The sequence below is a fragment of the Nocardia sp. NPDC060249 genome, from assembly GCF_042728755.1.
Lineage (GTDB): Bacteria > Actinomycetota > Actinomycetes > Mycobacteriales > Mycobacteriaceae > Nocardia.
Map to the genome: position 1 here is coordinate 383,899 of NZ_JBHXAQ010000004.1, position 56,717 is coordinate 440,615.

55 protein-coding genes and 1 tRNA gene (2 of these 56 only partly in view) are annotated in these 56,717 nt (G+C 68.3%); 26 read left to right on the forward strand and 30 right to left on the reverse strand.

Going from position 1 to position 56,717, the window contains the following annotated elements:
* Positions 1 to 2,539, reverse strand: the 5' portion of a protein-coding gene (lysX, locus tag ACFWFP_RS18690; RefSeq protein ID WP_379296574.1) for a bifunctional lysylphosphatidylglycerol synthetase/lysine--tRNA ligase LysX. Its footprint begins 770 nt before the window's first position; 2,539 of the gene's 3,309 nt are visible here — the first part of the coding sequence; the start codon lies at positions 2,537 to 2,539; its stop codon lies off the left edge, out of view.
* 121 nt (positions 2,540 to 2,660) lie between these two features.
* On the opposite strand from lysX, the gene ACFWFP_RS18695 reads away from it, so the two are divergent.
* On the forward strand, positions 2,661 to 2,882 hold the full coding sequence (locus ACFWFP_RS18695) for an RNA-binding S4 domain-containing protein (RefSeq protein ID WP_379296576.1): 222 nt from the start codon (positions 2,661 to 2,663) through the stop codon (positions 2,880 to 2,882).
* A 22-nt stretch (positions 2,883 to 2,904) separates the two neighbouring features.
* On the opposite strand, the gene rraA is transcribed toward ACFWFP_RS18695, so the two are convergent.
* From rraA to ACFWFP_RS18730, 7 genes are all read right to left on the reverse strand, one after another.
* A complete protein-coding gene (gene rraA, locus ACFWFP_RS18700; RefSeq protein ID WP_056822505.1) occupies positions 2,905 to 3,393 on the reverse strand; it encodes a ribonuclease E activity regulator RraA in 489 nt (162 codons plus the stop codon).
* Between the two features lie 46 nt (positions 3,394 to 3,439).
* Entirely contained in the window at positions 3,440 to 3,895 is a 456-nt protein-coding gene (locus ACFWFP_RS18705; protein WP_379296578.1) for an SRPBCC family protein, read from the reverse strand.
* Positions 3,896 to 3,960: 65 nt separating this feature from the next.
* Positions 3,961 to 4,905, reverse strand: a complete 945-nt coding sequence (locus ACFWFP_RS18710) for a CopD family protein (protein WP_379296580.1) — start codon at positions 4,903 to 4,905, stop codon at positions 3,961 to 3,963.
* A gap of 6 nt (positions 4,906 to 4,911) precedes the next feature.
* Positions 4,912 to 5,436 (reverse strand): copper resistance protein CopC, encoded by a 525-nt coding sequence (locus ACFWFP_RS18715; RefSeq protein WP_379296582.1) that lies wholly within the window; start codon positions 5,434 to 5,436, stop codon positions 4,912 to 4,914.
* Positions 5,436 to 6,089, reverse strand: coding sequence for a YcnI family protein (locus ACFWFP_RS18720; RefSeq protein ID WP_379296584.1), 654 nt, complete (start codon positions 6,087 to 6,089; stop codon positions 5,436 to 5,438). The genes ACFWFP_RS18715 and ACFWFP_RS18720 overlap by 1 nt, the downstream gene beginning before the upstream one ends.
* Before the next feature lie 41 nt (positions 6,090 to 6,130).
* Complete coding sequence (locus ACFWFP_RS18725; protein ID WP_379296586.1) at positions 6,131 to 6,700, reverse strand: hypothetical protein; 570 nt, start codon at positions 6,698 to 6,700, stop codon at positions 6,131 to 6,133.
* 7 nt (positions 6,701 to 6,707) lie between these two features.
* A complete protein-coding gene (locus ACFWFP_RS18730; RefSeq protein WP_379296588.1) occupies positions 6,708 to 7,382 on the reverse strand; it encodes a DUF6474 family protein in 675 nt (224 codons plus the stop codon).
* Between the two features lie 133 nt (positions 7,383 to 7,515).
* Between ACFWFP_RS18730 and ACFWFP_RS18735 the strand changes: the two genes are divergently transcribed.
* From ACFWFP_RS18735 to ACFWFP_RS18750, 4 genes are all read left to right on the forward strand, one after another.
* Positions 7,516 to 9,264 carry a TM0106 family RecB-like putative nuclease gene (locus ACFWFP_RS18735; protein WP_379296590.1) on the forward strand — a complete coding sequence of 583 codons (1,749 nt, stop codon included), beginning with the start codon at positions 7,516 to 7,518 and terminating at the stop codon, positions 9,262 to 9,264.
* A gap of 13 nt (positions 9,265 to 9,277) precedes the next feature.
* On the forward strand, positions 9,278 to 11,239 hold the full coding sequence (htpG, locus tag ACFWFP_RS18740) for a molecular chaperone HtpG (RefSeq protein WP_379296592.1): 1,962 nt from the start codon (positions 9,278 to 9,280) through the stop codon (positions 11,237 to 11,239).
* A gap of 109 nt (positions 11,240 to 11,348) precedes the next feature.
* Complete coding sequence (locus ACFWFP_RS18745) at positions 11,349 to 11,798, forward strand: GNAT family N-acetyltransferase (RefSeq protein ID WP_379296594.1); 450 nt, start codon at positions 11,349 to 11,351, stop codon at positions 11,796 to 11,798.
* Between the two features lie 8 nt (positions 11,799 to 11,806).
* Positions 11,807 to 12,613, forward strand: coding sequence for a class I SAM-dependent methyltransferase (locus tag ACFWFP_RS18750; protein ID WP_379296596.1), 807 nt, complete (start codon positions 11,807 to 11,809; stop codon positions 12,611 to 12,613).
* Positions 12,614 to 12,669: 56 nt separating this feature from the next.
* Here the strand turns inward: ACFWFP_RS18750 and ACFWFP_RS18755 are convergent, their stop codons facing one another.
* The gene (locus tag ACFWFP_RS18755; protein ID WP_379222154.1) at positions 12,670 to 13,437 is read right to left on the reverse strand and encodes an SDR family NAD(P)-dependent oxidoreductase; all 768 of its coding nucleotides are present in this window, start codon (positions 13,435 to 13,437) and stop codon (positions 12,670 to 12,672) included.
* A 149-nt stretch (positions 13,438 to 13,586) separates the two neighbouring features.
* On the opposite strand from ACFWFP_RS18755, the gene ACFWFP_RS18760 reads away from it, so the two are divergent.
* Positions 13,587 to 14,465, forward strand: a complete 879-nt coding sequence (locus ACFWFP_RS18760; protein ID WP_379296598.1) for an SDR family NAD(P)-dependent oxidoreductase — start codon at positions 13,587 to 13,589, stop codon at positions 14,463 to 14,465.
* The gene (locus ACFWFP_RS18765; protein ID WP_379296600.1) at positions 14,462 to 15,100 is read left to right on the forward strand and encodes a TetR/AcrR family transcriptional regulator; all 639 of its coding nucleotides are present in this window, start codon (positions 14,462 to 14,464) and stop codon (positions 15,098 to 15,100) included. Before ACFWFP_RS18760 ends, ACFWFP_RS18765 begins: the two co-directional genes overlap by 4 nt.
* On the opposite strand, the gene ACFWFP_RS18770 is transcribed toward ACFWFP_RS18765, so the two are convergent.
* The 4 genes from ACFWFP_RS18770 to ACFWFP_RS18785 form a co-directional block, all read right to left on the reverse strand.
* Complete coding sequence (locus ACFWFP_RS18770; RefSeq protein WP_379296602.1) at positions 15,097 to 15,816, reverse strand: TMEM165/GDT1 family protein; 720 nt, start codon at positions 15,814 to 15,816, stop codon at positions 15,097 to 15,099. The genes ACFWFP_RS18765 and ACFWFP_RS18770 overlap by 4 nt on opposite strands.
* A gap of 359 nt (positions 15,817 to 16,175) precedes the next feature.
* Positions 16,176 to 16,703 (reverse strand): peptidase, encoded by a 528-nt coding sequence (locus tag ACFWFP_RS18775; protein ID WP_379296604.1) that lies wholly within the window; start codon positions 16,701 to 16,703, stop codon positions 16,176 to 16,178.
* A 271-nt stretch (positions 16,704 to 16,974) separates the two neighbouring features.
* Complete coding sequence (locus tag ACFWFP_RS18780) at positions 16,975 to 17,598, reverse strand: superoxide dismutase (protein WP_194825332.1); 624 nt, start codon at positions 17,596 to 17,598, stop codon at positions 16,975 to 16,977.
* A gap of 238 nt (positions 17,599 to 17,836) precedes the next feature.
* Positions 17,837 to 18,451 carry a hypothetical protein gene (locus ACFWFP_RS18785; protein WP_379296606.1) on the reverse strand — a complete coding sequence of 205 codons (615 nt, stop codon included), beginning with the start codon at positions 18,449 to 18,451 and terminating at the stop codon, positions 17,837 to 17,839.
* A 336-nt stretch (positions 18,452 to 18,787) separates the two neighbouring features.
* Here ACFWFP_RS18785 and ACFWFP_RS18790 point away from each other — a divergent pair, with 336 nt between their 5' ends.
* From ACFWFP_RS18790 to ACFWFP_RS18805, 4 genes are all read left to right on the forward strand, one after another.
* The gene (locus ACFWFP_RS18790) at positions 18,788 to 19,147 is read left to right on the forward strand and encodes a rhodanese-like domain-containing protein (RefSeq protein ID WP_379296608.1); all 360 of its coding nucleotides are present in this window, start codon (positions 18,788 to 18,790) and stop codon (positions 19,145 to 19,147) included.
* A gap of 29 nt (positions 19,148 to 19,176) precedes the next feature.
* The gene (locus ACFWFP_RS18795; RefSeq protein ID WP_379296610.1) at positions 19,177 to 20,217 is read left to right on the forward strand and encodes a DUF4328 domain-containing protein; all 1,041 of its coding nucleotides are present in this window, start codon (positions 19,177 to 19,179) and stop codon (positions 20,215 to 20,217) included.
* Positions 20,214 to 20,981, forward strand: a complete 768-nt coding sequence (locus ACFWFP_RS18800; protein WP_379296612.1) for a glycerophosphodiester phosphodiesterase — start codon at positions 20,214 to 20,216, stop codon at positions 20,979 to 20,981. Before ACFWFP_RS18795 ends, ACFWFP_RS18800 begins: the two co-directional genes overlap by 4 nt.
* Positions 20,982 to 21,048: 67 nt before the next feature.
* Positions 21,049 to 21,969, forward strand: a complete 921-nt coding sequence (locus tag ACFWFP_RS18805; RefSeq protein ID WP_379296614.1) for a DUF5926 family protein — start codon at positions 21,049 to 21,051, stop codon at positions 21,967 to 21,969.
* A 239-nt stretch (positions 21,970 to 22,208) separates the two neighbouring features.
* Here ACFWFP_RS18805 and ACFWFP_RS18810 read toward each other — a convergent pair whose 3' ends face one another.
* The 5 genes from ACFWFP_RS18810 to ACFWFP_RS18830 form a co-directional block, all read right to left on the reverse strand.
* Entirely contained in the window at positions 22,209 to 22,757 is a 549-nt protein-coding gene (locus ACFWFP_RS18810) for a ferritin (RefSeq protein WP_379296616.1), read from the reverse strand.
* Positions 22,758 to 22,895: 138 nt separating this feature from the next.
* On the reverse strand, positions 22,896 to 23,426 hold the full coding sequence (locus ACFWFP_RS18815) for a ferritin (RefSeq protein ID WP_379296618.1): 531 nt from the start codon (positions 23,424 to 23,426) through the stop codon (positions 22,896 to 22,898).
* 9 nt (positions 23,427 to 23,435) lie between these two features.
* Entirely contained in the window at positions 23,436 to 24,842 is a 1,407-nt protein-coding gene (locus ACFWFP_RS18820; protein WP_379296824.1) for an LCP family protein, read from the reverse strand.
* A 158-nt stretch (positions 24,843 to 25,000) separates the two neighbouring features.
* Positions 25,001 to 25,777, reverse strand: coding sequence for a CPBP family intramembrane glutamic endopeptidase (locus ACFWFP_RS18825; protein WP_379296620.1), 777 nt, complete (start codon positions 25,775 to 25,777; stop codon positions 25,001 to 25,003).
* Between the two features lie 196 nt (positions 25,778 to 25,973).
* On the reverse strand, positions 25,974 to 26,735 hold the full coding sequence (locus ACFWFP_RS18830) for a DUF2470 domain-containing protein (protein WP_266294944.1): 762 nt from the start codon (positions 26,733 to 26,735) through the stop codon (positions 25,974 to 25,976).
* Positions 26,736 to 26,836: 101 nt separating this feature from the next.
* On the opposite strand from ACFWFP_RS18830, the gene ACFWFP_RS18835 reads away from it, so the two are divergent.
* The 3 genes from ACFWFP_RS18835 to ACFWFP_RS18845 all read left to right on the forward strand — a co-directional run bounded on the left by ACFWFP_RS18835 (position 26,837) and on the right by ACFWFP_RS18845 (position 29,166).
* The gene (locus ACFWFP_RS18835) at positions 26,837 to 27,259 is read left to right on the forward strand and encodes a hypothetical protein (protein ID WP_379296623.1); all 423 of its coding nucleotides are present in this window, start codon (positions 26,837 to 26,839) and stop codon (positions 27,257 to 27,259) included.
* A gap of 327 nt (positions 27,260 to 27,586) precedes the next feature.
* Complete coding sequence (gene pheA, locus ACFWFP_RS18840; RefSeq protein WP_379296625.1) at positions 27,587 to 28,501, forward strand: prephenate dehydratase; 915 nt, start codon at positions 27,587 to 27,589, stop codon at positions 28,499 to 28,501.
* Complete coding sequence (locus tag ACFWFP_RS18845) at positions 28,498 to 29,166, forward strand: histidine phosphatase family protein (RefSeq protein WP_379296627.1); 669 nt, start codon at positions 28,498 to 28,500, stop codon at positions 29,164 to 29,166. Before pheA ends, ACFWFP_RS18845 begins: the two co-directional genes overlap by 4 nt.
* 73 nt (positions 29,167 to 29,239) lie before the next feature.
* Here ACFWFP_RS18845 and ACFWFP_RS18850 read toward each other — a convergent pair whose 3' ends face one another.
* The 6 genes from ACFWFP_RS18850 to ACFWFP_RS18875 form a co-directional block, all read right to left on the reverse strand.
* Positions 29,240 to 30,076, reverse strand: a complete 837-nt coding sequence (locus ACFWFP_RS18850) for an ESX secretion-associated protein EspG (RefSeq protein WP_379296629.1) — start codon at positions 30,074 to 30,076, stop codon at positions 29,240 to 29,242.
* Positions 30,073 to 31,194: a PPE family protein gene (locus ACFWFP_RS18855; RefSeq protein ID WP_379296631.1), complete on the reverse strand. Its 1,122-nt coding sequence runs from the start codon at positions 31,192 to 31,194 to the stop codon at positions 30,073 to 30,075. Before ACFWFP_RS18855 ends, ACFWFP_RS18850 begins: the two co-directional genes overlap by 4 nt.
* A gap of 48 nt (positions 31,195 to 31,242) precedes the next feature.
* Positions 31,243 to 31,554 carry a PE family protein gene (locus ACFWFP_RS18860; protein WP_379296633.1) on the reverse strand — a complete coding sequence of 104 codons (312 nt, stop codon included), beginning with the start codon at positions 31,552 to 31,554 and terminating at the stop codon, positions 31,243 to 31,245.
* A 109-nt stretch (positions 31,555 to 31,663) separates the two neighbouring features.
* Positions 31,664 to 32,002 (reverse strand): metallopeptidase family protein, encoded by a 339-nt coding sequence (locus tag ACFWFP_RS18865; protein ID WP_379296826.1) that lies wholly within the window; start codon positions 32,000 to 32,002, stop codon positions 31,664 to 31,666.
* A gap of 14 nt (positions 32,003 to 32,016) precedes the next feature.
* Entirely contained in the window at positions 32,017 to 33,084 is a 1,068-nt protein-coding gene (locus ACFWFP_RS18870) for a septum formation family protein (RefSeq protein WP_379296634.1), read from the reverse strand.
* Between the two features lie 36 nt (positions 33,085 to 33,120).
* On the reverse strand, positions 33,121 to 34,803 hold the full coding sequence (locus ACFWFP_RS18875) for an aldehyde dehydrogenase family protein (RefSeq protein ID WP_379296636.1): 1,683 nt from the start codon (positions 34,801 to 34,803) through the stop codon (positions 33,121 to 33,123).
* 55 nt (positions 34,804 to 34,858) lie between these two features.
* Here ACFWFP_RS18875 and serS point away from each other — a divergent pair, with 55 nt between their 5' ends.
* The 9 genes from serS to ACFWFP_RS18920 all read left to right on the forward strand — a co-directional run bounded on the left by serS (position 34,859) and on the right by ACFWFP_RS18920 (position 48,640).
* On the forward strand, positions 34,859 to 36,115 hold the full coding sequence (gene serS, locus ACFWFP_RS18880) for a serine--tRNA ligase (protein ID WP_379296638.1): 1,257 nt from the start codon (positions 34,859 to 34,861) through the stop codon (positions 36,113 to 36,115).
* A 77-nt stretch (positions 36,116 to 36,192) separates the two neighbouring features.
* Complete coding sequence (locus ACFWFP_RS18885) at positions 36,193 to 38,028, forward strand: putative bifunctional diguanylate cyclase/phosphodiesterase (protein WP_379296640.1); 1,836 nt, start codon at positions 36,193 to 36,195, stop codon at positions 38,026 to 38,028.
* Positions 38,029 to 38,116: 88 nt separating this feature from the next.
* Positions 38,117 to 39,487 carry an MFS transporter gene (locus ACFWFP_RS18890; RefSeq protein WP_379296642.1) on the forward strand — a complete coding sequence of 457 codons (1,371 nt, stop codon included), beginning with the start codon at positions 38,117 to 38,119 and terminating at the stop codon, positions 39,485 to 39,487.
* A 111-nt stretch (positions 39,488 to 39,598) separates the two neighbouring features.
* The gene (locus ACFWFP_RS18895) at positions 39,599 to 40,504 is read left to right on the forward strand and encodes a DMT family transporter (RefSeq protein ID WP_379296644.1); all 906 of its coding nucleotides are present in this window, start codon (positions 39,599 to 39,601) and stop codon (positions 40,502 to 40,504) included.
* A 128-nt stretch (positions 40,505 to 40,632) separates the two neighbouring features.
* Positions 40,633 to 42,495 (forward strand): protein kinase, encoded by a 1,863-nt coding sequence (locus tag ACFWFP_RS18900; RefSeq protein ID WP_379296646.1) that lies wholly within the window; start codon positions 40,633 to 40,635, stop codon positions 42,493 to 42,495.
* 78 nt (positions 42,496 to 42,573) lie between these two features.
* A complete protein-coding gene (locus ACFWFP_RS18905) occupies positions 42,574 to 43,740 on the forward strand; it encodes a hypothetical protein (protein WP_379296648.1) in 1,167 nt (388 codons plus the stop codon).
* On the forward strand, positions 43,734 to 45,623 hold the full coding sequence (locus ACFWFP_RS18910; RefSeq protein WP_379296650.1) for a serine/threonine-protein kinase: 1,890 nt from the start codon (positions 43,734 to 43,736) through the stop codon (positions 45,621 to 45,623). Before ACFWFP_RS18905 ends, ACFWFP_RS18910 begins: the two co-directional genes overlap by 7 nt.
* Positions 45,620 to 47,536 (forward strand): protein kinase, encoded by a 1,917-nt coding sequence (locus tag ACFWFP_RS18915; RefSeq protein WP_379296652.1) that lies wholly within the window; start codon positions 45,620 to 45,622, stop codon positions 47,534 to 47,536. Before ACFWFP_RS18910 ends, ACFWFP_RS18915 begins: the two co-directional genes overlap by 4 nt.
* A 57-nt stretch (positions 47,537 to 47,593) precedes the next feature.
* Complete coding sequence (locus ACFWFP_RS18920; RefSeq protein WP_379296654.1) at positions 47,594 to 48,640, forward strand: Gfo/Idh/MocA family oxidoreductase; 1,047 nt, start codon at positions 47,594 to 47,596, stop codon at positions 48,638 to 48,640.
* A 19-nt stretch (positions 48,641 to 48,659) separates the two neighbouring features.
* On the opposite strand, the gene ACFWFP_RS18925 is transcribed toward ACFWFP_RS18920, so the two are convergent.
* Entirely contained in the window at positions 48,660 to 50,195 is a 1,536-nt protein-coding gene (locus tag ACFWFP_RS18925) for a Rieske 2Fe-2S domain-containing protein (RefSeq protein WP_379296656.1), read from the reverse strand.
* A 103-nt stretch (positions 50,196 to 50,298) separates the two neighbouring features.
* Positions 50,299 to 51,192 (reverse strand): hypothetical protein, encoded by an 894-nt coding sequence (locus ACFWFP_RS18930; protein WP_379296658.1) that lies wholly within the window; start codon positions 51,190 to 51,192, stop codon positions 50,299 to 50,301.
* Between the two features lie 205 nt (positions 51,193 to 51,397).
* Between ACFWFP_RS18930 and ACFWFP_RS18935 the strand changes: the two genes are divergently transcribed.
* Positions 51,398 to 52,159 carry a lysophospholipid acyltransferase family protein gene (locus ACFWFP_RS18935; RefSeq protein WP_379296828.1) on the forward strand — a complete coding sequence of 254 codons (762 nt, stop codon included), beginning with the start codon at positions 51,398 to 51,400 and terminating at the stop codon, positions 52,157 to 52,159.
* A gap of 59 nt (positions 52,160 to 52,218) precedes the next feature.
* Here the strand turns inward: ACFWFP_RS18935 and ACFWFP_RS18940 are convergent, their stop codons facing one another.
* On the reverse strand, positions 52,219 to 53,010 hold the full coding sequence (locus ACFWFP_RS18940; RefSeq protein WP_379296660.1) for a helix-turn-helix domain-containing protein: 792 nt from the start codon (positions 53,008 to 53,010) through the stop codon (positions 52,219 to 52,221).
* Between the two features lie 85 nt (positions 53,011 to 53,095).
* Between ACFWFP_RS18940 and ACFWFP_RS18945 the strand changes: the two genes are divergently transcribed.
* Positions 53,096 to 53,977, forward strand: coding sequence for an NAD(P)H-binding protein (locus tag ACFWFP_RS18945; RefSeq protein WP_379296662.1), 882 nt, complete (start codon positions 53,096 to 53,098; stop codon positions 53,975 to 53,977).
* A gap of 41 nt (positions 53,978 to 54,018) precedes the next feature.
* Here the strand turns inward: ACFWFP_RS18945 and ACFWFP_RS18950 are convergent, their stop codons facing one another.
* Positions 54,019 to 54,441, reverse strand: coding sequence for a hypothetical protein (locus ACFWFP_RS18950; RefSeq protein WP_379296664.1), 423 nt, complete (start codon positions 54,439 to 54,441; stop codon positions 54,019 to 54,021).
* A gap of 227 nt (positions 54,442 to 54,668) precedes the next feature.
* Between ACFWFP_RS18950 and ACFWFP_RS18955 the strand changes: the two genes are divergently transcribed.
* Positions 54,669 to 54,740: transfer RNA gene (locus ACFWFP_RS18955), tRNA-Gly, on the forward strand.
* A gap of 34 nt (positions 54,741 to 54,774) precedes the next feature.
* On the opposite strand, the gene ACFWFP_RS18960 is transcribed toward ACFWFP_RS18955, so the two are convergent.
* Positions 54,775 to 56,205: a lipase maturation factor family protein gene (locus tag ACFWFP_RS18960; RefSeq protein ID WP_379296666.1), complete on the reverse strand. Its 1,431-nt coding sequence runs from the start codon at positions 56,203 to 56,205 to the stop codon at positions 54,775 to 54,777.
* Between the two features lie 64 nt (positions 56,206 to 56,269).
* Positions 56,270 to 56,717, reverse strand: partial view of a histone deacetylase gene (locus ACFWFP_RS18965; RefSeq protein ID WP_379296668.1) — the 3' portion only. 197 nt of this gene lie beyond the right edge of the window; only the last 448 of its 645 coding nucleotides appear in the window; the start codon falls outside the window, past its right edge — the gene reads right to left on this strand; its stop codon occupies positions 56,270 to 56,272.

A 56,717-nucleotide genomic window follows, 5' to 3' on the forward strand; every position in this document is an offset into this window, starting at 1 on the left:
TGCCGCCGACACACAGCCGTTTGAGGTAGAGCTCGGGGGCGATGCGCAGGTACAGGTCGAGGTCGTAGGCGTTGATGTGGGTGCGGAACGGCGTGGCGTTGGCGCCGCCGTGCACCTGTTGCAGGATCGGCGTCTCCACCTCGAGAAAGCCCCAGACATAGAGCGAATCGCGCAGGGAATGCAGGACCGCGCTGCGCTTGGCCATCACCTCACGGGTCTCGGGGTTGATCGCCATGTCCACATAGCGCTGCCGGACCTTGGCTTCCTGATCGGCGAGCCCGCGCCACTTGTCGGGCAGCGGATGCAGGCATTTGCCGTTCATCCGCCAGTCCTGCGCGAGCAGTGACAGCTCACCGTTGCGGCTGGTGCCGATCTGCCCGCTCACCTCGATGAGATCGCCCAGGTCGAAGAATTCGGTGAACTCGTTGCTGCGATCGGCGCCGACCCGTTCGCGATCGATCACCAGCTGGATCTCGCCGGTCCAATCGCGGACCAGCGCGAAGATCACGCCGCCGTAGTCGCGAATCCGCAAGAGCCTGCCCGCGATACGCACGGTGGTGCCCTTGGGGCAGCGTCTGGCCTCGGCGATGTCGTGGGTCGGCGGGTAGGCGACCGGATAGGCATCGATGCCGGAAGCCGTGAGCCGGTCGAGTTTGTCCAGGCGCACCCGCACCTGTTCGGGCCTGCGTGGACCCTGTTCGGTGTCGGCGCCCTCCGGTGCGTCCGGTGCGCTGCCGTCGGCGTGCAGGCCGGTGACCGTCGCGGGGACCGCCGCCTTCGTGCCGGTGTGCACGCCCGCGTCGGGTGCCTTGCCGATGCGCGGCAGGAACCCTTCGGCCAGCCCGCTCGCCGTGGCCACCCGCGGCAGCTGCCTGCGTTCCTCGAACAGGAAGAACCGCGGCACCCAGCGCGGGTGGTACTTCACATTCGACCGGTACAGCGCCTCGAGCTGCCACCAGCGCGAGAAGAACAGCAGCACTGCGCGCCAGGCCCGCAGGATCGGACCGGCGCCGATCCGGCCGCCCTCCTCGAACACCGAACGGAACACCGCGAAGTTCAGCGATACCTTGGTGATGCCGTACTGGTCGGAGTTCAGGGCGAGCTGGGAGATCATCAGCTCCATCACGCCGTTCGGGCTCTGCGGGTCGCGCCGCATCAGTTCGAGCGAGACGCCGGTGCGCCCCCACGGGACCAGCGAGAGCATGCCGTGCACGCGGTCGTCGTGGTCCACAGCTTCGACCAGCAGGCAGTCGCCGTCGAGTGGGTCGCCGAGGCGGCCCAGCGCCATCGAGAAGCCGCGCTCGGTCTCGGTGTCGCGCCAGGCGTCCGCCCGCGCGAGGATCTCGGCGAATTCGGCGGCGGGGATGTCGCGGTGCCTGCGGATCCGCACCTCGAGGCCGTTCTTGCGCAACCGGTTCGCGGCCTGACGCACCTGCTTCATCTCCGGGCCCGCCAGCGAGAACGTGCGGGTGTCGAGGATCGCCTCGTCGCCCAGTCGCAGCGCCGACAGGCCGGCCCTGCGGTAGGCGGTGGCGCCGAGTTCGCTCGCGCCCATCACCGCCGGTTGCCAGCCGAACCGGTCGGCCTGCTCCAGCCATGCCTGAATCGCCGGTGGCCAGGCTTGTTTCGGGCCGATCGGGTCGCCACTGGCCAGGCACACACCCAGCTCGACGCGATAGGTGATCGCCGCCTTGCCGTTCGGCGCGAACACCACCGCCTTGTCGCGGCGGGTCGCGAAGTAGCCCAGCGAGTCCTCGACGTCGCTGCTCGCGAGCAGCCCGCGGATCGCCGACTCGTCCAGCGCGGTCATCGCGTTGTCGGCGCGCTGCGAGCGCAGCAGGACGATCACCGCCGCCAGCAGCGCGATCGCGCCGAACAGGCCGAGCAGGAAGTTCACCCAGGCTCGCGGATGCCCGTCGAAATGCTCGTTGTTCACCAGCACGGCGGCGGTGACCCGATACACCGCCCACAGCGGACGCTGCGCGCCCGCGGGCAGCGAACCGGGGAACAGTTCGACCAGACCCCAGCCGAGCAGGCAGCCGAGCGCGAGCCCGGACACCAGCACGCCCAGCGCCTTCCACAGCGCGCCGGGCCGAACCCGGGTGTAGAACTCCTTACGCGCGGCCACCAGTATCGCGATGACCACCGCATGCACGATGAAGGCGACCAGCGCGTCCACATCGTCGTCGGCGAAGAAGTCCAGGATGTTGGCCACCGCGTACAGCAGCAGGTACACGACCAGCAGCCACCAGGCGATCCGCTTGCGGGCCGCGGTCGCCCCGGCGAGCAAACCGACGATCAACGCCCACACGAGGCTGGTGTCGGGGGCATCGAAGTAGTAGGTGTCCACGTAGTGCCGCGGCACCTGCGTGAGGGTCCGCAGGCTGGGCGAGACACTCCACAGAAACAGCAGCACCGCGAACACACCGAGGATCAATCCGGCGATGTGCGGTACCTCGGACAACGTGCCGTGTGCGCGATGGGGCACCGGCGTGCGGTCCTCGACGACGGGGTGCTGCTCGGCCTTCGTGGAAGTCACCGATCCAGTGTGCGTCCAATCGAGCCGGATCCGGGTGGCGGTGGCTGCGGCGTGTTCGTCACCGCCCGCGATGCCGGGGCCGGTGGTGACCGGTTTCGCGCGACGGGGTAAGTATTAGCGCATGTCGGAACCAGTTGATGTGCCGATCGATGACGTTGTCATCCGGCTCGGGCAATTCCTGAAACTGGCCAACCTGATCGATTCGGGTTCCGAGGCCAAGACGGTGATCGCGCAGGGTTTGGTGCGCGTCAACGACGAAGTGGAGTTGCGTCGCGGCAGGCAACTACAGATCGGCGACGTGGTGATCCTCGCCGGAAACAAGGCACGGGTGTCCGAGGGCTGACCCTCGAACACCCGCGTCGTCGTCAGTCTTCGGCGCGAACGACCACACCGTCGGAGTCGCTGTAGAGCATCTCGCCCGGCACGAAGGTGATGCCGCCGAACTCGACGGGCACGTCCTGCTCACCGCTGCCGGTCTGGGTGCTCTTGCGCGGGTTGGTGCCCAGCGCCTTCACCCCGATGTCGAGGGTGCGCAGGATCGCGGAGTCGCGCACGGCGCCGTTGACGATCACCCCGGCCCAGCCGTTGTCCACGCCACGGCCGGCGATGATGTCGCCCACCAGTGCGGTGTGCACGCTCGCGCCGCCGTCGACGACGAGCACCTTGCCCTCGCCCGGCTCGCTCAGCGTCTGCTTGACCAGCAGGTTGTCCTGGAAGCAGCGGATCGTGGTGATCCGGCCCGCGAATTCGGCGCGGCCGCCGAACTGGATGAACTGCGTATCGCAGCTACGGATCTCGGGGCCGATCTCGTCGGCCAGATCGGCGGTGGCCACAACATTCGCTGATTCGGTCATGGATCAGATTGTGTCAGGCCCGCCGGGCGGCGCCATTCGTAGGCTCTCAGACCTGCTCGCGGTGTGATTTCTCGATCTCGCGGATGAGCGCGTCGGTGGTGTGCTGAATCGCGATCTTCACGAACGGCTCGATCGTCTTGGCGAGGACCTTGCCCGCGAGGCCGCCGCCGACGGAGAAGTCGATGTCGGCGTCCACCGTGCAGGCGATCTCGCCCTTGGGGATGAACCTGAAGGTCGTGACGATCTCGATGCCCTTGATCGACTTGGTGGCGATCAACCGGCCTTCCTCCCAGCCGACGACCTCGATGCGCGAGGTCAGCGACGCGGGGCCGAGCTTCATCTTCCCGTCGAACGTCGCGCCGAGGCCGTCGGTCTGCGCGGTGAGAGGTGTGAAGGATTCGATGCCGTACCAGAACTTCGGCAGATTGCGGTAGTCGTTCATGAACGCGAACGCCGCTTCGGCGGGCGCGGCGCAATCTTCGGCGATCCTCACTTCGGTCATAGCGGTCACTCTAATCGGTGGCATCGACGTCGAACGGCACTCGGCGCCGAACGTGATCGAGGTGACTACGCGGTCACCGCCAGCGTCGCTGCCAGGCCGAATGCCACCGCCATCACCAGCACCTCGGCCGCCGCGTTGCGCAGGGACACCTCGGCGGTGACGCGGTGGTCGGCGGCCCGGCGGACCCACGTTCGACGCCACCACCAGCCCAGCGCGACGAGGACACCCAGCAGGAGGATCTTCGCGAGCAGGATCCGTCCGTAGCCGCTGCTCAGCAGCGGGGCGACGCCGCCGAGCCGGACCAGGCCGTTGATCAGGCCGGTGAGCGCGACGACGGCGACCAGCGGCGCGGCGAACCTGGAGTAGGGCGGCAGGGTCGCGGCCCACTCGCCCCGGGTGCGCAGGACCAGGACCATCGCGAGCAGCAGGCCGAGCCACAGGGCGGCGGCCAGCGCGTGGACCGCGGCCAGTACCGAACCGAACATCTGCTGGGACATGTGCCCGGTGATCGGGCGCAGCGACAGCGCGACCGCGGCGAACACGAGGACCAGATCCGCCGAGGCGGTGTCAGGTCCGCGGAAGGCCAGGGCCGAGTAGCAGGCGATCGCGCCGGTGCAGAACAGGATGGCGATCCCGATCTGGCCGCCGCTGAGCCTGCCGAGGAAGGTGATGAAATCGCCCGCGTCGAGCTGGGTCACGCGGACGCCGACGATCTCGGCGGCCTCGCACACCAGCACGGTGAACTCGGCGGCGAACCAGACACCGGCCAGCGCGGCCAATGGTCGCCAGGTAACCGCCAGCCGGTCGTTGAGCCGGGGCAGCGCGGCGAGGCCGATCACGACCGCGCCGACGCCATCGGCGAGCACGCGCGCGAACGCCACCCACGCGAACCCGCCGGAGCTGCGCAGTATCCAGGCCAGCACCACCCCCAGCAGAGCGGCGACCACGACCGGCACCAGGACACGCCACTGCCGCAGCACGGCACCGGGCACCCGGCGACCGGTCGTCATCGCCGACTACTTCTTGCGGCCGGAGCGGCCGCCGAGCAACGCCACCGCGAGGCCCGCGCCGAACAGCACCACGCCACCGGCGATGAACACCCACACGGGCACCCCGCCGTCGCCGCCGTCGTCGGCGTTGTCCTCACCCGGGCGCGCGCCGGGCGTGCCGGTGCCCGCCTTGCTCAGCGTGAAAGTCCTTGTGCCGCTCACGGGATGACCGTCGGCCGAGGTGACCCGGAACGCGATCGTGTACTCGCCGACCGGTCCCAGCTCACCCAGTTCCACACTGACACTGCGTCCTTCGACCAGTGCCTTGCCCTTCGACCACAGCCTGCCATCCGGTCCGACCACGGTCAGCGACGGAAAGTTCTGCTGTAGTTCCTCATTGAAGGTGACGCTTGCCCGCGCCGGTCCGGCCTCGACGGTCGAACCGTTCTCGGGCACGCTGCTCACCGCGCCGGAATGCGCACTCGCCGTGCCTGCCGCCGCGAAAGCGCAGGCGAACAGCACCGCGAGCAGGCCGACGAGCATCTTGCGCATCACGAGGACCGCCGGGAGCGGAAGACCAGGCCGAGGCCGAGTGCGGCGGCGAACAGGCTCAGCGCCAGGCCGATGCCGCCCATCCAGCGGGCCACGGAGTCGGTCTCCGAGTCGGCGGTTTCGCCCGAAGCGACGTGGTGATCACCGCCCTCGGCGGCGCCGTTCGCGGTCAGCGTGAGCGACGGCGCGGGCTTCTCCGGCTCGGCGCCACCGGTGCTCGGCTGGTCCCAGGCCACGACCTTGCCGTCGCTGTAGGTCTGCAGGGCCGGGAAGCTCACGGTGTCCTGCTTGGGCAGCGGGCCGAGCGAGAGCACGAATCGCTGGAACTGGCCGGGGCCGACGCCGGGGTTGCCCGGATCAGCGGTCCACGCGACGGCGACCGTTTCGCCCTTGTCATTGCGCTCGATCTTCGATGTCCAACCCGGCATCGGTTCGGACCGAATACTTTTCAGGTTCGGCACGGTGACGCGCAGCGCGGTGGTGGACGCGGTCTCGGATTCGGTTGGCACCTTGAAGGTGGCGACGGTGTAGCCGCCCTGGGCGGCGCCCGGAGCGTCGACGGTCACATGGGCGGCCGCCGAGCCGCAGGCGGCGAGCACCAGACCGGTCGCGAGAGCGACGGTGCCGGTGCCACGGGTGATGAAGTTGTGCATGGAATGCCTTGTCGTCCGAAGAATTCTGAGGTGGTCGCGAATCAGGCGAACGACGGCGGTGCGCGCGGACATCGCGCACCCCTCGGACGAGCACCGCGCGCGACGGCGACCGTGGCGAACCAGCGAGCAGCGCGGCGGACGAGGACGGCGGGACCGCGGAGCACGGCCCGAACCACGCTCGACGCGACGAGATACAGCCGCTCGGCAACGAGAATCAGTGCGGCACAGGCGAATGCCGCGACACAGTGCGCGACGATCATCGGTGTGCTCGGCAGATGCGGCAATCCGCGGTGGTGGTCCACGGAAGCCGCCAGCGCGACATGCCCCGCCCATTGACCGGCGAGCAGCACCGTGGCCATTCGCATCGTCGCGGAGGAGCCGGCCCCCTTCGCCCGAGCACTCACCCGGGAGGTGACCGGCTTTTCGGCGCCGACCCATGAGCCGCCACCGGCGAATACTCCGGCCACCAGCGAAACAACCAGCAGCAGCGCGATTTCCGTCGACCGCGGCACCCCGCCACCGCCGATCCCGTGCGCGGCGATCGCCAGCCCGCCCACGAGTACGCCGCAGCCACCACCGCGTAAGCGGGAGGTGAGCTGCGGCGTTGTCACGGCAGGATCAGCGCACGCCGAGGCGGGCGAGCACGTCGTTCTCGAGCACGGACAGCTCGGCCGAGATCGACGAGTGCACGGCCTTGCGACGCGCGGCGGGCATCTGCTCGGCCGTGCGCACGGCCACGTTCAGGTCGGCCATCCGCGAGCGGGCGGCTTCGACGAACTTCGTGGTGTCGGCATCGCCCGCCTTGTCGGCGGCGATCTTGTCGAGGGCTTCCTCGGTGTTGGTGATGCGGGCCTGCAGCCGCGCACCGTGCCCGCTGAACTCGCTCAGCTGGTCCATGCCGATACCGAGCTGCTGGGCCTTGCGCGCGTCGAGCTGCCCGCGCACCATCGTCGCGCCGCGATAGGCCAGCGGGGCGAGTACGGGGATCAGTACCCGGGCCACGCCGATGTACTTGCGGATCTGGCTCGCGCTGAACAGTTCGCGATCGGCCTTGGCGGCCGCCTTCTGCGCGGCTTTCTCCTCGGCCTGCAGGGTCGCGATCTGCGCCTTGGCCACCTTGTCGGCCGTGCGTGCCTGCGCCTTGGCCGTGCGCCGGTTGACGCGCTCGCCCGCCTTGGCCGCCTTGCGCTCGTTCTTGGCGCTCAGCTTTGCCTCCACCGCGGCTTTGTGCTTGAGTGCTTTCGCCTCAGCGCGTCGGCTCGGCCGCCGCTTCCGCTTGCTGAACAACCCCATGGGATCAGGCCCTCCGTCATGCTCGCCAAGTCATGAGGCAGGACCGCTCCAAGCGGCCTGCCGTTCTTCGTAGCGTAGTGGGAGCAGGGTAGCGATTGGGCATTGTGTCGGGGGTAAGGCCCATACTGCTTGCGTGCGTGCAGCCGAGGACGACTTCGACGGTGGGCCGGAGCGTAGCCCGGTCCCCGCTTCCGCTGCGGATTTCCGCACCGCCTTCCTGGACGCGCGTTCACTGATCGGATGTAGGCATCGCCTGCGGCTCGACGCCGAGAATCCGGCCGTGCTCGCCGAGGTCCGTGAGGATCCGGGCGTGCAGCAGCGCCGCGATGCCGCCACCGCCCATCGCACCAAAGTCCGCGACGAGCTGGTCGCGGCCGCCCCCGCCGACTGGGTGGTGATCGACCCGGAACTGCGTGGCGCCGCCAAGGCCGCGGCGACGATGGCCGCCATCGAGGCGGGCGCCCCGCGCATCTGGGGCGGGCTGCTGCCCCAGGAGGCCGATACCGGTCGACGCGGCGGTGCCGAAATCCTGCTGCGCGACGACGATCGTGGCGGCTATATCCCGATCATCGTGGTCAACCACAAGGTCACCGACCCGCGCAGGCCCGACCCGGCCGATTTCCACCCGCTGACCTCGGACCTTTTCCGCTGGCAGCCCCGCCGCGACAAGCATGTGAAACTGCGCCCGCAGCCGCGCGACCAGCAGCGACTGGCCCACCTGTACCGCATGTTGCAGCGCTACGGAATGGCCAGCCCCGCCCTGATCGGCGGCGCGATCGGCCTGGTCAGCGACCGCATCCTGGTGCACGATCTGACGAACGTGCTGGCCGACTACGACCGGCGCTACGCCGACCGCATCGCGGTGGTGCGCGGCGAACTGCCGACCCAGCCGTCGAAGGTGCCCGAGTGCAGGCAGTGCCCGTGGTGGTTGCGCGGGCCCGAGGCGCAGCGACCGGCGGGCCCGGAGGCGGTAGCGGAGCGTGACCACGCAGGGCCCTCGGGAGCGCAGCAGTCAGGCACAGCCGAACCCAGTTGTGAGGCGACGCTGGCGCGGATGCGGGATGTGAGCCTGGTCGCGCCGGGCTCGCGCGCCGATGTGCTGCGCCTGCACGGCATCGAGACGGTCGACGAACTGGCCGCCTGGGAGGGCGAGGACCCCGACGACTGGCAGCACGGCCCGTTCGCCGAAACCGTCGTCACCGCCCGCGCCTGGATCGACGGTGCCCCGCTGGTGCGCCGGTTCGAGCAGGTCAGCGTGCGTCGTGCCGATGTGGAGATCGACGTCGACCTGGAGAGTTACCAGGAAGACGGCGCCTACCTGTGGGGCACTCTGCTCGACGACGTCTACCGCCCGTTCGTCACCTGGGATCCGCTGCCCACCGAGGACGAGGGCCGCTCGTTCGGCGAGTTCTGGACCTGGCTGATGGAGCGGCGTACCGAAGCTCACGCCCAGGGCAAAACCTTTGCGGCCTACTGCTATTCGCGAACCGCCGAGGACAAGTGGCTCTACGAATCGGCCCGCCGGTTCGCCGGCCGCCCCGGTGTGCCGACCCAGGAGCAAGTGCGCGCGTTCGTCGACTCCAAGGAATGGGTCGACATGTTCCAGGCCGTCACCGAGCAGTTCATCTGCCCGAACGGCAAGGGACTCAAGAAGATCGCGCCGGTCGCCGGATTCGGCTGGCGTGATCCGGAGGCGGGCGGTGAGGCATCGATGGGCTGGTATCGCCGCGCCGTCGGCTACGACGACGCCGTCGACATGTCCCAGCGCACCCGCCTGTTCGTCTACAACGAAGACGATGTCCGCGCCACCCAGGTGCTGCGCGATTGGATGTCGAAGCGGGCCGTAGACGAGGTTCCCTCACTGGCCGATTTCGGACGGTAATACCATCGGGGGCGTGACTGAGCAGCACGGCGAAACCCTCGAGTTCCAGGCCGAGACCCACCAGCTCCTCGAGCTGATGATCCACTCGGTCTACTCCAACAAAGACACCTTCCTGCGGGAGCTGATCTCGAACGCCTCCGACGCGTTGGACAAGCTCAAACTTGCCGCTTACCAGGACAAAGACCTGGGCGCCGACACCTCCGACCTGCACATCGAGCTGGAGGTCGACCAGGACAAGCGGGTCCTGACCGTCCGCGACAACGGCATCGGCATGTCCCGCGCCGAAGTGATCGACCTGATCGGCACCCTCGCCAAATCCGGCACCGCCGACCTGCGCCGCAAGCTGACCGAGGCCAAGTCCGACGCCGCCGCCGAGGAGCTGATCGGCCAGTTCGGCATCGGCTTCTACTCCACCTTCATGGTCGCCGACAAGGTCGTCCTCACCACCCGCAAGGCGGGCGAGACCGAAGGCACCCGCTGGGAAGCCGCCGCGGGCAGCTCCACCTACTCCATCGACACCGTCGCCGACGCCCCGCAGGGCACCTCGGTGACCCTCGAGCTCAAGCCCGCCGACGAAGACGATCACCTCTTCGATTACACGCAGGAATGGAAGCTGCGCGAGATCGTCCGCAAGTACTCCGACTTCATCGCCTGGCCGATCCGCATGCAGGTCGAGCGCACGGTGACCGAGGGCGAGGGCGAGGACAAGGTCGAGAAGACCATCGTCGAGGACCAGATCCTCAACTCGCAGAAGGCGTTGTGGACGCGGCCGCGCAGCGAGGTGAGCGACGAGGAGTACAAGGAGTTCTACCACCACGTCAGCCACGCCTGGGACGAGCCGCTCGAGATCATCCCGATGAAGGCCGAGGGCACCTTCGAATACCAGGCGCTGCTGTTCATTCCGTCGATCGCGCCGTTCGACCTGTTCACCCGTGAGCACAAGCGCGGGGTGCAGCTCTACGTGCGTCGCGTGTTCATCATGGACAACTGCGAAGAACTCATGCCGGAGTACCTGCGCTTCGTCAAGGGCGTCGTCGACGCCCAGGACCTTTCGCTCAATGTCTCGCGCGAGATCCTGCAGCAGGACCGCCAGATCCAGATGATCCGCAAGCGCCTGGTGAAGAAGGTGCTCTCCACAGTCAAGGACTTGCAGGGCGCCGAGGATCAGACCAGGTACCAGACGTTCTGGGCGCAGTTCGGCCGAGTCCTCAAGGAGGGCTTGCTCTCCGATACCGACAACCGCGAAACCCTGCTCACCGTCTCGTCTTTCGCCTCCACCGCCTCGGAGTCCGAGCTCACCACGCTCGCGCACTATGTGGAGCGGATGAAGGACGGCCAGGACTCGATCTTCTACATGACCGGCGAAAGCCGTGCGCAGGTGGAGAATTCGCCGCACCTGGAAGCCTTCACGGCCAAGGGTCGCGAGGTGCTGATCCTGACCGACCCGGTCGACGAGATGTGGGTCGGTTCGGTGCCGGAGTTCCAGGGCAAGACCTTCCAGTCCATCGCCAAGGGCGAGGTCGACCTGGAGACCGAGGACGAGAAGAAGGAAACCGAAGCCCTGCGCGAGCAGCAGGACAAGGACTTCGGCGACCTGCTCACCTGGCTGGGCGGCACGCTGACCGAGGTCGCCAAGGAGGTTCGCCTCACCAACCGCCTCACCACCTCACCCGCCTGCCTGGTCGGTGACGTCTACGACTTCACCCCCATGCTCGAGCGCATGTACCGGGCCTCGGGTCAGGCGCTGCCGGAGTCCAAGCGCATCCTCGAGCTCAACCCGACCCACCCCCTGGTGACGGGTCTGCGCGACGCCTACGACGCCCGCAAGTCCGACGCGGACGAAGGCAAGGTTCCCGAACTCGCCGAAACCGCCGAGCTCCTCTACGGCACAGCGGTTCTCGCCGAAGGCGGCGAACTCAAAGATCCCGCCCGCTTCGCCCAGTTGCTGACCGAGCGCCTGACCCGCACGGTCTGAGAACAACGGACCTTCCCGCCTCCCCGCGACCGGCGAAAGTCGCGGGGAGGCGCAACAGTTCACCAGCAATTCCGGTGCTGACCGGTCACATCAGGTCCACCATGGAGTGATGGTTGGGCACGAAATTCGTCGCGCGAGACCCGGCGACTACGACAGCATCATCGGTGTGGTCGACAATTGGTGGGGTAGAGCCGCCGTCCACAACCTCCCCCGGATGTTCCTCGACCACTTCCATCGCACCAGCCTGATCGCCTCCGACGGCAACGGAATCTCCGGTTTCCTGGTGGGTTTCGGCTCGCCCTCCGACCCCCGCACCGCCTACATCCACTTCGTCGCCGTTCGCCCCGACGCCCGCAAAGCCGGCCTGGGCAGAACCCTCTACGAAGCGTTCTTCACCATCGCACGCTCCGACAACCGCACCACCGTCACCGCGATCACCTCGCCCGCCAACTTCACCTCGATCGACTTCCACCGCAGCCTCGGCTTCGCGGTCGCCGGCCCCGTCCCCGACTACAACGGCCCCGGCCGGGCCCTGATCACCTTCACCCGCCCGGTATGAATGTTGTTATGTCAGAACAGTTGTCCTCCGTTGTTCGCCCGTGGGACCTCGTCGCCGAGGGATACGCCGAGACCGGTGCGACCGTGCTCGCGCCCTTCGCCGCGCACGCACTCGAATATGTCACTCTCAGCTCGGAATCGGAGATCGTCGACATCGCGGCGGGTACCGGATTGCTGAGCATCGCCGCCGCCGAGCTCGGCGCCCGCGTACACGCCATCGATCTCTCGCCGTCGATGATCGAACAGCTGGTCGCGGCGGCCGCCGACCAGCCCACGGTCACCGCGCAGGTCGGTGACGGACAGGCCCTGCCCTACGAGGACAACCGATTCGACGCGGGCTTCTCCCTGTTCGGCCTGATGTTCTTCCCCGACCGGCCCGCGGGTTTCGCCGAACTGCGCCGTGTCCTGCGCCCCGGCGGCACCGCGGTGGTCGCGGCCTGGGCGCCCGCGGCCGAATCCTCCCTCATGCGAGCGCTGTTCGGCGCGCTGACCGCGGCGGACCCCACGGCCACACTCCCGCAACCGGATTCGCGCAGCCTCGAGAATCCCAGAGTGTTCGGCGCGGAGATGCGCGCGGCGGGCCTGCTCGACGTGCAAATCGAGCAGCACACCGCCGAGCTGAGCTACCCGGACGCCACCGCCCTGTGGGAATCCCTGACCCGCAGCAGCGCGCCGCTGGCCGTCGTGCGAGACGAAGTGGGCGAGCAGGAATGGCAGCGCCGCAGCGAAGCGGCCATCGCCCACCTCACGGTCACCTACCGCCCGAACACCCCGCTGCGCACCACCGCCCTCTTCGGCATCGGCACCGCGCCCTGAGACGCCGACGGCGCCCTGCCCGGGTGGGCAGAGCGCCGTGTGGATATGCCGCGTGACTAGCGCGGGGCCATGCGCAGCGCGCCATCCATGCGGATGGTCTCGCCGTTGAGGTAGTCGTGGGACGCGATGTACTCCACCAGCTGGGCGTACTCGTCGGGGCGGCCGAGGCGCGACGGGAACGGGACCCCGGCTTCGAGGCCCGCGCGGTACTCGGGGGTCACGCCGGCGAGCATCGGGGTATCGATGATGCCGGGGGCGATGGTGTTGACGCGGATGCCGAACTGGGCGAGGTCGCGCGCGGCGGGGACGGTCATGCCGTGGACGCCGCCCTTGGACGCGGAGTAGGCGATCTGACCGACCTGGCCCTCGAAGGCCGCGACCGAGGCGGTGTTGATGACCACGCCGCGCTGGCCGTACTCGTCGACCGGTTCGGTCTTGGCGATGGCGTCGGCGGCCAGGCGCATCACGTTGAACGTGCCGAGCAGGTTCACGGTGATGACGGTGCGGAACAGCTCCAGGTCGTGCGGGCCGTTCTTGGACAGGATGCGACCCGCCCAGCCGACACCGGCACAGTTCACCACGATGCGCAGCGGCGCCGGGCCCTCGGTGATCTGGGCGATCGCGGCGGCGACCTCGTCACCGCTGGTCACGTCAGCCGCGATCAAGGTGACGCCGGCGGGGACGTTGTCGCCCGCGCGCTCGATGGACGCGGGAACATCAAGCCCGAACACAGTGGCGCCCGCGTCGGCCAGGCGCTTGGCGGTGGCGGCGCCGAGGCCGGACGCGCCTCCCGTCACGATGGCAGCGGAACCCGAAATCTCCACGACAAATCCTCCTGTATTGAATGGCGGCTTATTGTGCCGCTTGCCAATAGTGGCACCCTAGCGTGGATCGGGTGTGGTCTGGAACACGCATCCGTAGTGCTGGGGAAATCGTCGTGAACACGGGTGTTTGCCGGTGGTAGCGTGCCGTCATGAGATCGTTCGCCGGTCCTTCGGTGGCCGGACGCAAGGTCCTGATCACCGGGGCCGCTCGTGGGATCGGTGCCGCGCTCGCTCGCAGGCTGGCCGCGCACGGGGCCCACGTCGCCTTGCTCGGGCTGGAGCCGGAACTGCTCGCGGAAGTGGCCGCGGAGTGCGGCGATGTGCCGTGGCGGTATTGCGATGTGGCCGATCGGGGGCAGGTCGAGCGGGTGGTCGAGGTGCTGGTCGCCGAACTCGGCGGGCTCGATGTGCTGGTGGCCAACGCGGGCGTCGCCAAGCAGATGGCGATGATCGGCGGGGATCCGTCGGTGCTGGAGGAAACCCTCGCGGTGAACGTGCTCGGGGTCGCCTACACGGTGTCGGCGGCGGGTGCGCATCTTTCGCATCCGGGCGGGTATGTGCTGATGATGTCGTCGATATCCACCGCCGTGCAGTTGCCGCTCGGCGGGGCCTACAGCGCCTCGGCGGCGGCGGTCGCCTCGCTCGGCGCCACGCTGCGCGCGGAACTGCGGTCGACCGGGGCCAAGGTGGGGGTCAGCTATTTCGCCGGAATCGACACCGACATGACGGTGCGTGGCTTCGGAACGGCCGCCGCGCACACGGTGCTGGGGGAGACCAGCCTCACCGGGAGCTCACCCGTCGGACCCGCGGTGGAAGCGCTGGAACGAGCCATCGCCCGGCGACGCAAGACCGTTGTCTCCCCCTGGTGGGTAGCGTTGGTCCGGCCGTTCCGGCCGCTGGCCCAACTGGTGGTGCAGCGCGTGCAGGGCGATCGCCTGGCCCGCGCCATCGACATCGCCCGCACCGAGGACGTCCCCTTCACCACCGAACAGCCGGCCCGGCCCCGCAGAATGGAACGGCAACCATGAGCGATTCGACCCTGCGCCAACAACTTCCGCGTGGCCGCCACCACCTGTCGCGCGAAGAAGTCATCGCCTCTCAGCGTGAGCGCATTCTCGTCGCGATGGGGGAGGCGATGACCGTGGGCGGCTATGTGGGCACGCCGGTCGCGGCGGTACTCAAGCGCGCCGGGGTTTCACGGGAAACGTTCTACGAGCTGTTCCGGTCGAAAGAGGACTGCTTCAGCGCGGCCTTCGACCGGGTGTCGAGCGCGCTGGCCGAGAAGCTCCAGACGGTGATCGCCGACTGCGCAGGCACCGACGCACTCACCAGAATGGACCGCATCCTCACCGCCTACTTCGAGCACATGATCGACGACCCGGCCTCGGCGCGACTGTTCCTCGTGGAGGTCTACGCGGTCGGCCCGTCGGCCATCGAGGCGCGGATGGCCCTGCAGCATCGATTCGTCGAGGTGGTCTCCACCATGCTCGGCGCCGAATCCGAAGACCAGCGATTCGCCTGCGCGACCCTGGCCGCCGCGATCGGCGCCATGGTCACCGGCCGCATCGCCGCCGACGATCCGGAAAGCCTGCGCGCCATCAAAGACCAGCTGATCGCCCTGGCCCGCCGCTCCGGCACCCTCTACGGCAACGCCTTCGCCTAGCTCCGGATCGAGGGTTCGGACTCGGCGAGCTCGCTCGCCCGCGTCGCGGACAGCCCGCGCCTGCGCCACACCAGGACGCCGAGGCCGAGCAGCGCGGGGGCGATCAACGCGACGCCCGCCGAACCCCAACCGCTGAGCGCGGGCACGAACGCGTCGAGGACGGTTTTGCCCGCGAAGAACAGGAACAGCAGGCCCGAGGCGATGGCGATACCGCGTTCGGGGAGGTGCTTACCCGCGAACTTGCCGACCAGGATCGCCAGTCCGCCCGCGGCGACCATGCCGGCGACCGAGCCGATCCAGACGGCCAGCCAGTTGTTGTTGGAGGCGAGAGCGGCGGCGGCGAACATGGTGCGGTCGCCGAGTTCGGCGAGGGTGAAGGCGGAGATGACCACCAGGAAGGCGTTGCGGGCGCTCGGCGGCTCCGGAGCTTCTTCGGAGTCGTTGTCGCCGCTCAGCGCATCGCGCAAGGTCCACAGGCCGACCACCAGCAGGGTGAGCGCGGTGACGACGGCGATGGCGTTCGCGGGGAGGGCGGTGCCGAGGAAGTGGCCGACGCCCGCGGCGATGAGATTCACGGCCACACTGGCGACGCTGATGCCTGCCAGCACCACCCACCAGCGGTAGCGCAGCGAGAAGGTCAGCGCCATGAGTTGCGATTTGTCGCCGAGTTCGGCGAGGAACAGCACGCCGAAGCTCAGCAGGATCGTGGCGATCATGAAGTCAGCTCCCAGGAAAATACTCCGGCCTGCGGCTGAGAGACGGGTGCGCCTTCAGCCACACCGGTCGACGGATCGGTTCGTGGCCGAAGGTCTCGCCCACCGGTGGTCACCGGTTCACTCAGCCGGACCGCGCCGAATTCGGCGGCGATCAGTATGTCGACTGAGCGATTGCGGGCTACTCCCCTTCGCTGTCCACCACTCTAGCCCGGTTGCTCCTGGTATGCCAAGTCCTGGTAATCCAAATCTCAATGGGCGCAATAAGTTTGGGTGTGCGGCGGTGATAGTTCGGTTTCCCTGATTTCGGTGGCATGCAGACCCGTTGCCAGACATTCGCCCGCCCGTCGCGGGCGAAAGATTCAGGCCGCCAGCAGCATTGCCAGCACCGCGGTATCGGGATCGCTGATCAGATCCATCCCGACCCGGCTCACCAGCGAGGTGATCGTGCCGTCGAGTTCGGCCTCGGCCCATGCCGCGCGATGCTCCAAACCGAGGTGCGGCACGCCGGGCAGCAGCACGCAGCCCGAGGCCGCGCCCGCGCATTCGGGCAGCGATGGCCGGGTCTCCGACGGCGGATGCAGCATCAGCAGCGCGGGCGGGGTGTGCGCGGCGAACCGGCCGGGTTCGATCGCCTGGTCCCCGAGTATCGGTCCCTCCGCCATCACCAGGCCCACCGTGCCCGGTTCCGGGTCGTCGGGTAGCTCCTCGCGCACCCCGAACACCGTGCTGGTCACCAGCAAGCCGGGCATCGACGCCACCCGGACGGCCAGCACCAGCACCTGCGCCCATTCCTTGGTGGTATCCGGCCACCGCCCCGACACCACGAACCCGCTCAATCGTCCACGCGCCTGAAACGGCGTGATCCCGATCGGACCCTGTGTATTCATGATGGCCTCCCGACTACCGGGGGCGACTGTGCCCGTATGACAGGAATAACCCCAAACCCGTCTGGCACACAAGTACCAATGAGTGCCAGATCGGGCAATCCACGCAAAAGACCTCCCAGTCAATGACCGGAAGGTCTTTCGCGTAACGCCTGATTTCGCAAGAACATGGGTAACTCGTCGGGCACGCCCAGAAGCCTGGGGCACACGACCGCGAGTCCGGTCAAGAACCCGAGGAGCTACCTACGACCGGCAAAATACGCGGAGAGGCGGACTAGCCGAAGATCAGGCCCTTGCCCTGGCCGACGGCCCGGGCGAAGCGGTCCTGCACGTCAGCCCAGTTGACGACGTTCCAGAACGCCGTCACGTAGTCGGCCTTGACGTTCTTGTACTGCAGGTAGAAGGCGTGCTCCCACATGTCCACCTGCAGCAGCGGGATGATGCCGGTGGGCACGTTGGCCTGCTGGTCGTACAGCTGGAAGGTCAGCAGCTTCTGGCCGAGGGTGTCGTAACCCAGGACGGCCCAGCCGGAGCCCTGCAGACCGTTGGCGGCAGCGGTGAACTGCGCGCGGAACTTGTCGAACGAACCGAACTGGTCGGCGATGGCCGCGGCCAGGTCGCCGTCCGGCTGGTCGCCGCCGTTGGGGGAGAGGTTCTTCCACCAGACGGAGTGGTTGTAGTGGCCACCGAGGTGGAAGGCCAGGTTCTTCTCCAGCAGCAGGATGGCAGCCAGGTCGCCGGACTCACGGGCTTCCTCGAGCTGCTCGAGTGCCTTGTTCGCGCCTGCGACGTAGGCGGCGTGGTGCTTGGTGTAGTGGATCTCGTTGATCTCACCGGAGATGTGAGGCTCCAGTGCGCCGAAGTCGTAATCCAGTTCCGGCAGCGTGTAGACGGCCACGATGTCCCTTTCCGTGTGTCGGGCTGTGTGCGCCCAGTTCGGACGACAACACCAACCATCATTCGTACACCCGCCCCGTGCAACCCGCGAATTGTGCCCCCGATTCCCTCAGCCTGAATGTTTTCTGAAGGGGCTCGCCCTGATCTGGACCGAGCGGAGGGTGCGACGAAGGAGTACCCGGAGGGAGGGAAGATCAGGGGCCCGACGGGCCCCGCTCGAGCGCGCCAGCGCTCCAAAACTACAGCGGCGGTGCGATGTCGGGTTTGGTGGTGGTCCTGGCGTCGCCGGTGGCGTGCGCGTCCCACCAGCGCCGACCACCGTCGATGAACTCGTTCATCGGAATCTCGCGCCCCGTGGTGTCGGTGACGGAGATCTTGTCGAACCACACGCGGACGTCGAGTTCGCGCGGGTCGATGCCTTCTTCCTGGGAGAACTCGATGACGTGCGCGGCGATGCGCTGATCGAGCACTGTGTCGAAGCTGAGCAACTCGCTCCACAGTGTCCAGCCGCTGTCGTCGAGGTCGATGAACTCCCAGCCGTGCAGCCCGCCGCCGCCGAAGCTCTCGATGGCCTCGTCGAGCTGGTCGAGGCTCAGGGGAAGCACACGGGCGTCGACATCGTCCCAGCGCTGGATGCGCAGGGAGGCCGCGACGCGGGTGACTCCGGTGAAGGTGAGCAGAACTTTCGCGTCGATCGGCGCGGGTCCATCCGTGGGTAGCGTCAGCACCTCCAGAGCGAGTTGCAGCCGGCCCGCCGCGGCATCCACTTCTACCCCTAGACACGTGGATTCGGACAAAGCGGTATTCAAGCCGTTGATGTCGAAACTGTCGAGTAGCCCCCTGCTCACGTTCATGCGCCCAGGCTACCGATCTGGCCGCCCAGATCCCAGGATTTAAGATTTTCTCTAGTGTTCTCGTTTTTATGGAACCGAATCGGCCCCGCTTGCGTCCAAGTAGATGTCGGGACAGAACACACTCCACGAATCCCGACGTCAGCGGCGAACGACCGCTCCGGGATGACATGGAGGGGAGTCCCGGATCGGTCGTTCCCGGCTGGTTACACCCGGCTGTCGACGTCGTCGGCAGCCGGTTCCCGTTGATCGTGTGCTGACCGATAGCTGAGGCCCCCGCAACACCTCGTCCTCGCCCAGGCGCGCCCGGCAACGCGCCTGGCATGGCAGGATCGAGGCGTGACGAGCTCCGATGTCCCCACCGTGCCGGTGGGTGCGGTACCCGCCGCGTTCGACCGCGCGGACCCGGCGCCGGGCGCGCAGCTGCTCGACGTGCGCGAACCCGACGAATGGAACCTCGGGCACGCGCCGGGCGCGATCCACATCCCGATGGTCGACGTGCCCGCCCGCCTCGACGAGCTCGATATCGACGCCGAGCTCTACGTCGTGTGCCGACAGGGCGGCCGGTCCATCGAGGTCGTCCGGTATCTCGCCCACATCGGGTACGAGGCGGTCAACGTCGCGGGGGGCATGGTGGCCTGGCAGCAGACCGGCCGCCCGGTGGTCGCCGACGGCGACCACGAAGCCAAGATCTACTAGTCCGGAAGCGGGGTGCGCGGGTGAGTTCGGTGGTGCAACCATGTGCACGCTGTGGTGCGCGGTGGGCCGTGCAGGGCGCGCCGATGCACTGGTGCCCGCGCTGCCGAGGGGTGCTGCTCTCGCCCGGCAAGGTCGACGCGCCCGCCACCCAGCGCAACTACCGCTGGGTCGCGCGCCGACCCGATCACCGCACCCGGAAGGCGGGCGCCACCACCTCGGCCCCGCTCGGGCCGACCCCGCGCTACGTCCAGACCCCGCGCTGGGGCCTGCTCGACCCGCCTCCGTCACCGGTCTCGACACCGGAACGCCCACTGCGCGGCATCGCCGCCCATCGCGACCGGCTGCTGATCGGCACCACGATCGTCTTCCTGCTCGCCGGGCTGGCCGAGTACGGCCGCTACCTGATCCTGTTGCAGAACCGCGCCAGGCTCATCCCCGGCTGGCTGCTGTCGATCTCCGACGCGACGGTGCTGGTGTTCGGCGTCATCGCGCCGATCTACGCGCTGGTGACCGCGGTATCGCTGGTCGCCTGGCTGATCGAGGCGCGCACGATCGTGTTCACCGCCTACGGCAAGCGTGACCCGCGCAAGCGCTGGTCACTGATCGCGGGATGCCTGGTGCCGGGCGTCAATCTGGTCTGGCCGGGCGTGTTCCTCACCGAACTCCTCGGCGCCGACCCCGATCCGCGCTCGTGGCGGGCCGTGCGGATCTGGTGGGCCGCCTGGGTGGTCAGCGGGCTGTTGTTGATCGCGGCGACGCTGTGGCGCGACGCGTCGACCTTGCAGGCCGAGGCCGACGGTGTCTCGTTCACCGGCTTCACCAACCTGTGCGCGGCCGGGTTCGCGGTGCTCACGCTGTGGATGGTGCGCACGCTGGAAGGTCGCGACCTGCGCGGCGGCATCCGGTCCGCGCATCGCTGGGTGATGGCGGCCGACCCCGCGCAGGTCGTCATCGCGCCCGTCGAGCCGGGCGCTGTCGCGGTGCGCGAGGACGCCGGGCACGATGAGCTCGAACGCGCGGATTCGGTCCGGGCAGGCGAGAATACGCAGGAGGAGGTCGTGGCCAAGTGAGCCAGAACAATCGCCCACCCTTCGTGGTGGCGCATCGTGGCGCGTCGGCGGCACGACCCGAGCACACCCTCGCCGCGTACGAGCTAGCCCTGCAGGAGGGGGCCGACGGTGTGGAATGCGACGTCCGGCTCACCCGCGACGGACACCTGGTCTGCGTGCACGACCGCACCGTCGATCGCACCGCCGACGCCACCGGCCTGGTCAGCGAACTGACGCTGGACGAACTGCGCGACATGAACTTCGGCACCGACGAGACGCCGCAGGGCGTGCTCGCGCTCAGCGATCTGATCGGACTCGTCCTCGACTGGCGCACCCGCCCGACGAAGCTGTTCATCGAGACCAAACACCCGGTGCGCTACGGCGCCCTGGTGGAGAACAAGGTGCTCGCCGAACTGCAGCGCTTCGGCATCGCCACGCCCGCCTCGGCCGATCATTCCCGCGCGGTGGTGATGTCGTTCGCGGCGACCGCGGTCTGGCGGATCCGCCGCGCCGCCCCGCTGCTGCCGACAGTGCTGCTCGGCGAATCGTCGCGGTTTCTCGGCGGCGGCGCGGCCACCACGGTCGGCGCTACCGCGGTGGGGCCGTCGGTGAAAACCCTGCGTGAGCATCCCGAACTCGTCGACAAGGCCGCCGCGGCGGGCCGGGCCACCTACTGCTGGACCGTCGACGATCCCGAGGACGTGACGTTGTGCGCCGACCTGGGCGTCAGCTGGGTCGCCACCAACCACCCGGGGCGCACGAAAGCCCTGCTGGCCGGAGTCTGACCGCCCCGCTCGTGTCCGCGCAGGGGTCGCGGTGAGTGAACACGCTGCCCGGCCATAAACTCCACGCGTGGGTAAAAGCAAGCGGAACAGTCCGAAGCCCGACAGTAATCGGGCTCAGCGTCTCGCGCAGCGGCGTGCGGCGCAGGAGCAGGCATCCGCGGCCGTGACACGGCCGTTCGAGGGTCTTGCCGCCGAATGTGATCTGGTGGCGCTGCGGGAGTTCGTGCCGTCGGCGACCGCGACCTTGAAGCTCGCGCCCGGTGTGGCCGCGCAGCGTGAGGTCACCCTGGCGACGGTGCTGCCCGGCGCGGTGGCCGCGCTGGTGCGCGCCGGTGACGAGCCGGTCGGCTTCGTCGGCACGCAGATGCAGTTCCGTGGCGAGGACCCGTCGGCCGATATCGCCGCGGCGATCCTGTGGACCCAGTCGGCCGAGCCCGGTGAGTCGCTGAACTCCGCCGACGCCGCCGACGGCGGTCCGCGCCTGGCCGATGTCATCGATCCCGGCGCCGATCTCGAGCTCACCGTGCACCAGGACTTCGACTGGTGGGTGCCCGAGGGCGTCACCCCGGATCCGCAGGTGGCGGCGACGATCGAGCAGGCCAAGCAGGCCATCATGCCGTCGGCGCGGCTGGACCTCGGCCCGGATTCCGTCGGCGCGGCCTGGTGGGTCGACGCGGGCGAGAAGGCGCATGTGCGCTGGGTGCGTCCCGAAGACGAGGACGCGCTGATGCTGGCGCTGGCTCGCGTGCACGCCACCGGTGGCCTGCACCTGGGTGAGGGTTCGCGCTTCGCCGGTTCGTTCCGCACACACGGTCTGCTGGTGCCGGTGTTCGACCTCGATCCCGAGCGGCACCCGGCCGAATGGGAGGCTCCGGCACGTGAATTCGGTGCTCGCCTGGCCGAGGCGCTGGCCTCGGAAGCGCCGATGACCAGCGAAGAACGTCGTTCGCGCGACGGTCTGCGTTCGCGTCAGGTCACCCTGCGCTGAACTTAATGAAACATGCCTCTTTCACAGATTTGGTCGGCTAGGTTCACGACTGAACCGGACAATCGGTGACAAGGAAAGTAAGAGGCATCGTGGAATTTCTCGGATCTATCGCCGGTCTCGCCCAGATCCTGATCGGCACCGTGCTGGCCAACACCGGCTCGGGCGGCTCCGGCTCAGGCTGGTAACGCGCACAAAGGATTCGGCTCGCTGCCCGCGAGCCGAATCCTTCTGCGTTCGAGCTAGACGCTGCCGCCGGCGACCGACGGAGCGCCGGACGCGTCCTTCGGGGTGCTCAGCTCGCGCCACATGAACTCCTCCAGGTCGAACAGGTTCGACCCGGCGCGATCGGCGATATTGAGCAGCGTCGTCATGTGCGCCACTTCTTCGACCTGTTCCTTCAGGAACCACTGCATGAACTGCTCGCCGAGGTAATCGCCCTCTTCGCGGGCGGTGCTGGCCAGTTGGACGATCTGATCGGTGACCGTCTTCTCCTGGGTCAACGCCAGTTCGATCGGCTCGCGGGCGGACTCGAACTTCGACTTCGCCGCGTCGATGCCCGAGATATCTACGGAGATGTCGCGGTCGACGAAGTACTGCACGATCATCATCGCGTGATTTCGTTCCTCCACCGACTGGGCGTAGAAACGCTTGGCCAGCTGCGGCAGGTCGTGGTTGTCGAACCACACCGCGATCGCGATGTACTGGTGCTCGGCATTGAACTCATGCCGGATTTGGTCTTGGAGCAGAGTGTGGAACTTGCTTCGCGGGGCTTCCGGATGAATCGACATGGCCGCCACATTAATGCTGGTCATAGGGGGTTGTCATCCAAGTGCAGCCTTATTGAGGACAGTATTCCCTAACCAAGTATTTCCTAATAAACGGCGATGCGCAGCCATTCCTCAGCTGCGCACCCTCCGACGGTATGCCTAAGTCGCGCCTGCCATTCGGGGCGCGGTGGTATCGATTCGCACCGCCCCGCTGAGTTCACGGCGGATGAATTCCTCGACGTCGAACAGGTTGTCCTGCCGGTCGAGCACGGTCAACAGCGTGGTCATCGCGGCGACATCGTCGACCTGCTCGCCCAGGAACCACTGCATGAATTGTTCACCGAGGAAATCATTGCTCTCCCGCGCGGCCGCGGCGAGAGCGCTGACCTGCGCGGTGGTGACCCGTTCGCGGTCGAGCAGAAAGGCTATCGCGGCGCGCGGGGAATCGAATTCCGAGCGGACCTCGTCGAGCCCGCCGATCGCGATCGGCACATCGCGGTCGAGCAGGTACTGCACCATGCGCATCGCGTGCCCATGATTCGACGTCGAACGCGCGTAGGTCTGCCCGGCCAGCTCGGGTAAATCCTGCGCGTCGAAATAGACGGCGGCGGCCAGATACTGATGCGCCGCGGTCAGACCGGCTCTGACCTGGTCACGGAGGAGTTCGGTGAACGACAGGTTTTCGGGCATACCTCGACGTTACCGCGTGAGCAGCTCCTCCGGAATCTGCTGATCGGTCGCGAGCGCCTCGAAGAAACCAGAGGCCCTCGACTTGTCCCAGAGCAACACATTGCCCACGTCGGTGTCGTCGAATCCGCCGATCGGGACGCTGGTGGTCACGGTGTCGCCGCGCATCGCCCAGCCGAGCGCGGCCAGGTTCCAGATGTGGTCACCGTCGTCGACTTTGAGCGACCCCGCGACCCCGGTTGCCATGGGCCACAGAGCGAACGGATTGGCGAGGGTGCCCGTGCCCGTCGCCTTCTTCAACAGCGCCGCCATGAACATCCGCTGGCGGTTCATCCGGTCGACATCGGCGGTCGGGGTCGCGCGGGTGCGCACGAATCCGAGGGCCTGCGGGCCGGACAGTGTCTGGCAACCCGCGGCCAGGTCGAGCCCGGCCAGCGGGTCGACGATCGGCTCGTCCAGGCACATCTCGATCCCGCCGATCGCGTCGACCACGCTCGCGAAACCACCGAAACCGATCTGCGCGTAGTGGTCGATTCGCACTCCCGTGGCTTCCTCCACCGTCTGGACCAGCAGCGGAGCGCCGCCGAGCGCGAACGACGCGTTCAGCTTGTCCTTGCCGTGGCCGGGGATGTTCACGTAGGAGTCGCGCGGGAGGCTCACCATCGTGGTCGGGCCGGAGGACGCGATGTGCACCATCATGATCGTGTCGGTGCGTTCGGGCCCGGTGTCGCCGCCGGTCGCGAGTTCCTGTTCCTGCTCGGTCGAGAGGTCACCGCGGCCATCGGAGCCGACGAGCAGCCAGTTGGTGCCCGGGGTATTGCTCACGCGGTCGCTGTAGGAGGGCAGCGCGGTGATGCGGGTCAGCGAGTTGTCCAGGTTCACGACCGCGGCGATGAGGCCGGCGATCAACAGCACGACGATCACCGTGAACCACCGGAACGGATGCCGTTTGCGCCTGCGCCGCGGGGGCTGCGGCTGCCTGCCCCCGACGACCGGCGGGGGGTTGCGGCGGGGCGGCAGCGCGTCGTGATGGGGAACCGGCCGCTGGGTCGGCGCGTGCCTGACCTGCTCGCGACGTGGCGGCGGCGGGGGTGGCTGACGCGGCTTCTCGCGCTCGTACGGCATCTGCGAATAGGCCAGCGGTTGGTCGCCGGAGTTGCCGCGGTGCAGCACCTGGGTGGGTTCTACGTGCGAGGCGCCGCGCCGGGGCGGCGCCGGGTTGTAGCGCACCGTCGGCCCGTCCTCGGGATTCGGGCGGCGATCGTTGCCTGGTGGGCGGCCGTAGCGCGGATCGGGCGGCATCGCGCGGCCCGGCGGCACGGGACGACCTGGTGGGGGCATCGCGGGACCGCCTTGGCGGCCGGACGCCGGCGGCACCCGGCGTCTACGGGGGTCCTCGCGGGGATCGTCGCCGTTCATCACCGTCAAACTCTACTGATCGGGGAGAGCGCAAGCCGGTTCTGCGCGCTCGGTTACTACTGGGATACCCCGCTGGCGGGCCACTGTTAGCGCGAAACGCGGTGATGTGGTGAAACTCGCCGCGACACGCCGTCCACATCAGTGAACGGACGCGCGTCTCACGGCAGCCAGCCGACGCGTCCGCGCAGCACGTTGTAGCCGAGATAGGCGACAGCGTCGATCGTCGCGTGGGCCAGAATCAGCGGCCACAAGCGATTGGTTCGCTGCCAGTAGCGGCCGAAGATCAGCCCCATCACGATATTGCCGAGGCCGCCGCCGATCCCCTGGTACAGGTGATAGCTGCCGCGCAACAGCGCCGACGCGGCCAGCGACGAGTTCTCCGACCAGCCGAGCCTGCGCAGCCGGGTGATCAGATAGCCCACCACCAGCACTTCCTCGGCGACGGAATTCGCACACGCCGACAGGACCAGCACCGGCAGCCGCCACCAGTGCTCCGACAGTGAACTCGGCACGATGGTGACGCTCACCCCCATCGCGTGCGCGATCAGATACAGCGCGAGCCCCGGCACCCCGATCACCGCGGCCAGCACCAGACCCGCCACGACATCCCCGCGCCGAATCCGCGCCAGCCCGATCAATGTCGGCCCGATCCCGCTGCGCCACAACAGATACAGACCCAGCGCGGCCCACGCCAACAGCCGGGTCACCCCGACGAGCTGGAACAGCAGATCGAGCAACGAGTTGTTCGACCGCGACGCGTTCAACGCCACCGTCCGCCCACCGACCCCACCCGGCGACAACGCCGAATCGAGCAGGGACAGACCGGCGCTGATCCCACTCAACCCGAAGGTCACGAGCAGCACGATCGCGATCTCGACTCGCAGCCCGAACCTGTCGCGCTCGCTCAGCGGGGCCTGGGGAGAATCGACACGCATGCCGCGCAGTGTAAGCAGCGAACACGTCGCAGCCGGTTCCCGCCGTGCCCGGCAACCCGAAGTGAGACGCCCCCACCCCGAGCCGCAGAGCGGAACATTCCCCCCACCGCCTGAGCCGGGTGATCCTGATGTGTCTCTACCCAAAGGGGGCACCCCGGGGCCCCGCTCGAGCGCGCCAGCGCTCCAAGAACCCAGATCAGATGCGGCGCAGGCCGTTCAGAAACGGGCAGCCTGCCAGTACCCGGACCGCGCGGCTCAGCGATTCGATGTCGTCGGCCGGGGTGGGGAAGGGCAGCCGGACATCGTGGTCGCCGTCGTTGCTCTCGACCCGCAGCGTGAGCCCGTAGCGGTCGATGGCGAGCGGATGCACCAGCCCGCCCCGCAACCGGGTCGGCAGGTGCCGGGCCAGCTGGGCGACCACGTCGGCGTGATCCTCGGACATGTGTTGCAGCCAGGCGCTTTCCAGCTCGCAGAACGGGTCGGCCGTGGCGGCGCGCAGGTCGGCGTGGTCGACGGATTCGGCGCCCGCGGTGTCGGCCAGCACCGCCGAGTTCACCACGATCCGCAGCAGCGTGACGCCGTGCCCGACATCGAGCAGTCCCGGATGCGGGTACTCCTTGGCGATTTCGACGGCGAGCGCGCGCTGTGCCTGCTCCGGGACCTGGCGCACCCAACCGCGCAACCACACCAGCGCCCTGACCGGCTCACGCAGCGGCAGGGGCGCGTGATCGGTGAGTTCGAGAACCGCCGAGGTCTCGTTGGCCGTGGCGGCCAGCGCGGCCGCGAGTGAGGACCCGGGCACCGCGATCACCGCGTCGCCGCAACGGCGCAGGTGGTGCAGCGTGGTGGGGACCGGGTCGATCCCGGGAAGCGCGAGCACCGCAGTCTCGGCATGAGCGCACGCACTGCGCACCCGCTCGGCGGTGGTCGGCGCGAGGATCGTTGTGGGGCTCGACATGACAACCTCCGCGAACGTTTGATTAGGTAAACCTAAGCTAAGTTACAAACGCCCGCCGCGCAAGAGGACACCCCGATGAATCGACCCGATACGGTGGACCGATGACGCACGACGACCACGGCGACGACCATCCCGCCCCCGCCGAACCCGTCTTGCTGAACCTGTCGGCCCCCGCTCGCCGCAGCCTCGTGGCCGACCTGGTCCGCCCCGACGGCAGTTCCCCCACCCCCGTCGACGTCGACATCCCCGACCCCGACCTCACCGCCTTCCTGGCCGGCATCGCCCACGCCGACCACGGCTTCGTCGCCCGCACCACCAGCGGCCCCCGCGCGCTCGCCGTGGTCGCCGGCACCGTAGCGGCCCTCTGCGGCGAAGACATCCCCACCGCCCTCACCACCCCCGACCTGACCTTCCTGAAATCACTGAAGCCCGCCGCCATCGAGGCCACCCGCACCGTCCTCCTGTCCATCGAAACCCCCAACGAACAGGCAATCACCGAGGCGCTGCGAGCACTGGACCACTAACCCCCGAGCCGGGCAACCCGATGAGCCCACCGAAGTACACAACCTGGGCCGGGTAACCCCTGATGTGTCTGTACCCAAAGGGGCCCGCCCCGATCTGGACTGACCGAAGGGTGCGACGAAGGAGTACCCGTAGGGAGGGAAGATCGGGGCCGCCAGGGCCCCGCTCGAGCGCGCCAGCGCTCCAAAAACACAGCCCTGTACAACTACCCCGAACCACTGATCCCGACGTGTCCTCACCGAACACCCGGCCGCCACGCGGTAACCAGCGCACCACATGCCGACCGTCGAGTCCGAAACCCACCCAGCGCCAGCCGCTAAAGTTGCAGTGTGCCGCGTATTGCGTATTTCGGGCCGTCCGGGACCTTCACCGAGATGGCGCTGGCGAAGTTCGAGACCTCGGGGGCCTTCGACGGGCCGGTCGAGCGGATTGCCGCGCCCAGTCAGGGGGCGGCGCTCGACCTGATCCGGACCGGGGAGGTCGACGGCGCGGTGGTGCCGATCGAGAGTTCGGTCGAGGGCTCGATCCCGGCGACCCTGGACTCCCTCGCCATCGGACCGCGCTTGCAGATCATGGCCGAAACCGAGCTGGAGGTCACCTTCACGATCCTGGCGCGACCCGGCACCTCGCTCGCCGATGTGCGCTCACTCGCCGCCTATCCCGTGGCGGCGGCGCAGGTCAGGGAGTGGGTGGCCCGGAACATGCCGGCGGCGCGCCCGTTCACCTCGGCGTCCAACGCGGCGGCCGCCGAAGACGTGGTCGCAGGCACCGCCGATGCCGCGATCTCGACCGCGCTGGCAGGCGAACGACTCGGCCTGGCGACCCTGGCCGCGGGCGTGGCCGACCACGACCAGGCCATCACCCGCTTCGTCCTGGTCACCCAGCCGGGCATCGCACCCGCCGCCACCGGCGCCGACCGGACCTCCGTCGTGCTGGAACTGCCCAACGAGCCCGGTTCGCTGATGCGCGCGTTCGCCGAATTCGCCACGCGTGGGGTCGATCTCACGCGCATCGAATCGCGGCCGACCCGCACCGGCATGGGCACCTACCGGTTCTATCTCGACTGTGTCGGACACCTCGACGACCCGGCGGTAGCGGAAACCCTGAAGGCCCTGCACCGCACGGCCCATGTCCGCTTCCTCGGGTCATGGCCCGCGACAGCGGCAGTCGGCACGCCACCGCCGTCGGACGAACCGGCGGCAGAATGGTTGACGCAATTGCGAAAGGGGGTCGCGGACCTATGACTACCCGCGCGAAACTGATTCTGGTGCGCCACGGCGAGACCGAGGGCAATGTCGCGAAGATCCTCGATACCGCCGTGCCCGGCCTGCCGCTCACCGAACGTGGTGTGGCGCAAGCGAAAGCGTTCGGCGCGGGCCTGGCGCGCGCGCCCCAGGTGCTGGTGTCGTCGGACGCGCTGCGCGCCCGCCAGACCGCGAGCCACATCGAAGAAGCCACCGGCACACCGGCCCACGTCCTCGACGGCCTGTACGAGGTGCAGGTGGGAGATCTGCACGGCCGCTCCGACCGGGAAGCACACGAACTCTTCCAGCAGATCTATCGCGGCTGGCACCTCGGCGAACTCGACGTCAGAGCCCCCGGCGGCGAATCCGGCCACGAAGTGCTGGCCCGCATCCTGCCCGTCCTCGGCGGCCTGCGCGAGGAATTCCTGACCCCCGACGCCGACGCCGACGTCGTGGTGGTGAACCACGGCGCCGCCATGCGCCTGATCGGCAAGGCGCTGGCCGGGGTGGCGCCGCCGTTCACGACGAACAACCACCTCGACAACACCGAGACCATCGAACTGCTCCCCACCGAAGACGGCGGCTGGGAATGCCTACGCTGGGGCAAATTCACCCCACCGTTCACCATCAAAGCCGACCCCTCGGCCGACGACCCCATGGGCTGAACGCTCCGGCTGCGCCTCCGGTTCGCGGTTGAGTTGTGGGGGCGTTTGGTGTTTGGGTGCGGTTCGGGGGGGCTTACGCCGGGTTAGTGGCTGCCGCGGTAGGGAATTCGGTGCGGATCGGTAGGGACTCGATGAGGTCGGCTACCGCGGTGCGTAGGCGGGCGTTGGTGCCGCTGGCGATGGACGACCATTTCACGCCGTCGTCGGCGACGCTGGCGGTGATGATGAACCTGCCTGCGCGCGTGTTGAATACGGCGATGTGGTTGTCCTGGATATCGCGGGTGCCGTCGCCGTAGGCCACGCCGACGATCTCGGCGTAGGAGTGGATCTCCACCAGCGCCGAGGCCAGTGCCTGCGCGTCGGTGGCCGGGTTGCCCACCTTTGTCAGGCGCTTCGTGGTGGCGGCCGCGTCACCGGTGTCGCCGAAGATCGGCGCCAATTGTTCGGTGGGAGCGTTCATCCCGTACAGCTCGAGCGCTTCGACCGGCCCGAGCGCCTGCAGCACCGCGCCGGGCAGATCGAGACCGGCGTCGTCGATGACGTAGGACTCCGGCCCGCGCAGGGCGACGACCGCGCGGTCGTCGCCCTGCGCCAGACAGAATCGGTTGACCTGGCCGGCCACCACCCACCGCAGCGCGATGATCCACTGCGGCCGGTAGAGCACCCGGAGCCGTTCGGCCAGCTCGGGTGCCACCTCCTGGCCGAACAGCAGCTCGCGTTCGGCCAGGGCGGCCTGCGCCACGTTCATGGCGGCGTCGTGCGCGGTGACGTTGTCATAGCGGCCCATGGCGTCGAGTACCACGGGCATCTCGTCGAATTCCAGTTTCTCCAGGAGGAACTGCATGTCGTCGAGCGAGAGCACGACGGCGCCGAGCAGCGAACCTCCGCTGCCCGTGCCGAGAACCGTCACTTGGCCGTTCCGGCGAGGTCGGCGCCGATCACACCTTCGGCCGCGTAGCGACCGTCGGTGAACTCGTCGGAACGCACGTAGTCGATGCCATCGTGCTCGTCGTCTTCCTCGCCCTTCTGCCGGTTGCCCATCAGCGGGTTGGCGCCGCTGTTGGTGTTGCGCACGGGTGCGCTCTCCACCCGGTTGACGACCGATTCCGAGACCGGCGCGCTCGCTGACGCGTTCGCGGCGGGCGCACCCCAGCCCTCGGGCAGCTTCAGCGATCCCGCGCTGACGCCACCGAGACCGGCCGAGGTGGTGGCCATGCCACCCACCGCGGCACCGGCAGCCCCGACACCCGCCATGACGGGCGCGGCGGCGGTGCCCGCGGGCACGGTGGCCGTGGCCGCCGAGATCGCGGAAGCGCCGATGTTGCCGACCGTGCTGACGCCGCTGGTGAGCACGCCACCCGCGGTGTTGGCCGCCTGGGTGGCCGCGCTGACCACACCGGGGTTGGAGACGAAGGCCTGCGCCGCGGCGACCGCGGTCTGCAGCGGATCGCCGCCACCGAAGTCGCCCTGCGAGGCGGAGCCCGCACCGCTGGCGATGGCGGGCGGCATGGTGAACTCGCTGGGCACGGCGACGGTGGCCGACGTGGCGGCCTCGTAGGTCTCCATCACCAGCGCGGCGCGGATGTCCATGGCGTGGCGCGCGACTTCGGCCACCTCGAAGGCGCCGGACACGACACCGGGCGGGTTGGCCGAAGCGGCCACCGCGGCGTTGGTACCGACGATCTCGGGCAGGCTCGGCATCGCGATCGAGGCGACGGTGTAGGCGGTGGCGTTGGCCGCGCACTTGCCGCTGATCGCCGCGGCCGCGATGCCCTGCTGGCTGGCCCAGCCCGCGAAGGGCGCCAGCCGGGCGAGCACGGCGATACCGTTGACACCCTGGAGGCCGACACCGACTTCGGCGATCACGCGGGTGATGGTGAAGGCGGCGTCGCCCCACGCGGCGGCCAGCGTGCCCCACGAGGTGGCGGCGGCGCTGATCGGGATCGCGTGTGCGCCCGCGTTGAGGGTGGTGGAGTTCATTTCGGCCATACGAGGCAGCCAGAACACCCCGGTGATCCCTGCGGTCATGCTTGTTTCTCCCCTGAGTAAATGATCGTCGACAGGATCGGTGTGCGACTACACCTGGACGGCGTTGATCGTCGCCGCGCGAGCCACGTCTTCCCCGATATGAGTGCTCAGCTGCGAGCGCAGGGTCGCGGCCGCGTGATGCAGCTCGAGGATCGCCTGGGCGACCGAACCGTCGTGCTTGCCTGCCGCGGTGTTGAAGTGGGTCGCCGCGAGCAGCGACACCTCTTCGGCGCCGGAGGGCAGCACATGCGTGGTCGGCCCGGCGAGCCCGGCCGCGACGGCGAGGCGCTCGGCGAGCAGATCCAGCTCCGCGGATGCGGCGAGGACGATTTCAGGTGCAACGAGAACGTGTCCAACCATGACCCGACTCCTTCTGGTGGCGGCTATCGGGAACCACGAGAATTCCCCCTACGAGTACTAGGACGCGAGAGCGGTTCATTCGGTTCCATCGATTCCCCACCCAGTTTCGCTAACCCCATCCCAGCTCATGCAACCGGTCGTCGTCAATCCCGAAATGGTGTGCTATTTCATGGATCACGGTGATCGCGACTTCTTCGACCACCTCGTCGTCGGTGTTGCAGATGTCGAGAATAGCCTCTCGATAGATCGTGATCGTATCCGGCAACGATCCGGCGTAGTAGCTGTCGCGCTCGGTGAGGGCGATGCCGTGGTACAGCCCGAGCAGCGACGGTTCCTCGTCGTTTCGGGCCTCTACCAGCACCACAACATTGTCTATGGCACTGGACAGCTCCGCCGGGATCTGGTCGAGGGCATCACTGACCAACTCCTCGAAACGCCGCTCCGGCATCCGCTCGGACAACGTCACCTCGGCTGGGGCTGCGGCGGCAGCGGCGCGGCACCCGGCAGCGGCGCCGGAGTGGACCGTCCGGTGTTCGGCGGGGGCACCGGGGCCTGTCCGTCGATCAGGATCTCGCCGCGGGCGGAGCCGACGATGGGCGCGAAACCCTCACGGTCGGCGCCCTTTCCGAGCCAGCAGTCCAATTTGTGGCTGCCCGCGAGCCAGCTGGCGGGCTCCAGATAGTCGAAGAACAGGGTGAGGGTCTTGTTGCGGATGGCATCGGGGCTACCGAGGTAGTCGCCCGAGAGCCGGTTGCACTCGGCCTCGACGAACTTGTCCTGATCGGCTTCCGACGGAGGTCCGCCGGTGAAGGCGGTAGCCAGGTCGACGGTGCCGACGATCTCCACCGAGTGCGGCTGGGCGCATTCCACCGGGTCGGTGGGCAGGTTCTGATTGATGCCGAGGCAGGTGCCGGTGGCATGGATCTTGGACTGATCGCTCTCGGCGAGGCTGCCGGTGGTGGCCGGGCTCGTGGCGGTGGCCGCGACCTGGACACCGCAGCGCAGCGTCCGGTCGCCGTGCTGCCAACCGGCCGGGCTCGGCGACATCACATTCACCATGAACTTGCCGCGCGGGTCGAACCGGCCGCCCAGGTATTTCTGGACGGCGCTCACGCAGTGCTCGTCGCGCAGCTCGGTCATGCGCAGGGAATCGGGGTGACGGGTGCCTTCGGCGAACTCACGCCCCGGGTAGGCGCTGAGGTCGATGACACCCGCCACCTCGAAGAGGTGCTTGTCGCCGCAGCCCACCTTCACGAGGTCGCTGCGATCGGGTCTGGACCAGGTCAGGCAGTCGCCCTGCGCGGCGCTGCTGAACTCTTTGTCGCGCACCACCGGTTCGGCGCCGGGCTGGTGCGCTTCCACCTTGTCGCTGTCGAAGCCTGTCACGGTCATCGTGACCATGGCCGCGATGATCGCCCCGAGGGCGCCTATCAGCAGCCCCCAGCGCAGTTTCGTCGCGGACAGGTGCAGGGCGCCGCCACGACTGGGCGCGACGGGTCCCTCGGCTGGGTTGCTCTGCTTCTTCGACATCGTCGACGAGTGTATTTGTCGCGGCGGTCTGCCGGGTCAGCCCCGCAGAGCTGACACGAAGATGCCCGGTATGCGACGCAGTTTGCCGTCGCCGTAGAAATCGGTCAGCTTGCGGCCGGTGGAGGTGCCGGTCTTGTTCGAGACGAACCACGGCGGCTTCGGGGTCAGGGCGAATTCACCGCGCAGAATCGAACGCGGAGCGGGGCGGAAGGGACCGCGGACCACGGTGCGTTCGACATCGTCGAGGAGGAAGGCGTTGTGTACGACGCCGATGCCGCTCTGGATGTCGTCGATGGTGTGGCCGGGGTAGGCGCCCCAGCTGGCGCGCGGCGTCAGGAACGCGAGACCGGTCCAGGCGTTGAGGGCGACGGTGCCGTAGCGCAGATTCTCGATCGCGGTGTCGAGTTTCGCGCCGAGCGTGGCGATGGTCGCGGGGTCGGCGATGATGTTGGCGCCCAGGGTGCCCATCAGCTCGTCATTGGCGAAATCGACCGCGTTGCCGAGGAAATCGGCCCCGGTGCCCGGCAGTTCGACCACGCCGAGCACCGGCGAGAAGTACTCGGTGCGCAGCAGCGGAGTGTCGTCGGCGGGCAGGTTCTCGACCAGGAGGCGGCCGTTGGCGCGGGCGGCGTCGGGGTAGCTCTCCAGCGCGCCCGCCACGCGGTTGTCGCTGCCCGGGTAGTAGGCGGTGCGCGCGGGAGCGCTGTCGATCGCGGCCCGCAGCTCGGTGAGGAACTGCTCCTTGAGCGGCCAGTCCGCGGCGAGCACCACGGTCTGCGCGGCGACACAGTTGTAGCCGCCGTTGTGCAGGCGCTGGGTGGCCACGTGCTCGGCCTGGAACTTCAGATCGGCGGCCGACCACTCGCCGGGTACCACGATGCACGGCGCGACGCCGCCGAGTTCACTGGTGATCGGCTTGTCCAGGATGGGCTCGCCGGTCTTGTCGGCGCCGGGGCCCCACACGATCGCGTCGTGGGTCGGCGCGCCGCCGGTCATGTGCACGTGCGCGACCAGCGGATGATTCACCAGGTAGCCGCCCTCGGGGGCCCCACCGGTGAGGATGCGCACCACGCCGAGCTCGATGAACGGCGCGAAGATCGCCTGGAACACCGGCAGCAGCGGATCGGTGATCGGGTTGAGCTTGAGCGCGACCACGCGGTTGTTGGCGTAGAGCTCGTAGAGGGTGTCCAGCGGGGCGATCGACATGATGTTGCCCGCGCCGAGCACCGCGCCGACACCGTTGGTCTTCGCGGGATCGCGCTGGGCCAGGCCCGCCTTGCGCCGCGCGGTCGCGGCATCGACGCCCGGCTTCAGCCACACATCGGCGCTGAACCCGCTCAGCAGCAGCTTGTCGTAGATGCCGTGCGGCAGCGCGGGCACGGCCACCCGGCCGCCGGGCGCGGTGGTGAATTCGACCCCCTCGATCGGGCTCGCGCCCTTCTCGAGCGCGGCCATCGACTCGCTCAGCGCCTGCGCGCCCGCGAGCATCGTCATCGGACCCGACATCCACTCCTCGCCGAGCAGCGGGCTGTCGGCGTCGAGCTTCTTGATGGTGCGGGCGGCGGCGACCCAGGCCTCGGCATCACGGGCGGTCAGCGCGTGCAGTTCGTCGAGCAGTTCGCGGCGGCGACGCAGGTCGGTCGCGGCCCAGGTCTTTTCCCCTTGGGTGAGATCAGCGAGCGCGGTATCGATGACAGCGGTGTCGAAAGAGGTACTCACACCGCAACTATGCCCCTGTGCTGCCCGATTGGCACTTCAACTAGGCTGTTTTCTCATGATCGACCTCCGATTCCTGCGCGAGAACCCGGAAGCCGTCCGTGCCTCGCAGCGGACCCGCGGTGAGGACCCCGCGCTCGTCGACGCCCTGCTCGAAGCCGACGCCGCGCGCCGGGCCGCCGTGGCCACCGCCGACAACCTGCGCGCCGAACACAAGGCCATGGGCAAGGTGATCGGCAAGGCGAGCAAAGAGGAGCGCCCCGCGCTGCTGGCCGCCGCCACCGACATGTCCGCCAAGGTCAAGGAGGCCGAACTCGCCGAGCACGCCGCCGACGCCGAACTCGACGCCGCGCAGCGAGCCATCTCCAACGTCGTGCAGGACGGCGCGCCCGCGGGCGGCGAGGACGACTACGTCGTGCTCGAAACCATCGGCACCCCACCGGTGTTCGACTTCGAGCCCAAGGATCACCTCGAGCTCGGCGAATCGCTGCACCTGTTCGATATGGAACGCGGCGCCAAGGTGTCGGGCTCGCGGTTCTACTTCATGACCGGCTACGGCGCGTTGCTGCAGATGGGTCTGCTGCAGCTGGCCGCGCAGAAAGCCGTGGCCAACGGGTTCACCATGATGATCCCGCCGGTGCTCGTGCGCCCGGAGATCATGGCGGGCACCGGTTTCCTCGGTCAGCACTCGGCCGAGGTCTACCACCTGGAAGAGGATGACCTCTATCTCGTCGGTACCTCGGAGGTGCCGCTGGCCGGCTACCACTCGGAGGAGATCCTCGATCTGAGCACCGGCCCGAAGCGCTACGCGGGTTGGTCGTCGTGCTTCCGTCGCGAGGCCGGGAGCTACGGCAAGGACACCCGCGGCATCATTCGGGTGCACCAGTTCGACAAGGTGGAGATGTTCGTCTACACCACCCCTGACCAGGCCGAAGCCGAGCACCAGCGGCTGCTGGCGTGGGAACGTCAGATGCTGGACTCGATCGATGTGCCCTACCGGGTAATCGACGTGGCGGGCGGCGATCTGGGTAGCTCGGCGGCGCGCAAGTTCGACTGCGAGGCTTGGGTGCCCACCCAGCAGACCTACCGCGAACTCACCTCCACGTCGAACTGCACCACCTTCCAGGCGCGCAGGCTCTCGGTCCGCTACCGGGACGAGAACGGGAAAGTACAGGTCGCGGCCACGTTGAACGGCACCTTGGCCACCACACGCTGGATCGTGGCGATCCTGGAGAACCATCAGCAGGCCGACGGTTCGGTGCGGGTGCCCGAGGCGCTGGTCCCGTTCGTGGGTACCGATATCCTGAAGCCGTAAGATGCTCAGTGTTTGCTGGCGACCCATTTGCCGGATGTGGCAAACACCCTGACCCATCAACATCTAGGCTGGTGCACGTGCGAGGAATCGGGGCGCGCGGCGATACCCGAACCCGGGTGCGGGCGGCATCGGCGTTGGCGACGGCAAAAGTCATGGCCAGGACAACGGGGGCGTTCTACGTTCTCGGTGGTGTCCTCGGCCTGATGATCACTGCCGTCGCACCGGGCGACGACGGCAATCGCGCCGTGGTCGGCACCGCGGCGGCGATCTCGGTGGTACTCGGTCTCACGCTGCTCGCGTGGGGCCCGCGGATGCCGCACCGCCTGCACCACGCCTACCTCGCCACCGCGGCGGTGCTCGTCGCGATCGCGGTCTACGACTTCCCCAACCTGGTCGGCGCCATCACGCTGGCCTCGTTCTTCGTCTTCGTCGCCTGTGACGCGGCGCTGTTCTTCGCCTGGACCCAGGCCGCCGCGCACATCGGTTTCGCGATGGTGCTGTGTCTGCTGGTGTTGCCCGCGCGCGGGCTGCCGTGGTGGTCCGGGCTGATCCCGGCCGGTGTCACCTTCGGCGCGGGCGTGGTGGTCGGCATCCTCACCAGGATGGCGTCCGAAGCGGATATCGACGTGCTCACCGGCCTGCTCAACCGGCGCGGTTTCGAGAAGCAGCTCAACCCGGCGATCGACGCGGCCGGTCGCGGCGGTCAGGGCATGGCCCTGGTGCTGGTCGACCTCGACCGATTCCAGAAGATCAACGACCACCTCGGCCACCGCGCGGGCGACGCCGTCCTGCAGCGGGTCGCCGATACCTGGCTCGACCTGCTCGCGCCCGGCCAGGTGCTGGCCCGTTTCGGCGGCGACGTGTTCGCGCTACTGTTGCCCGGGACCACCGAGCAGGCCGCGATCCTGCTCACCGAACAACTGCGGGCCGCGGTGACCATGGGCTGTTCGGCCGGTGTCACCTCCTGGCAGCCGGGCGAGTCCGGTTCGCTGCTGGTCAGCCGCGCCGACGTGGGCCTGTACCGGGCCAAGCAGGCCGGCCGCAACCGCACGGTGCTGGAATCGTCGCGTCAGCTTCCGCTGGCGGTGGAACTGCGCGAGGCGATCGACCGCGGTGCGCTCGACGTGCACTACCAGCCGATCGTCAGCCTCACCGAGGACGGTGGCCAGGCGGTCGGCGTCGAGGCGCTGCTGCGCTGGTCGTCGAGCGCGCAACCCGAGGTCACCACCGAGGGCTTGATCCGCGTCGCCGAGGAATACGACCTCATCTCCGATCTGGACGAGCTGGTCCTGCGTCGCGCCTGCGCCGACGCCGCCCGCCTGCAGGAGAGCTTCGCCTCGCTGAACCTCACGCTCAATGTGAACGTCTCCGGCCTCGAACTGGCCGAGACCGCGTACGCCGAGCGGGTCGCGACCATCCTGTCCGATACCGGCTGGCCCGCCGACCAGCTCGTCCTCGAGGTGACCGAGAGCGAACTCGCCGCCGAATCCCAGACCGCGATCACCAATCTGCACACCCTGCGCGACCGTGGCGTGCGCATCGCCATCGACGATTTCGGCACCGGCTACTCCTCGCTGAGCCGCCTGGCCACCATCCCCAGCGACATCCTCAAGGTCGACCAGTCCTTCGTCGCCGCCATCCGCTCCGATTCCCCGGCTCCGCCGCTGCTGAGCGTCATCGCCGCGCTCAGTAAATCGCTGGACCTGCAGGTCATCGCCGAGGGCGTGGAAACCGAATACCAGGCCGCCGTCCTCACCGAACTCGGGTTCGCCCTGGCCCAGGGCTACCACTACAGCGACTCGCACCCGGTCTCGGAACTCATCAACGATCTCAACGACGGCCGTCCGCTGGTGAGCAGCACCGACGAGGACGACGATTCCCTCGCCGCGAACGGCTGGATCCCGCTCGGATAATCGCTTGACCCGGCTGGTCGTGGCGCGAACGATGGAACCCATGCGGATGCTCGTCTACGGCTGTTGATCTTCCCCGCTCCGGCACGCGGTGGCCTGGTTGAGGCGTGAGCCGACCGGTGTCCGCGACCTCACGGTGCGCGCGGTCCTGTTCAAGGGCACCCGCGACCTGTTGCCGATCTATGCGCTCTACGGCGTTCTCTTTGCCGATCACGGGCTGAGTACCGCACAGATCTCGCTGCTGTTGGCGATCTGGTCGGTGACCGCGTTCCTGCTCGAGGTGCCTTCGGGTGCGTGGGCCGACACGGTGCCACGCCGACGTCTGCTCGTGCTGAGCTGTGTGTTGCAGGCCGCGTGTTTCGTGCTCTGGATGCTGGTGCCGTCGTTCGCCGGTTTCGCGCTCGGCTTCCTCGTCTGGGGTGTGGCGGGTGCACTGGAATCGGGAACTTTCGAGGCGTTGATCTACGACGATCTGGTCGCGCGTGGTGAACCGTCCGCCTATGCGCGAATCATGGGGTGGACGCGCGGTGCGCAGGAGAGCACCGTGCTCGTGGCGATCGTCGCCGCCGCACCGTTGTTCGCCCTCGGCGGTTATGGGCTGGTCGGCTGGGTCAGCGTCGGTGTCGGCCTTCTGCACACGCTGACCGCGCTGGCTCTGCCCAGCGCGCCCGTCGCCATCTCCGCCACCGCGGTCGACGATCTCGACGACGAGCCGGCACCAGGACCGGTCGGCCCGCACGTCAAACCGGGAGCGGTGCCCGCGGTGGCGCCACGGTCGAGTTCGCCCGGCTCCACCTCGTCGCGCTATCTCGCCATGCTCACCACCGGCCTCTCCGAGGCACTGCACGTCCGCCGGGTGCGTCGCGGCGTGCTGCTCGGCGCGCTCCTGTACGGCGTCACCGCCTTCGACGAATACTTCGGCCTGCTCGCGGTGTCCGGCGGCGCGTCGACCAGCACCTCGGCGCTGCTGGTCGGTGTCACCGTCGTGGGTTCGCTGATCGGTTCCCTGCTGGCGGGTCGTACCGAGGTCGTGTCGTCTCGCACGTTGGCCCTGGCGCTGTTCGTCGCCGGAATCCTGTTCATCGCGGGCGCGTTGGCGGTCGGGGTGGCGCAGGGTCCGGCGCTGGTCTGGGTGGGATTCATCGGTATCGGCATCGCCTACGGCATCGACTTCAATGCCGAGGTCATCGCGGGCGCGCGGCTTCAGGATGCGATCGAGGGCCCGGCCAGGGCCACCGTCACCTCGGTGTCCGGGTTGCTCTCCGAGATCGTCGCGCTGGGTGTGTTCGCGTTCGTCGCGGTCGCGACGCAGTGGCTCGCGATGTCCACGACTATCGCGCTTCTCGGGTCGGTGATGTTGGTCGCCGCCGCACTGACGCCTACCTGGCTGCCCCCGCGCCAGGGCATCGAGCGTGGTAGGACTGAGAACGCAACCCCTGATCACGGGGGAGAACCCGGGTAGCTCCCCCGCCCACCTCGCACCAAGGACGCCCATCACGTGACGCCGACTGCCAACCGTCGAGGTCCTGGGCGAGCGACGAGTTTCGCGGGACGGCGCAAGACCGTCGGGCTCGTGTTCGGGTTCGCTATCGGGGCGGGGGTCGCGGTACAGGGGCGGATCAACGGTGCGCTGGGTGTGCGGCTGGCCGACGGGATCGCGGCGGCCACCATCAGCTTCGGCACCGGGCTCATCGCTCTGCTGATCGCTTTCGCTGTCAGCCCCGCGCTGCGAGCGGGTGTCACCGAGGTGCGCGCGGCGGTGTCGGAGCGCAGGTTGGCGCCGTGGCAGTTGCTCGGCGGATTGTGCGGCGCGTTCTTCGTGGCGGCACAGGGACTCACCATCGCCGCGATCGGCGTCACCGCGTTCACTGTCGCGGTGGTCGCGGGCCAACTCCTGAGCAGCCTCGTCGTCGACCGACTCGGCCTCGCCCCGAACGGCCGAACCCCGATCACCCCGTGGCGCCTCGTCGCGGCCGCACTCGGCATCACCGGGGTCGTGCTCTCGGCCGGTGGCAGTTCCGGCCCGGGCACCGTCGCCACCGGCGTCCCGGACATCCCCGCCCTGCTCATCGTCCTGCCCGCCCTCGCGGGCATCGGCCTGGCCTGGCAACAGGCGGTCAACGGCCGGGTCGGCGCCACCGGAGGCCCCTTCACCGCCGCCCTGATCAACTTCGGAGTGGGCCTGACCGCGCTGCTCCTGCTCGACCTGTACACCCTCGCCACCACGGGCCTGCCCACCGAGTTCCCCACCGACCTCTTGCTCTACACCGGCGGGCTGATCGGCGTCGCCTTCATCGCCCTGGCCGCCGTGACGGTCGGCCTGATCGGCGTTCTGCTGCTCGGACTCACCTCGGTGGCGGGCCAGCTGGTCGCGGCGATGGTGCTCGACGCCGCCGACGGAAGACTGTCGCCCACCACCGTCGTGAGCTGTGCGATCGTGCTGGCCGCGGTGGTGGTGGCGAGCCGGAGCAGTCGCTGAGCCGGATGCCGAAATGCTAGGTTTCAGGCGAACTGCGGCTGGGATCTCGGCCGTTCCGTCCGGTGCGGCGGAGAGCGAGTTGGGGGAGTACCGAATTGATCGAGCCGCTGTCGACGAGTGACTCGCCGATGATCGGACGCTATCGGGTGCGCGGTGTGCTCGGTGCCGGTGGGATGGGTCGGGTGGTGCTGGCGACGGGGCCCGACGGCCGATTCGTCGCCATCAAACAGATTCATTCGCATCTACTCGACGATCGTGAATTCCGGGCCAGGTTCGAGCGTGAGGTCGCCATCTCCGCCCGGGTGTCGGGAGCGTTCACCGCCGCGGTGGTCGACTTCGACACCGCGAGCGAAACACCGTGGCTCGCTTCGGTGTTCATCGCGGGTGTGCCTCTGGACAAAGCGGTGCGGGAGCTCGGTCCCCTGCCGGTTCCGGCGCTGCGCACGCTGGCCTCCGGCATGGCCTCCGCACTGCACTCGATCCACAGCACCGGCCTGGTGCATCGAGATCTCAAGCCCGCCAACGTGATCCTGGCCGCCGACGGACCGCGCGTGATCGACTTCGGCATCGCGCAGGCGGTCGGCACCGGTGCGCAGCTCACCGAAGTGGGCGCCGTGGTCGGCTCGCCCGCGTACATGTCACCGGAACAGGCGAACAGCGAACCGATCACCTCCGCGAGCGACGTCTTCTCCCTCGGCTCGCTGCTGTGCATGGCCGCGACCGGAACGGCACCGTTCGCGGCGTCCTCCGCTCCCTACACCCTGTTCAACATCGTCCACAGCGAGCCGCGACTCGACCAGGTCCCCGCGCCGCTGCGCGACCTGATCGCGGGCTGTCTGCGCAAGGACCCGAGGGCAAGACCTACACCCGCTCAGATCCTGGACTACCTGGGTGTCCTGCCCGTTCAGTCGCAGCCGTGGCCCGCGCCGGTCCATGCCGAAATCGCCGCGCAGACGAGGAAGCTGGTCGCGCTGACCTCGGACCCCGAAGCAACGCAGATCATTCCGGCGCACACGCCGATCGCACCGCCGCCCGTAGCGGTGCCCGCCGAGAAGCGCCGGACCGCGTTTCGGCTGGGAATCGTCGCGGTCGCCGCGGTGGTGATCGCCGGCGCGCTCACGGCGGTTGTCCTGCGCGGCAACGAATCCACGACAACACCGCAGGACACGCCGCAGGCGATACCGACCGCGACTCTCCCCGGCCTGGACCAGCTGCGTGGCACCGATGCGTGCACCTGGGTGCCGCGGGCTCTCGGAGAGACGCTGCCCACCGAGGTCGCCGCGAAGGCATCGCCGGATGTCTCGTCCTGGCGCTGGCAGGCCACGTCGAGTTGGGGATGCGACGGCAACTCGGGCGGCGCGCGTGTCGCCGTCGAGATCGGTGCCGCGCTGGACGGCTTCGACTCCGGCAAGCAGGTGGTCAACGGCTACTCGATTGCCCGCCGCGGCGACGACTGCGCGTTCGCCATCGAGGGCGGCGAGCAGGCCGCGCGCTGGGGAATCATCGTCGACACCTTCTCGCGCACCGAATGCCGTCTCGCCGATCACGTCCTGGAAAGGCTCACCGCCTCGCTCGCAGAACTGCGTCCCGACATCGCGGCCCAGAAGTCATTGTCGTCGGTAGATCCCTGTGCGCTGGTGGACAATTCGGCGTTTCCCGCGCTCGGCCCCGCGGTCGCGAAATCCGCGCACAGCTGTGCGTGGGCGGGGGAGTCCACCGTGCGGATCACGTTGTCGCAGCCACGGCGACGAGCGACCTCGATGGAGGAGAAGGTGATCGATATCGGCGACGGTGTGCTGGTCGAGGATCTCGGCAGTGTCATGCTGGGGTCGAACGAATGCCGCCGGGTGTATCAGTTCCGCAAGGTCGGCGAGACCTTTCGCGAGGATGTCGAAGTGTCTGTCAGCAACCCGAACCAGCGCCAAGGGCAACTGTGCGCGATCGCCGATCCGCTTGTGAAGCAGGCGGTCGGCCGGTTGCCTGCGCGGTAGCGGCGCCGAACTCGCAGGTGATAGTTTCACGGCAGAGTTCGGGAGGGGCCCGGTGTTCGACGCCGCGGTCGGAGGGGAATGTACGTGCGTAATCGGTTGCGCTGGTCCGCGGCGTTGTTGTCGCTCACCCTGCTCACCGCGGCATGCGGTGACAACGCCGCACCCGATCACGGTGATTACGCCCTCGAACCGGTGGCGGGTGACTACGACGACGCGCCGAACACGGTGCGCGGAACGCTGGTCGAATCCGTGCGTATCGGCGAGCGGTTACTGCTCGCCGACCGCGTCGACCCGGAACTGACCGAGGGCGACGGCGGCGGACTGATCGTCGGGATACGCGGCGTCGACAATCTGCTCTCCGGCGTACAGCGGACCGCGCTCGGGCCGTTCGACGTGCTGGCCGGCTACGGCGCGATCGCGAGCAACGGCCAGTCGGACAACGAATCGAAACACAAGCTGCTGTCGATCGCGATCCTGTCGCTACCCGACGAGGTTCAGGCGAACGCGGCCGCGCAGGCGATGGCGGCCGCGGATTTCACCGCGAACACCGAGAACGCTCCCCTGCCACTCCCGGAATACCCTGCCGCGCTGTCACATTGGCGACCCGGTGTGCCGACGGTCGGGAGCTGGCTGGTGTGGAAGAACCTGGTGATCAGGCTGTACGCCAAGATCGTCGAGCCCAGTCCCGAACTGTTGACCGACCTGCTCACGCGGACCTACCGCGCACAGCTGGCCGAGCTCGCCGCCTTCGTTCCGACGCCCGCCGCCGACGTGCCGAAGCTGAAACTCGACAGCGACAAGTTGCTCACCCATGTGGTGAAGACCGGTGACTACTGGCCGGACAAGTGGGATTTCATGGTTTACGGGCCTCGCTCCTATGCCCTGTTGCGCGACGATCCGTCGGTCAACCTCCGTGAGTTCGAACAGAACTCGATCGACGCGATCGCGGTGTCGTACAACAAGTTCCTGTACCGCGCGCGAGACAGCGAAGCCGCGAACACCTACTTCGACACTGAGGAAAAACGCTCGCTGGCAGCTGATTACACACCGATCACGGGTCCGCCGGGCCTATCGGGTATTTCCTGCTACCGCGCGGCGAGGCCGGACAACAGGTCGGTAACCGCCCGCCGGTTCTCCTGCCTGGTGCGCCACAACGAGTTCGTGGTTCGCCTGTACAGCAACCAGGAAACCGATATTCGGCAGCAGGCGGTGGCGCAGCACGCGCTACTGAGCGGGTCGTGGTGAACACGGGAGGCGCGGCGATGAAACCGCTGGGTTCGCAGGATCCCGAACAGCTGGGCCGCTATCGTCTGCTGGCCGTGATCGGCCGGGGTGGCATGGGCCAGGTGCTGCTCGGCCAAGGCCAGGACGGCCGGTTGGTCGCGGTGAAGCAGATTCACCGCCAGTTCACCGGCAATCCGGAGTTCCGTGCCAGGTTCCGGCGGGAGGTACTGGCGTCACAGCAGGTCACCGGGGCCTATACCGCGGGTGTGGTCGACCACGACGCGGAATCCGAAACACCGTGGCTGGCTTCGGAATATATCGCGGGCCCCGGCTTGCAGGACATGATCGGTGAGTTCGGCCGCCTGAACCTGAACGGGTTGAAGCTGCTGGCCACCGGCTTGGCGATGGCACTGCTCGAGATCCACCGCACCGGCCTGGTGCACCGCGACCTCAAGCCGAGCAACATCCTGCTCACCAACGACGGTCCACGTGTGATCGACTTCGGCATCGCCAGGGCACTCGAGGACGACATCAACCTCACCGCCACCGGCGCGGTGATCGGCTCGCCCGCGTATATGTCACCCGAGCAGGCCGAATGCCGACCGCTCACCCCGGCTTCCGATGTCTTCGCCGTCGGCGCGGTCCTCGCGATGGCGGCCACCGGCGCGAGCCCGTTCGACGCGGCCTCCACCCCGCAGGTCCTCTACAACGTGCTCTACAGCTCCCCGGACACCACCGGAATTCCGGAGCCGATCCGCGTGCTGGTCGATGCCTGCCTCGCGAAGGACCCGTCGGCGCGACCGACCCCCGAGCAGTTGCTCGACGCGGCGAGCCGGATCGACGCCGAACCCGTCTGGCCGGTCCGGATTCGCAGACGCATCGCCGAATGCCAGGCGGAGGCTGGTCGCTGGGCTGACGGAACCGCATCTGCCGCAGCGTCGATCGCGCCCGAACCGCCGAAGCCGAAGTGGGCGAGGTTGGTTCCCGCGGCCGCCGCGGTATCGGCACTGGTGCTGGCGGCCATCGCGTTCTGGGGCGTCGGCGTCGAGGGCAACGCGGTGGCGATGGACGATCCGCCGCTGGCGCTGACCTACGACGAATCCCGCCGGCTCGACATCTGCGCGCTGCTGGATCCGTCGGTGCTCGGTGAACTGGGCACGGCGACAAGTGAAGTAGTCCCGAACAGCTTCGGCGGCTGCACTGTCGGGTATCGCGATCAGGCCGGTCGCACGATGTCTTTCAGCCTGGATACCAGCGAGAGTGTCGCCGACGTGCGCGATGACAAAGAGCCGATGGGTAGCACCATCAATTGGATGCCGGTGCTCGGACGCTACAAGGAGTCCGCCTCCTGTGACCGCATGGTGGTGACGCAGAGCGGCTTGCCGATGGTGCTGAAGATGGGTGCGAGCACCTTTCCGCCCGCGGGCGACCTGTGCCCGGAGTCCGAACGCGCACTCGCGGCGGTGGTCCGGCGGCTGTCGGTCAATCCGCCGCTGCGGACCTACCCGCAGGGCTCGCTGCTGCCGCTCGACCCGTGCTCTCTGGTCGACCTCGCGGCAATTCGTTCGTCGCTGGGCGACCTCGTGCGCTCATCGACTCCCCACGGTTGCGGGTTCACCGGCGCCAACGGCTACTTCGCGGTCGACATCGGCGAGAGCATCCGGCCGGACAATGTCACAGGCGGAAGGGTCCGGCAAACACGCGCGATCGGGGAGCGCACGGTCTATCTCGACGGCAGCGGTCCCACATACTGCACTTTCATCTTCATGGTGATGCCGACCAAGGACGATCAGGCCGAGCAACTGCGGGCCTCCTACTACCCGAACACCCCGCAGGCGGACGGTAACTGCGAGACCGTCTCCGATCTGTTCGAACCCGTACTCGAGAAGTTGCCCCCATCATGACGATCCATCCGCCCGGTCCCGGCGATCCACCCACCATCGGCCGCTACCGAGTGCTAGGCACACTCGAGTCCACGGCCGGTTTCCGGTCCGTGCTCGCTACCGGCCCCGATGACTCGTTGGTCGTCGTGCGGCAGGCGCTACCGGAACTTCTCGACGAGCCGGAGTTCCGAGTCAGAATGCGGCACAGCGCGATTGCCGCGATGCGTGTCTCCGGCTCCGCCAACACCACGGTGATCGATGTCGACGCCGACGCCGAGAAGCCTTGGGTCGCCTCGGCATTCGTACCGGGAGTGCGCCTCGACGCGGCGGTAGCCGAGCACGGGCCACTGCCTGTGCCTGCCGTTCGTGCCCTCGCCGCCGCCCTCGCCTCTGCGCTGCGGACCGTGCATGCCGCAGGCCTCGTGCATCAGCGCATCCGTGCCGACACGGTGCTGTTGGCCAGGGACAGTGGCCGTCTCGGTGAAGTCGGTATCACCCCGGCCGCCGGGTCCGCCACAACGACGGCCATGGGCACGCCGGATTTCCTGTCACCGGAGCAATCGCTCGGGTACGAGCTGACCCCGGCTTCGGACGTGTTCTCCCTCGGTTCCGTCCTCGCTTTCGCCGCCTCCGGCGTCGCACCGTTCGCCGCACCATCGGTGCCGTACACGCTGTTCAACATCGCCCAGCGCGAACCCGATCTGAGCCGCGTGCCGGAGCCGCTGTTCGAGATGCTGGCCGCGTGCCTGCGCAAGGATCCGGCGGCCCGCCCCACGCCGGGGCAGATCCTCGACTATCTCGGTGCCCAGCCGGGCGGTCCGCCACCGTGGCCCGCCCCCGTAATCGATGACATCGGGCGCCAGCAGCACGAGATCTCGGCGCTGCTCGCCGCCCTGCCCGCGATCTCCGCACCGGAACCCGTACCTGGACGGCCTTTTTCGGTGGCCATGGCCGACTCGGGTCGTGCGAGCGTCGAATACGGCAGGCGAGCACTGGAATCCGGGCGTCTTCGTTGGGGTGCGGCGAGTCCGAGGGCCCGGAGCGTCCTGGCAGGTGGACTGGCAGCACTGCTGGTGGCGCTCGTCGGGATCACGTACTTCGCGACACGCGAGGAACCTGAACCGGGGCCGGTGACCGGGCTGACGCTGGCACAGTTGCGGCAGATCGATGCCTGCCCCTGGCTGGCCTCGGCCCTCGGCGACTCGGTGCCGGTCGCGCCGGCACCACTGGGCGCGGATACCTGGGAGCTGAGTCCGTCCCCGAGCTGGGGGTGTACCGCCAGTTCCAACCGTTACGCCTTCTACCTGCATCTGGGGCAGGAGGACCAATACCTGACACCCAATAAAACAGTGGTGGAAGGGGTTCCGATCATCGATGGCAGCGCGGCAGCCTGCACGCGGGCTATCCCGAGCCCAGACACCGAGCACGAATCCGGCATCGTCATCGTCCTCAACAATCCGTCCGGGGTGAAGGAATGCGCGGGTCTCGACTACGTCGCGGCCAACCTCGCCCGTTCACTGACCACCGCGCCGCGCGCCGAGGGCAGGGAGTCCTCGCTTGCCCTGCTGGAACCGTGCGCGTTGCTCGACCGCGACGCTGTCGCCGAGAAGATCGGCGTCCTGCCACCCGAGCCCACGATCGCCGACGCGCACACCTGCCAGTGGGACGCGCGCGTGCGAGTCACCCTGGAGCTTGTCAGCACCAGTACCAGCACTTCGGGCAAGGACCTGGAGATCGTCACGGTCGACGGGGTCCAGATTCATCTCGGCAAGGGCGGTTCGAAGGCCATCTGCTCCCGCGCTTTCCTGCTGCCGGATGCCGGGAAGGAGACCATCGAGGTCTCGGTCCATGGAACCGAGGGATTCCGCGACGAGTATTGCGCGATCGCCTCATCCCTCCTGCGACAGGCGGTCGGGAATCTGCCCGAGCGCTGAGCCCGGCCCGGCTACGGTGAACACTGCGATTCCGCAGACCAGCACGAAGGGGCAGCCATGGACCAGCTCGCAGTTGCGGTAGTCGGATACGGCCTGGCCGGGTCGGTGTTCCACGCGCCGCTCATCGCCGCCGATCCGCGGATGCGAGTGGCCGCGGTGGTGACGTCATCGGAGGAGCGGGCCGCGCAGGCGCGGGCCGAGTATCCGGGGGTGCGGGTGTGGAAGTCGGCGCAGGAGATGTTCGTCGAGGACGAGGATGTCGATCTCGCGGTGATCGCCACGCCGAATCGCTCGCACGCGCCGCTGGCATTGCAGGCGCTGGCCGCCGGGCTGCCCGTGGTGGTGGACAAGCCGTTCGCGGTGACGGCAACCGATGCCGAGGAAGTGGTCGACGCTGCCGCGCGGGCCGATCTACCGTTGAGTGTTTTCCAGAATCGTCGCTGGGACAACGACTTTCTGACCGTGCGCGCGCTGATGGAGGCCGGTGAGCTGGGTGAGGTCCGGCGGTTCGAGTCCAGGTTCGAGCGGTGGCGGCCGGTTCCCAAGGGCGGTTGGCGTGAAGTGGGCGATGCCGAGGACGGCGCGGGCATCCTGTTCGATCTGGGCAGTCACCTGGTCGACCAGGCGCTGACATTGTTCGGCCCGGTCACCGAGGTCTACGCCGAACTCGACCGCCGCCGCCCGGACATCGGAGCCGACGACGACGCCTTCATCGCCCTCACCCACGCCAACGGCACCCGGTCGCAATTGTGGATGAGTGCCGTTGCGCCGCAGCTCGGTCCGCGAATGCGTGTCCTCGGCGCCACCAACGGCTACACCGTCTCCGGCCTCGACCCCCAGGAAGACGCACTGCGCGCAGGTCGCCGGCCGGACGACGGAAAGCCTTGGGGCACAGTCACACCCGACAGGTGGGGCACCTTCGGTGCGGGCGAGGAACTGCGCACCGTCCCCACCCTTCCCGGCGACTATCCCGCCTTCTACGCCGGGATGGCGGCCACGCTGCTCGACGGAGCCCCGGTCCCCGTCGACCCCCGCGACGCCGTGGAAACCTTGCGCATCCTCGAATACGCCCGCCGCGTGGCCGAGCCCGTCGATCTCGCGTAGGTCTGCTCGAACGGCAGGTTCAGAGCTTGCGGGAGCGCAGCTCGTGGCCCTTGGAGGTCTTGCAGCGTCCCGATTCCAGGTCCCACTGCCAGCCGTGCAGGTTGCAGGTGAGGTTGTTGCCTTCCACCACACCGAATTTGGAGAGGTCGGCCTTGAGGTGGGGGCAGCGGCGCTGGACTTCCCAGCCGTCGAGTTCGGTGACGGCGGAGTCGTCGTGTGCCTCGGAGAACCAGCCGTCGGCGTAGGCGATGCGCTCGTCGGTGAGGCACTTGAAGAAGGTGTAGAGGAACTCGTTGTAGCCGCCGATCCGCCACGCCTGGAAGCGGGTGGACAGGAAGATCGTGTTCACCCAGTCCGGCTCGTTGTCGCGCAGCACAGTACGGACCAGCTCGGGTGCGATCCGGAAGCCGTAGCGGTAGCGGCCCTCGCTCTCGAGCGGCTCGCGCACGGTGCGGTGCGGGAAGTCGAGCACCACGGTCTCGTCACCGATCACCAGGCCGACGGGGTAGCCGATGCCGTCGCTGATCAGCGCGCTCTGCTTCATGATCGGTTCGAAGAGCTCACGCAGCGGCTCGAGTAGCGAACCCTCGCCGGTCTCCCACGAGGCCTTCTCCGCGGCCAGCACCGGCGCGAAACGCTGCGCCATCTCCTCGATGTAGGCGGCTTTGTCGCCGTAGATCCGATCCGGGTCGAACGGGTGCGCGAGGTCGAGCTCTTTGCCGCGCACATCGGCGACCGAACCGGGGATCATCAGGATCCCGCCGGAGTTGCCGTGAATGTTCATCTGATCGAGGAAGACGATCTGATCGGGGAAGATGTTGCCTTCGTCGCCGCGATCGTCGTTGAGGTAGCGCAGCTCGGCGTCGAGGAACACCGGCGGACCGGCCGAGGGCACCACCCAGGTCGCGCCGACCTGTTCGATGTAGGAGCGCGCCCGATCCATGCCGCGCTGACGCTTCTGCTTGCCGAAGTTGGCCTTGGTCCGCGCCGGGATGTCGTACACGGCCGGGTACCAGATCGCGCCCGAGTACTGCAGCAGGTGGATGTCGATATCGCCGAACGCGTCGTGGATGACGTCCATATCCACCGGTCGGGCGTCGTTCATGTTGAAACAGGTGGTCTCACCGTCGGAGATGAGAATGCCGGAGTCACCGATCGGGCCGTCGGCGGGCGCGCGCAACGCGACGATCATGATGTCGACGGAGCCTTTCGGCCCGGTGATCGTGTGCTTGACCGAGTCCTCGGTCTCGAAGAACTTGGTGAAACCCAGCGCCTCGAGCTCACGGCGCAGGTCGAGCACCGGGTAGTCGGGCAGCAGGATCGTGGCGTCCTTGTTCACGTACTTCGCCAGGTGGGCGGCGTCGAAGTGGTCGCGGTGCAGGTGCGAGACGTACAGGTAGTCGACATCGCCGAGGGACTCCCAGTCGAGCTGGGAATTGTCCGGGAACGGGAACCACGACGCGAAGTACGCGGGGTTCACCCAGGGATCGCACAGGATCGTGCCGGCCTCGGTTCGGATATGGAAGCCGGCGTGTCCGACGCTGGTGATCTGCACGAGCTGTTTCCTCCTACCAGGATCTGATTCGCCGGATCGATGGCGAGCTACCGCCTCAGGGCCCCGGAGACTGCTTCGGCGTACCAGCCAACCAGGGTAGTGGCTAAATCGTTACGTCACCGATGCAATAGCCCTCCGCGGTCGCGACAACCGTGAAAGTGCGCGTCCGCGTGCCCCCGGGCGAGGTGGTCACAGGGACGTGAACTGCCAGGTAGTCGCCACGAACCTGCTCGGATCGTAGCTCCTCGCCGGTGTAGGAGGTGACATTGCCTACTTTGCCCGAGTCGCCTGCCAAGGGGGCTGCTACCGGGTTGCCGGTGCCCTCGGGATCCCAACTCGCGGGTGAGGCCTTGCAGGTCAGCGGATGGTCTGCTTCGATGTCGGCCGCGTCGAGTGGTTTGCCGGTGGCGCGGGCGAGGTAGCGGCGGACAGTGTGGCGTGCGTCGGCGTCGTCGTAACCGGGCTCGACGCCCGCCGCGGACACCCGCCCGCACGCATATCCGGAGGCCACCGACTCGCGGTCGACGGTGACGGTGACGTTGCGGTTACGCCAGGTCACGGTGTCGGCGGTCGCGGTGCCCGGGGCGGCGAGGGCGGCCAGTACCGACTGGGGGTCGGCGTACATCTCGGCGACGGTGGCAGGCGGGATGGTCCAGCAGTTGTCCTGGAGTTCCTTCACCTCGCCGGTCTGGAGGTCGGCGGCCCAGCGGCGCACGGCGGTGACGGCGTCGGCGTGGCCCGCGACCGCGCCGACCTGGGGCGCGTCGGCGGGCAGTGGGCTGTTCGGTGCCGGTTCACCGGGCGCGATGGCCTGAGTCGCGGTGGTCGCCGGGGCCGCGGCGGCCGTGGACGACGCGGTAGTGGTCGCCTCGACCGGATCGCCCGGGATTCCCGACACCGAATCGCACCCGGCGACCAGGGCCGCGGCGACGGTCAGTCCCGTGACCAGCGCGTAGGCGCGGTGCGGGCGGGTCAGGGCAAGCTGGGCGCGTTCCACTACGACGTTCCTCGATTCCTAGGTCGTGGCACCCGCCTGCGAAGACGGCGGGGAGTGACTGTCGGGGCGAGCGGACTCGCCGGGGTGTAGATCGGTGTGCGCGAAGCGGATTCGCTGCGCGGACGAACGCCGCGATTCTACGGTGGCGGCCCCCGGCGACGGCACCCCTGCCGACCGGGAGATCTACGACTACGCTTGCGTACTTGTGGAACCCCTCTACTTCTCGATCATCGGCGTGGCCCGAACCCTGTTCTTCCTCGAAGGTCTGAAGTTCACCGTCAAGGGGGCGGAGAACATCCCCGCCACCGGCGGCGCCGTGCTGGCGGTCAACCACACCGGCTATATGGACTTCACCTACGCGGGTCTGCCTGTGCGCACTCCCCGCCGCTACATCAGGTTCATGGCCAAGCAGGAGGTGTTCGACAACAACATCTCCGGCCCGATCATGCGCACCCTCAAGCACATTCCGGTCGACCGCACCGCGGGCGCCGACTCCTACCAATCGGCGGTGCAGTACCTGCGCGACGGTGAACTCGTCGGCGTGTACCCCGAGGCCACGATCAGCCGCAGCTTCGAGATCAAGGAATTCAAGTCCGGCGCGGCCCGCATGGCGCTGGAAGCCGATGTCCCGATCATTCCGATCACCATCTGGGGCGCCCAGCGCGTGTGGACCAAGGGGTTCCCCAAGCGCCTCGGCCGCACCAACACCCCCATCTCGATCGCCGTCGGCACCCCCATCCAGCCCTACGAACCCGCCGCCGACCTCACCGCCCAACTCCGCTCCACCATGCAGGAAATGCTCGCCGACCTGCAAGAATCCTACGAGCACGAGCCCGGCGCCTACTGGGTCCCGAAACGCCTCGGTGGCAGTGCCCCTTCCCTCGAAGAGGCCACCGCCCTCGACGAAGCCGAAGCGGCCGAACGTTTCGCCCGCAAGGCCGAGAAAACGCAGGAGACCGAGGACTGACATTCGGCGATCGGGGTGGTGACCGCGCCGCGGTGTGGTGGATGGTCGCCGAGGCCGATTCAGCGCGGCAACTGGCAACGCGTCGGGGTCGGTAGTTCGCCGCGTGTGTAGGCGGCGGGTGGGACGCCCATGAGGGTGCGGAAGTCGGCGGTGAGGTGGGACTGGTCGTAGTAGCCGGTGCTCGCCGCGAGGTGTGACCAGGGGATGTCGCCCGCGTGGGCGAGGACTCGGTGCAGACGTTGAATGCGGGCGAAATGCTTGGGGGACAGGCCGATTCCCGTGGTGAACAGATTGCGCAGCTGCCGTTCGCTGACGGCAAGGCGGGCGGTGAGTTCGGGGAGTGTGGGGGCGTTGTCGGCGGTGAGCGCCGAGATCGCCTGGCGCAGCACGATCCGGTGCGCCCGATCGGTATCGGACTCCGCGATGCTGTGCGGCAGTAGCTCTTCCAGGTGCGCTATCGCTCGAGTGGTGGGCAGGCTCGTCAGTTCCGACGCGAAACCGCCCAGCGGGCCGGGCAATTCGTCGAGGCGAAAGACGCGGTCGGTGAGTTCGCCCGCGGTGACGCCGAGCAGCTGACGGGTCACGCCCGGTTCCAGGCGCAGCCGCACGCATCCGGCAGGCTCCTCGGGCTTCGAGTAGGACGCCTTCGTCTGCGCGCCGACGACGAACGCGCCACCGCGACCGGACTTTTCGGTACGCAGAACCACCGTGGTGGTCGCGACGGGTGGATGCGCGAACGGCTGAGCGAGGTCGTCGAACAGTGGCGTGCTGGTGAGTTCGGTGAGCCAAGGACGCAACGATTCCGGTGTCGTCACGGGCGTCTCGATGTGCGCCGAGGTCAGGTACTCCACCTGGTCGACTGTAGGTGGCGCGGGCCGGGATGTCCGTGCCGATTTCTCCTATCTTCGCAGGCAGCTCGGCGGCCATCCTCGTTCCATGATCCTGATCACCGGTGCGACAGGCACCATCGGAAGCGATATCGTCGGGCAGCTGGCGGCCGAGGGCGTCGCCGTCCGGGCGGCGACCCGCGACCCGGAGCGGGCCGGGTTCCCCGCCGGGGTGGAGGTGGTGCGGGTCGACTACCGCGACCCGGGCACGTTCGCGCCCGCCATGACGGGCGTCGAGGCCGCGTTCCTCGTCGGCATCCCCGGCCCGGACGGCACCGGCACCGATGCCGAACTGGTGGCTGCCGCGCGCACGGCCGGTGTGCGGCGAGTGGTGAAGCTGTCCGCCGTCGGCACCGGCGACCCACGTCTGGGAGTGCCGGGTTCCTGGCATGTGCCAGGGGAGCAGGCCGTTCGCGACTCCGGCTTGGAGTGGACGATCCTGCGCCCCAACACTTTCGCGTCGAATACCTTCAGCTGGATCGAACCGCTGCACGCCGGCCACCCCGTCCCGAATCTCACGGGCGAGGGCCGCCAGCCCGTGGTCGACCCACGCGATGTGGCGGCGGTCGCCGTCGCGGCTTTGCGAGCCCCGGCGCACGTCGGCCGGACACTCACGCTCACCGGGCCCGAACTGCTGACCGGCCGCGAGCAGGCGGCCGTTCTCGCCGGCATCATCGGCCGCCCGATCGAGGTGACCGACATCGCCGAGGCCGACGCCCGCGCCTTCATGACCGCGGCCGGTCTGCCGCCTGCCTTCGTCGAAGGCGCCGCCGTGGGTCAGTCCTTCGTCCGGCACGGCCACAACGAGACGATCACCGATCACATCGAGCAGGCCCTGGGCCGGCCACCCCGCGGCTACGCCACCTGGGCGGCCGACCACCGTGCCGCCTTCGCCCCCGTCGTCGCAGGCGTCACGTCAGGGCCGAGCTGACCGGGTGGGGCCGGTGCGTGGCGGCGCACCGGCCCCTCGGCTCAGTTCATCGTCAGCACCCACGACCCGTTGCAACCCCGGCGGGAGTTCATGTTGCCGTCGTAGACCCAGCTGAACCGGATCGGCGGGTTCGTCCGCACGTTCCAATTCCCGGACGGCGAGGTCACCACCTTGCCGTTGCGCATCAGCACACCGACCTGATCGTGTTTGAACAGCCACTTTCCGCCGCTGGTCGGGTAGTTCAACCGAACCGTCACCTGCCCGCCCGTATGGTTCTGCACCACCAGACACGAGTTCGGGGCGGAACGGTTGACCGCGTACTCCCCGAACCCCTCGTCCTCCACGTTCTCCCCACTGTCGGTGTACTCCACCGGGTCGGTGAAGTCGGCCTGCGCCGGGCCGGCCCCCAGCACGGTCAGCGCCGTCATGGCAACGCCCGCCGCGATCATCCCCAGAGTCTTCATTCTGTTCCTCCCATGATTCCCGCGGTCGCGACCGCCCTGCGAAAAACCTTCCCCCGCAGCCTTTTCCGCATCCTTGTGGCCTGCTTAACGACGCCCGCCGACGCAGGGTCTCACCGCCGCCCAGGGTCGGGAGTGAGCCCGGATTTCGTAGTTCGGGAGTTTCGCGCTAAAGTTCGTACTCGCACGACGAAGTCACCGGCGGTCGCCGGATCGGTTTCGGAAGGCACGCGGATGTGGCGCAGTGGTAGCGCATCACCTTGCCAAGGTGAGGGTCGCGAGTTCGAATCTCGTCATCCGCTCAACGAAAAGCCCGGCCATCGTGCCGGGCTTTTCTCATTTCCGGTGCCGGTCGAGGCGTTCGTGACTCAGTGGGGGCAGGAACTCGCCGATCAGGGTTCGGCGCCACCAGATCCGTTCGCGGAACAGTTCGGCGGGCGTACTGAAGTGGTACTCGTACAGCCGGGCGCGCACGTAGCGCGGCGGCGCGTCGGGGAAGGGGCAGTGCCGAAGCAGGCGCAGGGTGTCGGGGTCGTTGTCGAGCAGCCGGGTCACCAGCGGCAGTGCCCATGACCGCGCGTAGGTGGGCGACAGGGCGGCGAACCACATCAACCAGTCCAGCCGCAGGTGATAGGGCGCCCACTGGCGCGGACGGTACCGGAGAGCGCCCGGCTTGCCCTTGAACTCGTATTCGCACCACACCGTGTCCGGCGTGAGGTGGGCGGCGTCGGTGCCCTCGAGCACTATCTCCTGGCGGACCCGGGTGATACTGCCGAACGCGCCATAGGTGTTGACCAGGTGCAACGGGTCGAACGAGGCATTCATCGCCTGCCGGGTGGAGAGGAGGTTGCGTACCGGTCCGACGCTGAGCACCACCACCATCGCGACGAAGGCGACCACCGCGCCGAGGAACCATCCGGGCGGTTCCGCCACCGGCGGCGCGTCCGGCAGGACCGGGTACGCGCTGACGGCGGTGGTGGCCAGGAGCAGGGTCACCCAGTTCAGCCAGGCGAAATTGCCCGAGAGCACCAGCCACAACTGCGTGACGATGATGATGCCCGCCGCGACGCTCGCCACCGGCTGCGGCGCGAACAGCCCGAACGGCACGATCAGTTGCGCGACATGATTGGCGGCGACCTCCACCCGGTGCAGTGGCCGGGGCAGATGGTGGAAGAACCAGCTCAGCGGGCCCGGCATCGGCTGGGTCTCGTGGTGGTAGTACAGGCAGGTCAGGTCCCGCCAGCACCGATCGCCGCGCATCTTGATCAGCCCGGCCCCGAACTCCACCCGGAACAGCAGCCAGCGCGCGGCGAACAACACCAGCAGCGGCGGCGCGACGGTGTCGTTGCCCAGGAAGATCGCCAGAAATCCCGCCTCGAGCAGCAGCGATTCCCAGCCGAACGAGTACCAGGCCTGCCCCACGTTGACAATCGACAGATACAGCGCCCACAGCAGCAGCCACAACGCCATGGCCGCCCACAACGGCACGAGATCGGCGACGCCCAGCGCGACCGCCACCGCGAGGACCGCACCGAACCAGGCGATGCCCGCGTAGAACCGGTCGGAGTAGCGCAGGTGGAACAGGCTGGGTGACCGGCGGAACGGCGTCCGGGCCAGGTACCGCGGGATGGGCAGCATCCCGCGCTCACCGAGGAGCGCGCGGAACTGCAGCGCCGCCGCCAGGAAGGCGAGAGCGTAGATCACCGCAAGGCCGCGCTGGAAGATCAGCCTGCCCTGCCAGTACTCCGGTGCCGTGAACCACTCCATGCGTGTGCTCCCGGTGGTCGACGTCGCGCACCCGGGGAGTACCCGCGATCGGCGCGACCAAAATCTAGGGCGGCTCGAGTCCGGTGCCCCCGAGCAGCGCGCCGCGCAGGTCGGCCTCGTTCCATCGCCCGGCGATCCCGGGCCGCACCCGCAGGTACTCGACGACGCGATCCAGATCCCAGCCGTGTGATTCGCGCAGCCCGGCGCCGATCATCGTCAGATAGCGGGCCGAGGGACGTTGCAGGACAACAGTTTCCGGGTCCCACGGCGAGGTGAAGGTGAGGACGGGAATCCCTTCGTGCGTCCCCGCGTGCACCACCGTCTCGTAGCGCCCCGGCCCGAGCCGCACCGCACCGTCGGCGAGGACCGGCGCCGGATCGAAGTCGGTCGCCGGGTTTCGATACATCTCCTGCGCCAGCAGATCACCGAACTGACCGACGGTCAGCAGATATCCGCGCGCCGCCGCACCGGCCGCCGGGCGCGCGGCATAGAACCCCACCCCACCCGTCCAC

Coding starts and splice junctions, on each gene's coding strand:
- ACFWFP_RS18810 (WP_379296616.1), bottom strand. CDS start 22,757: ATGTCGATTCATCCGGAAGCCCCGCGAAGCAAGTTCCACACTCTGCTC.
- ACFWFP_RS18920 (WP_379296654.1), top strand. CDS start 47,594: ATGGACCAGCTCGCAGTTGCGGTAGTCGGATACGGCCTGGCCGGGTCG.
- ACFWFP_RS18945 (WP_379296662.1), top strand. CDS start 53,096: ATGATCCTGATCACCGGTGCGACAGGCACCATCGGAAGCGATATCGTC.
- ACFWFP_RS18745 (WP_379296594.1), top strand. CDS start 11,349: ATGGTTGGGCACGAAATTCGTCGCGCGAGACCCGGCGACTACGACAGC.
- ACFWFP_RS18845 (WP_379296627.1), top strand. CDS start 28,498: ATGACTACCCGCGCGAAACTGATTCTGGTGCGCCACGGCGAGACCGAG.
- ACFWFP_RS18915 (WP_379296652.1), top strand. CDS start 45,620: ATGACGATCCATCCGCCCGGTCCCGGCGATCCACCCACCATCGGCCGC.
- ACFWFP_RS18835 (WP_379296623.1), top strand. CDS start 26,837: ATGACGCACGACGACCACGGCGACGACCATCCCGCCCCCGCCGAACCC.
- ACFWFP_RS18815 (WP_379296618.1), bottom strand. CDS start 23,426: ATGCCCGAAAACCTGTCGTTCACCGAACTCCTCCGTGACCAGGTCAGA.
- ACFWFP_RS18960 (WP_379296666.1), bottom strand. CDS start 56,205: ATGGAGTGGTTCACGGCACCGGAGTACTGGCAGGGCAGGCTGATCTTC.
- ACFWFP_RS18730 (WP_379296588.1), bottom strand. CDS start 7,382: ATGGGGTTGTTCAGCAAGCGGAAGCGGCGGCCGAGCCGACGCGCTGAG.
- rraA (WP_056822505.1), bottom strand. CDS start 3,393: ATGACCGAATCAGCGAATGTTGTGGCCACCGCCGATCTGGCCGACGAG.
- ACFWFP_RS18900 (WP_379296646.1), top strand. CDS start 40,633: ATGATCGGACGCTATCGGGTGCGCGGTGTGCTCGGTGCCGGTGGGATG.
- ACFWFP_RS18760 (WP_379296598.1), top strand. CDS start 13,587: ATGAGATCGTTCGCCGGTCCTTCGGTGGCCGGACGCAAGGTCCTGATC.
- ACFWFP_RS18750 (WP_379296596.1), top strand. CDS start 11,807: ATGTCAGAACAGTTGTCCTCCGTTGTTCGCCCGTGGGACCTCGTCGCC.
- ACFWFP_RS18715 (WP_379296582.1), bottom strand. CDS start 5,436: ATGCGCAAGATGCTCGTCGGCCTGCTCGCGGTGCTGTTCGCCTGCGCT.
- ACFWFP_RS18710 (WP_379296580.1), bottom strand. CDS start 4,905: ATGACGACCGGTCGCCGGGTGCCCGGTGCCGTGCTGCGGCAGTGGCGT.
- ACFWFP_RS18830 (WP_266294944.1), bottom strand. CDS start 26,735: ATGTCGAGCCCCACAACGATCCTCGCGCCGACCACCGCCGAGCGGGTG.
- ACFWFP_RS18865 (WP_379296826.1), bottom strand. CDS start 32,002: ATGCCGGAGCGGCGTTTCGAGGAGTTGGTCAGTGATGCCCTCGACCAG.
- ACFWFP_RS18695 (WP_379296576.1), top strand. CDS start 2,661: ATGTCGGAACCAGTTGATGTGCCGATCGATGACGTTGTCATCCGGCTC.
- ACFWFP_RS18720 (WP_379296584.1), bottom strand. CDS start 6,089: ATGCACAACTTCATCACCCGTGGCACCGGCACCGTCGCTCTCGCGACC.
- ACFWFP_RS18860 (WP_379296633.1), bottom strand. CDS start 31,554: ATGGTTGGACACGTTCTCGTTGCACCTGAAATCGTCCTCGCCGCATCC.
- ACFWFP_RS18765 (WP_379296600.1), top strand. CDS start 14,462: ATGAGCGATTCGACCCTGCGCCAACAACTTCCGCGTGGCCGCCACCAC.
- ACFWFP_RS18775 (WP_379296604.1), bottom strand. CDS start 16,703: ATGAATACACAGGGTCCGATCGGGATCACGCCGTTTCAGGCGCGTGGA.
- ACFWFP_RS18855 (WP_379296631.1), bottom strand. CDS start 31,194: ATGACCGCAGGGATCACCGGGGTGTTCTGGCTGCCTCGTATGGCCGAA.
- ACFWFP_RS18950 (WP_379296664.1), bottom strand. CDS start 54,441: ATGAAGACTCTGGGGATGATCGCGGCGGGCGTTGCCATGACGGCGCTG.
- ACFWFP_RS18705 (WP_379296578.1), bottom strand. CDS start 3,895: ATGACCGAAGTGAGGATCGCCGAAGATTGCGCCGCGCCCGCCGAAGCG.
- ACFWFP_RS18825 (WP_379296620.1), bottom strand. CDS start 25,777: ATGCGTGTCGATTCTCCCCAGGCCCCGCTGAGCGAGCGCGACAGGTTC.
- serS (WP_379296638.1), top strand. CDS start 34,859: ATGATCGACCTCCGATTCCTGCGCGAGAACCCGGAAGCCGTCCGTGCC.
- ACFWFP_RS18870 (WP_379296634.1), bottom strand. CDS start 33,084: ATGTCGAAGAAGCAGAGCAACCCAGCCGAGGGACCCGTCGCGCCCAGT.
- ACFWFP_RS18820 (WP_379296824.1), bottom strand. CDS start 24,842: ATGAACGGCGACGATCCCCGCGAGGACCCCCGTAGACGCCGGGTGCCG.
- ACFWFP_RS18905 (WP_379296648.1), top strand. CDS start 42,574: ATGTACGTGCGTAATCGGTTGCGCTGGTCCGCGGCGTTGTTGTCGCTC.
- ACFWFP_RS18770 (WP_379296602.1), bottom strand. CDS start 15,816: ATGATCGCCACGATCCTGCTGAGCTTCGGCGTGCTGTTCCTCGCCGAA.
- ACFWFP_RS18785 (WP_379296606.1), bottom strand. CDS start 18,451: ATGAACGTGAGCAGGGGGCTACTCGACAGTTTCGACATCAACGGCTTG.